Origin of the sequence: Rhizobium sp. 2YAF20, from assembly GCF_052114685.1 — a bacterium.
GTDB lineage: Bacteria > Pseudomonadota > Alphaproteobacteria > Rhizobiales > Rhizobiaceae > Rhizobium.
The window spans coordinates 1-57671 of sequence record NZ_JBFRFF010000018.1 but is presented as its reverse complement, the minus strand read 5'-3'; the positions used below and the strand labels follow the sequence as shown (position 1 = coordinate 57671).

The 57671-nt window shown below is 57.5% G+C and carries 49 protein-coding genes and 8 pseudogenes (1 of these 57 running past the window's edge); 39 read left to right on the top strand and 18 right to left on the bottom strand.

What is annotated here, in order from left to right:
- The 5 genes in view from AB4Z52_RS20005 to AB4Z52_RS19985 are tightly spaced (at most 1 nt apart) and all read left to right on the top strand, a layout consistent with a single transcriptional unit that may run on beyond the window.
- A protein-coding gene (locus AB4Z52_RS20005; RefSeq protein ID WP_442219665.1) for a GHMP family kinase ATP-binding protein crosses the window boundary here: on the top strand, window positions 1-626 show its 3' portion. 358 nt of this gene lie to the left of the window's left edge; only the last 626 of its 984 coding nucleotides appear in the window; its start codon lies beyond the left edge, outside the window; its stop codon occupies window positions 624-626.
- A complete protein-coding gene (locus AB4Z52_RS20000; RefSeq protein ID WP_442219664.1) occupies window positions 623-1330 on the top strand; it encodes a nucleotidyltransferase family protein in 708 nt (235 codons plus the stop codon). Before AB4Z52_RS20005 ends, AB4Z52_RS20000 begins: the two co-directional genes overlap by 4 nt.
- On the top strand, window positions 1327-1926 hold the full coding sequence (locus AB4Z52_RS19995) for an SIS domain-containing protein (RefSeq protein ID WP_442219663.1): 600 nt from the start codon (window positions 1327-1329) through the stop codon (window positions 1924-1926). Before AB4Z52_RS20000 ends, AB4Z52_RS19995 begins: the two co-directional genes overlap by 4 nt.
- Entirely contained in the window at window positions 1927-2451 is a 525-nt protein-coding gene (locus AB4Z52_RS19990; protein ID WP_442219662.1) for an HAD family hydrolase, read from the top strand.
- Between the two features lies 1 nt (window position 2452).
- The gene (locus tag AB4Z52_RS19985; RefSeq protein ID WP_442219661.1) at window positions 2453-3169 is read left to right on the top strand and encodes a transaldolase; all 717 of its coding nucleotides are present in this window, start codon (window positions 2453-2455) and stop codon (window positions 3167-3169) included.
- Between the two features lie 79 nt (window positions 3170-3248).
- Here AB4Z52_RS19985 and AB4Z52_RS19980 read toward each other — a convergent pair whose 3' ends face one another.
- Complete coding sequence (locus AB4Z52_RS19980) at window positions 3249-4796, bottom strand: hypothetical protein (RefSeq protein WP_442219660.1); 1548 nt, start codon at window positions 4794-4796, stop codon at window positions 3249-3251.
- 241 nt (window positions 4797-5037) lie between these two features.
- Here AB4Z52_RS19980 and AB4Z52_RS19975 point away from each other — a divergent pair.
- The 5 genes and pseudogenes from AB4Z52_RS19975 to AB4Z52_RS19955 form a co-directional block, all read left to right on the top strand.
- Window positions 5038-5133: pseudogene (locus tag AB4Z52_RS19975) on the top strand (IS5/IS1182 family transposase); the annotation flags it as partial.
- A pseudogene (locus AB4Z52_RS19970) lies at window positions 5129-5596 on the top strand (bestrophin family protein); the annotation flags it as partial. The pseudogenes AB4Z52_RS19975 and AB4Z52_RS19970, both read left to right, overlap by 5 nt.
- 64 nt (window positions 5597-5660) lie before the next feature.
- Window positions 5661-6200 carry a sigma-70 family RNA polymerase sigma factor gene (locus AB4Z52_RS19965; protein ID WP_442219659.1) on the top strand — a complete coding sequence of 180 codons (540 nt, stop codon included), beginning with the start codon at window positions 5661-5663 and terminating at the stop codon, window positions 6198-6200.
- Complete coding sequence (locus AB4Z52_RS19960) at window positions 6187-6954, top strand: anti-sigma factor family protein (RefSeq protein WP_442219658.1); 768 nt, start codon at window positions 6187-6189, stop codon at window positions 6952-6954. The genes AB4Z52_RS19965 and AB4Z52_RS19960 overlap by 14 nt, the downstream gene beginning before the upstream one ends.
- A gap of 23 nt (window positions 6955-6977) precedes the next feature.
- Entirely contained in the window at window positions 6978-7694 is a 717-nt protein-coding gene (locus AB4Z52_RS19955) for a Bax inhibitor-1/YccA family protein (protein WP_442219657.1), read from the top strand.
- Between the two features lie 101 nt (window positions 7695-7795).
- Here the strand turns inward: AB4Z52_RS19955 and AB4Z52_RS19950 are convergent, their stop codons facing one another.
- Genes AB4Z52_RS19950 through AB4Z52_RS19930 form a run of 5 tightly spaced genes read right to left on the bottom strand, consistent with a single transcriptional unit; the run spans window position 7796 to window position 12528 of the window.
- The gene (locus tag AB4Z52_RS19950; protein ID WP_442219656.1) at window positions 7796-9097 is read right to left on the bottom strand and encodes an NAD(P)/FAD-dependent oxidoreductase; all 1302 of its coding nucleotides are present in this window, start codon (window positions 9095-9097) and stop codon (window positions 7796-7798) included.
- Window positions 9094-10080 (bottom strand): branched-chain amino acid ABC transporter permease, encoded by a 987-nt coding sequence (locus tag AB4Z52_RS19945; protein ID WP_442219655.1) that lies wholly within the window; start codon window positions 10078-10080, stop codon window positions 9094-9096. Before AB4Z52_RS19945 ends, AB4Z52_RS19950 begins: the two co-directional genes overlap by 4 nt.
- Window positions 10077-10985, bottom strand: a complete 909-nt coding sequence (locus tag AB4Z52_RS19940) for a branched-chain amino acid ABC transporter permease (protein WP_442219654.1) — start codon at window positions 10983-10985, stop codon at window positions 10077-10079. Before AB4Z52_RS19940 ends, AB4Z52_RS19945 begins: the two co-directional genes overlap by 4 nt.
- Window positions 10982-11731 (bottom strand): ABC transporter ATP-binding protein, encoded by a 750-nt coding sequence (locus tag AB4Z52_RS19935; RefSeq protein ID WP_442219653.1) that lies wholly within the window; start codon window positions 11729-11731, stop codon window positions 10982-10984. Before AB4Z52_RS19935 ends, AB4Z52_RS19940 begins: the two co-directional genes overlap by 4 nt.
- Entirely contained in the window at window positions 11728-12528 is an 801-nt protein-coding gene (locus AB4Z52_RS19930) for an ABC transporter ATP-binding protein (RefSeq protein WP_442219652.1), read from the bottom strand. Before AB4Z52_RS19930 ends, AB4Z52_RS19935 begins: the two co-directional genes overlap by 4 nt.
- Window positions 12529-12646: 118 nt before the next feature.
- Between AB4Z52_RS19930 and AB4Z52_RS19925 the strand changes: the two genes are divergently transcribed.
- From AB4Z52_RS19925 to AB4Z52_RS19895, 7 genes are all read left to right on the top strand, one after another.
- Window positions 12647-13375, top strand: coding sequence for a GntR family transcriptional regulator (locus AB4Z52_RS19925; RefSeq protein ID WP_442219651.1), 729 nt, complete (start codon window positions 12647-12649; stop codon window positions 13373-13375).
- Between the two features lie 9 nt (window positions 13376-13384).
- Window positions 13385-13873, top strand: coding sequence for a DUF3830 family protein (locus AB4Z52_RS19920; RefSeq protein WP_442219650.1), 489 nt, complete (start codon window positions 13385-13387; stop codon window positions 13871-13873).
- Between the two features lies 1 nt (window position 13874).
- Complete coding sequence (locus AB4Z52_RS19915) at window positions 13875-14234, top strand: TIGR04076 family protein (RefSeq protein ID WP_442219649.1); 360 nt, start codon at window positions 13875-13877, stop codon at window positions 14232-14234.
- Complete coding sequence (locus AB4Z52_RS19910) at window positions 14231-15286, top strand: aldo/keto reductase (RefSeq protein WP_442219648.1); 1056 nt, start codon at window positions 14231-14233, stop codon at window positions 15284-15286. The genes AB4Z52_RS19915 and AB4Z52_RS19910 overlap by 4 nt, the downstream gene beginning before the upstream one ends.
- 5 nt (window positions 15287-15291) lie before the next feature.
- Complete coding sequence (locus tag AB4Z52_RS19905; RefSeq protein ID WP_442219647.1) at window positions 15292-15720, top strand: hypothetical protein; 429 nt, start codon at window positions 15292-15294, stop codon at window positions 15718-15720.
- Window positions 15721-15759: 39 nt separating this feature from the next.
- A complete protein-coding gene (locus tag AB4Z52_RS19900) occupies window positions 15760-17022 on the top strand; it encodes an ABC transporter substrate-binding protein (RefSeq protein WP_442219646.1) in 1263 nt (420 codons plus the stop codon).
- 154 nt (window positions 17023-17176) lie between these two features.
- Entirely contained in the window at window positions 17177-18685 is a 1509-nt protein-coding gene (locus AB4Z52_RS19895) for an FAD-dependent oxidoreductase (protein WP_442219645.1), read from the top strand.
- Window positions 18686-18826: 141 nt separating this feature from the next.
- Here the strand turns inward: AB4Z52_RS19895 and AB4Z52_RS19890 are convergent, their stop codons facing one another.
- The gene (locus AB4Z52_RS19890; RefSeq protein ID WP_442219644.1) at window positions 18827-19129 is read right to left on the bottom strand and encodes a helix-turn-helix domain-containing protein; all 303 of its coding nucleotides are present in this window, start codon (window positions 19127-19129) and stop codon (window positions 18827-18829) included.
- Window positions 19113-19604 carry a type II toxin-antitoxin system RelE/ParE family toxin gene (locus AB4Z52_RS19885; protein ID WP_442219643.1) on the bottom strand — a complete coding sequence of 164 codons (492 nt, stop codon included), beginning with the start codon at window positions 19602-19604 and terminating at the stop codon, window positions 19113-19115. Before AB4Z52_RS19885 ends, AB4Z52_RS19890 begins: the two co-directional genes overlap by 17 nt.
- 136 nt (window positions 19605-19740) lie before the next feature.
- On the opposite strand from AB4Z52_RS19885, the pseudogene AB4Z52_RS19880 reads away from it, so the two are divergent.
- The 3 genes and pseudogenes from AB4Z52_RS19880 to AB4Z52_RS19870 all read left to right on the top strand — a co-directional run.
- Window positions 19741-19842: pseudogene (locus tag AB4Z52_RS19880) on the top strand (hypothetical protein); the annotation flags it as partial.
- Between the two features lie 784 nt (window positions 19843-20626).
- Entirely contained in the window at window positions 20627-21886 is a 1260-nt protein-coding gene (locus AB4Z52_RS19875) for a Fic family protein (RefSeq protein WP_442219642.1), read from the top strand.
- A 312-nt stretch (window positions 21887-22198) separates the two neighbouring features.
- Window positions 22199-22765 carry a UPF0149 family protein gene (locus AB4Z52_RS19870; RefSeq protein WP_442219641.1) on the top strand — a complete coding sequence of 189 codons (567 nt, stop codon included), beginning with the start codon at window positions 22199-22201 and terminating at the stop codon, window positions 22763-22765.
- A 204-nt stretch (window positions 22766-22969) separates the two neighbouring features.
- On the opposite strand, the gene AB4Z52_RS19865 is transcribed toward AB4Z52_RS19870, so the two are convergent.
- The 4 genes from AB4Z52_RS19865 to AB4Z52_RS19850 form a co-directional block, all read right to left on the bottom strand.
- Window positions 22970-23434 (bottom strand): helix-turn-helix domain-containing protein, encoded by a 465-nt coding sequence (locus AB4Z52_RS19865; RefSeq protein ID WP_442219640.1) that lies wholly within the window; start codon window positions 23432-23434, stop codon window positions 22970-22972.
- Between the two features lie 407 nt (window positions 23435-23841).
- The gene (locus AB4Z52_RS19860) at window positions 23842-25689 is read right to left on the bottom strand and encodes a hypothetical protein (RefSeq protein ID WP_442219639.1); all 1848 of its coding nucleotides are present in this window, start codon (window positions 25687-25689) and stop codon (window positions 23842-23844) included.
- Window positions 25690-26403: 714 nt separating this feature from the next.
- Entirely contained in the window at window positions 26404-27552 is a 1149-nt protein-coding gene (gene dgoD / locus AB4Z52_RS19855) for a galactonate dehydratase (RefSeq protein ID WP_442219638.1), read from the bottom strand.
- A 58-nt stretch (window positions 27553-27610) separates the two neighbouring features.
- The gene (locus AB4Z52_RS19850; protein WP_442219637.1) at window positions 27611-28390 is read right to left on the bottom strand and encodes a FadR/GntR family transcriptional regulator; all 780 of its coding nucleotides are present in this window, start codon (window positions 28388-28390) and stop codon (window positions 27611-27613) included.
- 219 nt (window positions 28391-28609) lie between these two features.
- Between AB4Z52_RS19850 and AB4Z52_RS19845 the strand changes: the two genes are divergently transcribed.
- From AB4Z52_RS19845 to AB4Z52_RS19810, 8 genes are all read left to right on the top strand, one after another.
- Window positions 28610-29593 (top strand): arabinose ABC transporter substrate-binding protein, encoded by a 984-nt coding sequence (locus AB4Z52_RS19845; RefSeq protein WP_442219636.1) that lies wholly within the window; start codon window positions 28610-28612, stop codon window positions 29591-29593.
- A 77-nt stretch (window positions 29594-29670) separates the two neighbouring features.
- Entirely contained in the window at window positions 29671-31179 is a 1509-nt protein-coding gene (gene araG, locus AB4Z52_RS19840; RefSeq protein WP_442219635.1) for an L-arabinose ABC transporter ATP-binding protein AraG, read from the top strand.
- A 19-nt stretch (window positions 31180-31198) separates the two neighbouring features.
- Window positions 31199-32149: an L-arabinose ABC transporter permease AraH gene (gene araH / locus AB4Z52_RS19835; protein WP_442219634.1), complete on the top strand. Its 951-nt coding sequence runs from the start codon at window positions 31199-31201 to the stop codon at window positions 32147-32149.
- A 166-nt stretch (window positions 32150-32315) separates the two neighbouring features.
- A complete protein-coding gene (locus AB4Z52_RS19830; protein ID WP_442219633.1) occupies window positions 32316-32747 on the top strand; it encodes an OsmC family protein in 432 nt (143 codons plus the stop codon).
- 153 nt (window positions 32748-32900) lie between these two features.
- Entirely contained in the window at window positions 32901-33380 is a 480-nt protein-coding gene (locus AB4Z52_RS19825; protein WP_442219632.1) for a hypothetical protein, read from the top strand.
- Window positions 33381-33513: 133 nt separating this feature from the next.
- Complete coding sequence (locus AB4Z52_RS19820; RefSeq protein ID WP_442219631.1) at window positions 33514-34122, top strand: TetR family transcriptional regulator; 609 nt, start codon at window positions 33514-33516, stop codon at window positions 34120-34122.
- Window positions 34123-34173: 51 nt separating this feature from the next.
- Window positions 34174-35331 (top strand): efflux RND transporter periplasmic adaptor subunit, encoded by a 1158-nt coding sequence (locus tag AB4Z52_RS19815; RefSeq protein WP_442219630.1) that lies wholly within the window; start codon window positions 34174-34176, stop codon window positions 35329-35331.
- 24 nt (window positions 35332-35355) lie between these two features.
- Window positions 35356-38502 carry an efflux RND transporter permease subunit gene (locus AB4Z52_RS19810; protein ID WP_442219629.1) on the top strand — a complete coding sequence of 1049 codons (3147 nt, stop codon included), beginning with the start codon at window positions 35356-35358 and terminating at the stop codon, window positions 38500-38502.
- Window positions 38503-38777: 275 nt separating this feature from the next.
- On the opposite strand, the gene AB4Z52_RS19805 is transcribed toward AB4Z52_RS19810, so the two are convergent.
- The 3 genes from AB4Z52_RS19805 to cysD form a co-directional block, all read right to left on the bottom strand.
- Window positions 38778-39698 (bottom strand): glycosyltransferase family 2 protein, encoded by a 921-nt coding sequence (locus tag AB4Z52_RS19805; RefSeq protein ID WP_442219628.1) that lies wholly within the window; start codon window positions 39696-39698, stop codon window positions 38778-38780.
- 107 nt (window positions 39699-39805) lie between these two features.
- Window positions 39806-41716, bottom strand: a complete 1911-nt coding sequence (gene cysN / locus AB4Z52_RS19800; RefSeq protein WP_442219627.1) for a sulfate adenylyltransferase subunit CysN — start codon at window positions 41714-41716, stop codon at window positions 39806-39808.
- Window positions 41716-42879 carry a sulfate adenylyltransferase subunit CysD gene (cysD, locus tag AB4Z52_RS19795; RefSeq protein ID WP_442219722.1) on the bottom strand — a complete coding sequence of 388 codons (1164 nt, stop codon included), beginning with the start codon at window positions 42877-42879 and terminating at the stop codon, window positions 41716-41718. Before cysD ends, cysN begins: the two co-directional genes overlap by 1 nt.
- Before the next feature lie 358 nt (window positions 42880-43237).
- On the opposite strand from cysD, the gene cysQ reads away from it, so the two are divergent.
- The 3 genes and pseudogenes from cysQ to istA form a co-directional block, all read left to right on the top strand.
- Window positions 43238-44065, top strand: coding sequence for a 3'(2'),5'-bisphosphate nucleotidase CysQ (gene cysQ / locus AB4Z52_RS19790; protein ID WP_442219626.1), 828 nt, complete (start codon window positions 43238-43240; stop codon window positions 44063-44065).
- Between the two features lie 286 nt (window positions 44066-44351).
- Complete coding sequence (locus AB4Z52_RS19785; RefSeq protein ID WP_442219721.1) at window positions 44352-45089, top strand: class I SAM-dependent methyltransferase; 738 nt, start codon at window positions 44352-44354, stop codon at window positions 45087-45089.
- 147 nt (window positions 45090-45236) lie between these two features.
- Window positions 45237-45827, top strand: a pseudogene (gene istA, locus AB4Z52_RS19780) (IS21 family transposase); the annotation flags it as partial.
- Here istA and AB4Z52_RS19775 read toward each other — a convergent pair.
- Window positions 45822-46499: pseudogene (locus tag AB4Z52_RS19775) on the bottom strand (IS21 family transposase); the annotation flags it as partial. The pseudogenes istA and AB4Z52_RS19775 sit on opposite strands and share 6 nt — an antisense overlap.
- Window positions 46500-46919: 420 nt before the next feature.
- Here AB4Z52_RS19775 and AB4Z52_RS19770 point away from each other — a divergent pair.
- The 6 genes and pseudogenes from AB4Z52_RS19770 to tnpB all read left to right on the top strand — a co-directional run.
- Window positions 46920-47528 (top strand): annotated as a pseudogene (locus AB4Z52_RS19770) (DDE-type integrase/transposase/recombinase); the annotation flags it as partial.
- A 238-nt stretch (window positions 47529-47766) separates the two neighbouring features.
- Complete coding sequence (locus tag AB4Z52_RS19765) at window positions 47767-49527, top strand: hypothetical protein (RefSeq protein ID WP_442219625.1); 1761 nt, start codon at window positions 47767-47769, stop codon at window positions 49525-49527.
- Between the two features lie 451 nt (window positions 49528-49978).
- A complete protein-coding gene (locus AB4Z52_RS19760; protein WP_442219624.1) occupies window positions 49979-52174 on the top strand; it encodes a type I secretion system permease/ATPase in 2196 nt (731 codons plus the stop codon).
- Window positions 52171-53727: an HlyD family type I secretion periplasmic adaptor subunit gene (locus AB4Z52_RS19755; protein WP_442219623.1), complete on the top strand. Its 1557-nt coding sequence runs from the start codon at window positions 52171-52173 to the stop codon at window positions 53725-53727. Before AB4Z52_RS19760 ends, AB4Z52_RS19755 begins: the two co-directional genes overlap by 4 nt.
- Before the next feature lie 167 nt (window positions 53728-53894).
- On the top strand, window positions 53895-54377 hold the full coding sequence (gene tnpA, locus AB4Z52_RS19750) for an IS66-like element accessory protein TnpA (RefSeq protein WP_442219622.1): 483 nt from the start codon (window positions 53895-53897) through the stop codon (window positions 54375-54377).
- Entirely contained in the window at window positions 54358-54549 is a 192-nt protein-coding gene (tnpB, locus tag AB4Z52_RS19745; RefSeq protein ID WP_442219621.1) for an IS66 family insertion sequence element accessory protein TnpB, read from the top strand. Before tnpA ends, tnpB begins: the two co-directional genes overlap by 20 nt.
- A 48-nt stretch (window positions 54550-54597) precedes the next feature.
- Here tnpB and AB4Z52_RS19740 read toward each other — a convergent pair.
- Window positions 54598-54819, bottom strand: a pseudogene (locus AB4Z52_RS19740) (transposase domain-containing protein); the annotation flags it as partial.
- 309 nt (window positions 54820-55128) lie between these two features.
- On the opposite strand from AB4Z52_RS19740, the gene AB4Z52_RS19735 reads away from it, so the two are divergent.
- Entirely contained in the window at window positions 55129-55308 is a 180-nt protein-coding gene (locus AB4Z52_RS19735) for a hypothetical protein (protein WP_442219620.1), read from the top strand.
- Window positions 55295-57364 carry a recombinase family protein gene (locus AB4Z52_RS19730; RefSeq protein WP_442219619.1) on the top strand — a complete coding sequence of 690 codons (2070 nt, stop codon included), beginning with the start codon at window positions 55295-55297 and terminating at the stop codon, window positions 57362-57364. Before AB4Z52_RS19735 ends, AB4Z52_RS19730 begins: the two co-directional genes overlap by 14 nt.
- Window positions 57365-57391: 27 nt before the next feature.
- Here the strand turns inward: AB4Z52_RS19730 and AB4Z52_RS19725 are convergent.
- A pseudogene (locus AB4Z52_RS19725) lies at window positions 57392-57671 on the bottom strand (IS66 family transposase); the annotation flags it as partial.

The following is a 57671-nucleotide window of genomic DNA, read 5'->3' as shown; positions in this document are numbered from 1 at the left end:
GCCATTTGCATCAGGAAGAACTTGCCGAACTTGCCTGCCACGTCGAGATCGATCGCCTCGGCGAACCGATTGGCAAACAGGACCAGTATATAGCAGCTGTCGGCGGCGTGACCTGCTTCACCTTCCACAAAAACGACAGCGTCACTGCCAAGCCGCTGGGTCCATCGATGAGCACCATGTTCGATCTGGAAGACAATCTGCTTCTGTTTTTCACAGGGTTCTCCCGCAATGCAGGCGGCATTCTGAAGGACCAGCAGATCAAGTCCCAGCAGAACGATGTCGATATGCTCAAAAATCTGCACTATGTCAAAGATCTGGGCTACCGGAGCCGGGACGCGCTTGAGAGCGGCAGCACGGTTCTGTTTGGCGAACTGATGCATGAACACTGGGAACACAAGAAGCGTCGCTCAGGCGGCATGAGCAACGCAAAAATCGACGAGTGGTACGACCTTGGCATGAAGAACGGCGCGGTTGGCGGCAAACTGGTCGGCGCCGGCGGCGGAGGTTTCCTGATGTTCATGGCCCACGACCGCAACAAATTGCGGCACGCGATGGCAAATGCCGGGCTGGAGGAAGTGCGTTTTCGCTTTGACTTCGAGGGGACGAAAGTGGTGCTCTCGTCATGATGCTGAGTGTTGCGATTTTGGCCGGAGGCCTTGCAACACGGTTGCGGCCAATCACGGAAACCATTCCAAAGGCGCTGGTCGACGTGGCAGGCGTGCCGTTCATCCACCGGCAGTTGGCCTATCTCCAGAAACAGGGCGTCAAGAGAGCCGTGCTTTGCACCGGCTATCTGGGCGAGATGATCGAAAGCGTCGTCGGCGATGGATCGGCATTTGACATTGAGGTCGTCTATTCGCCCGATGGGCCGACATTGCTTGGAACGGGCGGCGCAATAATGCAGGCACTGCCACTACTCGGCGACAGCTTCTTTTTGCTGTACGGCGATTCCTACCTTCCGATCGACTTTTCAGCCGTCCAAAATGCATTCTTTGAAAGTGGCAAAGTCGGCCTGATGACGGTGCTGGACAACGGCGATCGGTGGGACAAGAGCAATGTTCTCTTCCAGGACGGCCGCTTGATCGAATACAACAAGAAGTCACCGCGACCCGATATGAGATATATCGATTATGGCCTTGCGGTGCTGCGCTACAGCGCATTTGAGCAGCGCAAAACTGGCGAGATTTTCGATCTTGCCGACCTCTACCACAAACTGTCGGTCGAGAATGATCTTGCCGGATACGAAGTTCACGAACGCTTCTACGAAATCGGATCCCATAGTGGTCTGAGTGAAGCAGAAGCCTACTTTCGGGAGAGAAAGCTATCATGACCTACTCGCTGCGGCACCTGAGGGAAGCGTCCGAAATCATCGAGAAGCTGGATGCAGACGCAATCGAAGGCATGGCGGACCTGCTTGCCACCGTGAAGGCAGAAGGAGGACGCATTTTCTTCCTCGGCGTCGGCGGCAGCGCCGGTAACGCTTCGCATGCGGTCAACGATTTTCGAAAGATCGTTGGTATCGAAAGCTATGCCCCGACCGACAATGTCTCGGAACTGACTGCTCGGACCAATGACGAGGGCTGGTCCACCGTCTTTGCCGAATGGCTGAAGATCAGCAAGCTGAACGCCAAGGACGTGCTGTTCATTCTGTCGGTTGGCGGCGGCAACCTTGAAAAGAATATCAGCCCCAACCTGGTGGAAGCGCTGAAGCTTGCAAAAAGCGTTGGCGCCAAGGTCACCGGGATCGTTGGACGCGATGGCGGATATACCGCACAGGTGGCTGATGTCTGCGTCGTCGTGCCGACGGTGAACACCGAGACGATCACACCGCACTCGGAAGCGTTTCAGGCCGTCGTCTGGCATTTGCTCGTCTCCCATCCGAAATTGAAGGCCAACCAGACAAAATGGGAATCGGCAGTTCGATAGATGTCCAAAGCTGTCTTTCTGGATCGGGATGGGGTTATCAATCGCGCCGTCGTGCGCGACGGTAAGCCGTATCCGCCAGCCGATCTGAGCGAGACCGAGATTTTGCCGGGCGTGGAGGATGCCTTGCTGGACTTGAAGGCCGCGAATTATCTGTTGATTGTCATTACCAACCAGCCTGACGTGGCGCGCGGCACAACCGCTCGGGAAACAGTCGACGGGATCAACGCATTCCTGGGTTCCCGTTTGCCGATCGACGAGTTTCGCACTTGTTACCATGACAGCGGCGATAGCTGCGATTGCCGCAAGCCTCTGCCCGGATCGATCTTATCCGCCGCGCAGAAATATGGCATCGACCTGAGTGCAAGCTTCATGGTCGGAGATCGCTGGCGAGATATCGAAGCCGGTCAGAACGCCGGCTGTAGGACCATCTTTATAGATTACGGCTATAACGAAAAGCAGCCTGCAACGGAAGTTCGCCGCGTGTCGTCTCTGAAAGAGGCCGCGAATGTTATCCTGGGAGAATAGCATGAAGAGTGTGGAAGACCTGAAGGTCAAGATCTTCGCTGACGGCGCCGACAAAACCGGCATGCTGGAAATGTACGCCAAGCCTTATATCAAGGGTCTAACGACGAACCCGACGCTGATGAACAAAGCCGGCATCACGGACTACCGCGCCTTCTGCAAGGACATCCTGACGTCGATCAGCGACAAGCCTTTGTCCTTCGAGGTGTTTTCGGACGACTTCGATGAGATGGAAAAACAGGCGCTTGAGATCGCCAGCTGGGGCGACAATGTATACGTCAAGATACCCGTGACGAACACGAAGCTGGAAACCTCCTATTCCCTCATCGAAAAGCTGGCCGCAAAAAAGGTGAAGCTGAATGTCACCGCGATCATGACGCTGGCTCAGATCCGCGACGTCCTGACTGTACTGGATCCGAATGTGCCGAGCTATGTCTCGGTCTTTGCCGGCCGCATCGCAGATACAGGCCGCGACCCTGTTCCGCTGATGATGACTGCCGTTGAAATGCTGAAGGTCGCGCCGGCTGCGGAGTTGATATGGGCGAGCCCACGCGAATTGTTGAACATCTTCCAGGCCGACGACGTCGGATGCCAGGTCATCACCGTGACCAACGACATCCTGAAGAAGCTGTCTCTGGTCGGCTATGATCTCGACACGTATTCTTTGGATACGGTGAAAATGTTCCACAACGATGCGACGGCCGCAGGATTCAAGCTTTGACGCGAAATTTCTGCGGGGCGCCGAGTTAAAGCAATAGCGTCAACGCGCGAAAGGATCGGCTTCGAGAGAAAATACCTGACTAAAGCGTTCGGGAATTGGTCTGAGTGTTCAAACTCCGACCGGCGTCAACGTTCCGGCCGTAAACGATGAACCGCTCATCCCTCGCAACGGGATGATAGCCCGAGAGAACCGCTGCAAAACGCGGCTGGGCGAGCACATGGTCGGTCCAGAGCGGTTCGTCCTGCTGAACGATAATCAGATCGTAATTATATTTGGCGAATTCGGCGTATTTCGAGTCTAGATAGGCGTCAGACTGTTCCTGGAAATGCGCTGCATTCACTGCGTTTCCCTCCGCCGCAGCCTGCTGGGCTCGAACGAATGCAAGAGCGCCCAGCCAGTCGCTGTTATTGGCAGACAGGAAGCGGGCCTCTATCATCCTGGAAAGCGGATGGGCACCGGCAATATCGCTGCCGATGACACCAAGCGTTGGTTGCGCCGTCGACGCCATTTTGATGGCGTTGACGAAAGCCTTGTCTGGCTTCTGAGTATATAGGAATGGTTGCCATGCTACTAGAACCACAACTGCGCAAAGAATGGCGCGCGCCAGCGTTTCGCGGTTGTAACGCCAGCCAGAGGACGCCGCTATCCGGCAAAGTACGGCTGCGATCACGAGCGAAATTGCGGGGAAAGCATGATAGGGCCAGCCCTTGCCCTGATAGACCAATGGTATCGTGGCGGCGAGTGAAGCAAGCAGCGTCACCGCTGCAAGCGGCGTCACGGACTCTCTCGGTGTAACTATCCAGAGTAGCAGCAGAAGCATCAAATAAACCGGCGCATAGCTGAGCGCGACGGCAACTGAATTGCCCGTTCCCATGTAGACATCCACCACCTGCGGGAGGATGTCCCACATGAATTCGGGATGGAGTAAATAGACAAGTGCGACATACAAGATGCCCACAATGGCGATGATACAATTCTCAGGCGCGAAGAGGGAGCGGAGGTCTCGCCGGCACCAGGCAACGTAGAGGGCGGGTAGGATGCAAACCACCACATAATAGGCCTTCACCAGCACCAGGATGCTACCGCACAACCCAGCGGCGACAATCAGCGCGATACCGGGCGCAGTTGAGCGTGTCGTGTCGGCCCGCCAGGCCATGATTGCCAGCAGCGGCAGAAACAGCACCGTGCCCACGTAGTCTCTCTCGGTGAAGGCGTTGCCGGGGAAAATCACAAAGAGCGCGACAAATAGCGGCAGTAGCCGAAGCAGAGCGCGAGTTTCGGCAAAACCTGCCCGCTGGACGATTACGGCTGCCAAACCCAGACCGACGATCACAGCGAGGCACGTGTAGAGATAAATGCCGATCTCGGGAGCGACACCGGCCCATTGCGACAGCATCATGGCGGGCATGAAGAGCCAGAGCGAGAACGGCGGGTTGTTGTCGATCACATCGACGTAGAGCCGCTGTCCCGCCAGCATCCGTTCGGACTCCGTAATGAGCCAACTGGTGTCGACGATGGTTCCCCAACGCTGCTGAAGGAGTGCCGCCAGAGCGAAGAGCATGACACTTTGAATTAACGCTACTCGTAGCGTCAACGAATTTGTCGACTGAAGTTCGGACGTGTGCATCGCGCTCCTCATGTTCGGTTGACCACGTAGGTCACGCAACGAAGCGGCGGCGTTGCCGCGGATGGACCATAACCCATGTGAGATTCCCCAATCACTAAAGCTGTGGCGCCACTTTAGCGTGAAGTATTAAATCCGGCGTTAAGGGAGACATATCCGCCGGGTCGTTGCAAGGTTATGTTGACAAAGTGCCTTTCCCAAATCAGACGGGAAATGATTCAAGACTGCTTTTTAGGAGGCGGTTTTGGCACGAGGCGATTTGAGCGACGCAGAATGGCGGATCGTCGAGCCGCTCTTACCGACAGATCGTGGGCGTAAGCGGGATCATCGATCTCTATCGTGCCGCTCGAAATCCACCGGACCTGCTGTTGCGGCTGCTTTGCGCCGACCTTGCGCGATTGCGTGCCGAAGGCCGGATCACCGACATTCAATACCAGATGCTGGACGCAAGCGTCGGGCAGATGGGGGCGGTGCAGGCGGCCTGCGAGCGCATCCGCAACACGCCGCCGCCATTTAGCTACACCTTGCTGCTTCATCGCACCGCCTATCTGTTCTGCTTCCTCCTGCCATTCGGTTTTGTCGATGCGCTCGGCTGGGGGACGCCGTTCGTTGCAGCGCTCGTCGCCTATACGTTCTTCGGGCTCGATGCGCTTGGCGATGAACTCGAAGATCCGTTCGGCAACCAGCCGAACGCGCTGGCGATCAGCGCACTTGCCGATACGATCGAGATCAATCTGCGCGAGGCGATGGGTGAAACCGACCTGCCACCGCCACCGCTGCCCAAGGATTTCATTCTGATGTGAGGCACTTGCGAAGATTTTCGCGAGGCGATGGAATAAACGCCTGGGTGCTTGCGTATACTAGGGCATGGAACGCAAGGAACGGACATTCGATGTTTTGGGGCAGCTCGGTTCGCTGAGACGCTATGCCCGTTCGCTGGTGTGCAACGCCGGCGAGGCGGAAGATCTAGTGCATGATGCGCTGGTCAGAGCCTATGAGCGCAAGTCGAGCTTCCGGCGCGGCGCAAACCTGCGTACCTGGCTGCTATCGATCCTGCACAACGCCCATATCGACAGGCTGCGGAAGAACCGTTCCATGACCCGGCGCCATGACGAGGCCGCAACGGAGATGGAAACGTCGGTTCCGGCCGGCCAGGAGCATACCGTTCGCCTCAATCAGGTCCGCGATGCATTCTTCAGTCTACCGGAGGAGCAGCGCGAGGCGCTGCATCTGGTCGCCATTGAGGACCTTTCCTATCAGGAAGCCGCCTCGGCGCTCGGGATCCCAACCGGCACGCTGATGTCGCGGATTTCGCGGGCGCGGGCGCATCTGCGGGATTTCGAGAATAAGACGCCGACCGCCTCCCACCTTCGGCTCATTTCAGGAGACGGCCATGACAATAATTGATCCCGTGATCGATGCCGATCTTGACGCCTATGTCGATGGCGAGCTCGACGTCGCCCGACGCATCGTGGTGGAGACCTATCTCTCAAGTCATCCGGTCACCGCTGCCAAGGTCATGGCTGATCTGAGCATTCGCGGCGAACTGCGACTGGCGCTTGCAGCTGCGCCATCCACCGGGCGGGCAGAGACCCGCGAGGCCGCACGTCGGCTCGAGCGTGGGCTCTCCTATGATAGGATATTGAGCTCGCTTCAGCGGATTGCAGCGGTCGCCGTGCTGGTCGGAGCCGGATGGGTGGCCCACACCTCGTTCGGTGCCTTCACGGCAACCGAAGTGTCGGCCTCTGTTCCGCCGCCGCTATTCGTCGAGGATGCGGTGCGCGCCTATCGGGCAACGAAGACGCGCGACCAGATCGCCTCGCAACGCGCGGTGACGGCCTACAATGCCGACGATATTCGCGCAGCAACCGCAATCCTCATGCCGGCGCTGCCGCAGGGCTGGTCGGTTTCCGATGTCGAAGTCTATCCCTCTGATTTCGGACCGAGCGTCGAACTGACCATCAATGCGCAGGGCCAGCGGCTGTCGCTGTTTGCGGCGCGGCCAGGCAGTTTTGCCGTCGAGAAGGTCAACCATATCGCGCTCGACGGGGTACAGGCGGCCTACTGGCAGATCGGCGAGGTCGCCTATTCACTGATCGCCGACGGCAAGGCGGCCAATCTCGATGGGCAAGCCGAACAGCTTTCCCGCACGCTCTATTAACGTCAACCCTTGGAGACATATCCGTGAACGAAACAAATCAACGCTACGGCCTTGGAGCCGCCATCGGCTCGCAGGCGCTCTTTGACGAAGGGCTGCGCAAGCACATGCTGCGCATCTACAACTATATGGGCATCGGCCTTGTCATCACTGGCCTCGTCGCCCTTTTGGTCGGAACGACACCGGCGCTCTATGTGCCGATCTTCTCATCGCCGCTAAAGTGGGTGGTGATGCTGGCGCCGCTTGCCTTCGTGATGTTCTTCTCGTTTCGCATCCAGTCGATCTCGGCCAGTGGCGCGCAGATGATGTTCTGGGCATTCTGCGCGGTCATGGGCCTGTCGCTTGCCTCGGTGTTCCTGGTCTTTACCGGCACCAGCATTGCCCGCACCTTCTTCATCGCCGCGACGATGTTCGGCGCCACCAGCCTCTACGGCTACACCACCAAGCGGGACCTCGCCAATTTCGGCTCGTTCCTGATGATGGGTCTGATCGGCGTCGTCATTGCAAGCGTTGTGAACATATTCCTCGGCTCCACTGCGCTGCAGTTCGCAATCTCGTTGATCGGTATCGTCGTCTTCGTCGGCCTGACTGCCTGGGATACGCAGAACCTCAAGCAGCAATATGCTGAGAACTTCGACCAGGAATCGCAGCAGAAGCTCGCGGTCATGGGCGCGTTGTCGCTCTACCTGAATTTCGTGAATATCTTCCAGCTCCTCCTGAACTTCACAGGCGAGCGGGAATAGGTTGAGGCGTCTCCTTGGTGGGGCCAGGAGACACCCTAGCGCCCGCGGCATCGGTCGGTCGATGCCGCGGGCGTTGTCTGTTTATGGATTGGTCAATGGCCTTAACGTTCGTCGATGCGGTCGCGCAGCATGCTCCAGAAAAGCATGGCGTTCGGCGCGTGCTTGAGGAGCCTATGGAAGGGGATCGGTGCCGGTGGCGCAAAGGGGATGGGCAGATCGGCAGCGTTTGCGCCTGCCGCCCAGTCCGAAAGCACTTTCCCCATTCCGGTCGTCATGGCGATGCCGCGGCCATTGCAGGCAAAGCCCGCGATCATGCCCGGTGCGAGATCAACCAGGTGCGGTAGGAAATCGGGTTCCACGGCCGCCATTCCCGACCAGCTATAGGCAAGCGGCGGCAGGTCCTTCAAGCCGAGATGCCGGGCAAGACGACGATGGATCGTCCGCGGCACTCGCTCGTCGGCGCCGGCACTGACAATATGCATGCCCCCCGAAATTAGCCGGTTGGCAGCGTCAAAGCGGAAGGTGAAGAGGTTCCGGCGCGTATCGGAGACGCATTGATTGCCTGGAAGAAGCCGCGCGCGGATTGAGGGCGGTAGCGGCTCGGTGGCGATCTGGAAGACCTTCAGCGGGAAATAGGTACGGGCGAGTGTCGGGTTGAGGGCTCCGCCATAGGCATTCGTCGCAAGAACAACCTTGCCGGCGCGCACTCGACCTTCAGGCGTCGTCAACGACCAGCCGTCCCCTTGCCGATCGATCGATGTGACGGGAGATCGCTCATGGATATGCGCGCCTGCAGCCTCAGCGGCAGCGGCGAGGCCACGGGCATATGCCACCGGGTTGAGGACGCCGCCCGATTGATCCGTCCAGCCGCCGAGATAACCATCGGCGCCGGTCACTTGGCGAATGGTCTCCCTGTCGAGAACGACCGCCGGCCGGCCGCGTGCTGCCCATTGCGCTGCCCTCGACTTTGTCTTCTCGAAGGCAGCGGGGGAGTGCGCCGGCTGTATCCATCCGCTGCGTTCAGCGTCGCATTCAATGCTGTGCCGCGCGATCAGATCGAAAACGAGATCGCCGCTGGCGGCAGCAAATTCTACCAGCCGCCCGCCGCGTTCCGGGCCGAGTTCGGCGACAATGTCCTCCGGGTCGCGCTTGGCGAAATTCGGCACAATGAAGCCCGCATTGCGGCCTGTGGCGCCCCAGGCGATGATCTCCGCCTCAAGGACTGCAACCGACAGCCCCTGTTTTGCAGCGTGGAGTGCTGCGGAAAGTCCGGAGAAGCCTCCCCCGACAATCGCAAGGTCGACGTCAACGGCTCCTTCAAGCGTGGGCCTTGTCCTGACGTTTCGGCTGACGGCATGCCACAGCGAAAGGGGCGGCGGCGCGCAGATCGCGTTTTCGTTCATGGTGTCGCGCCGTCCTGATCGACGGCGATCTGTCGCGGCTTTTTGCTGAAGCGAGGGCGGCGGGGCAAATTTCCAAGGATGCCGTTCGGGCGGACAAGCAGGATGACGCAGAGCATGACGCCGATCGCGACGATCTGCAGCGATGCGGCGCGCGCCTGCTGTTCCGGGGTGAACAATATGCTGGTCAGCGCACCCGATCCCGCCCAGATTCCCCAGACGAGGATACTGCCGGCAACCGCTCCCTTGTTGCTGCCCGAGCCGCCGACGATCAGCATGACCCAGACCTGAAAGGTCAGGATCGGCACATAATTGTCAGGCGCGATAAAGCCGATGAAATGTGCCTGGACCGCGCCGGCAAGACCCATGATTGCACCCCCAACCGCAAATGCCTGCACGCGATAGAAGCGGGCACTCTTGCCAAGCGAGATCGCGGCGCGCTCGTCTTCACGAAGGCCCTTGAGAACGCGGCCCCACGGGCTGCGCGCAAGATGCTCAAGCGCGAGGTAGGTAACCAGCGTCACCGCAGCGACGACGGAAAGGTTGGAAAAGTTGAAGAGGAGCGGCGTTGCCGCAAGGCCGCCGAAGGGGCGCGGTATGAAGCCGATGCCGAAGGGGCCGCCGGTAAGGCTCTGCGCATTCAGCGCCACCAGCTGGACGACGACGGCCACCCCGAAGGTGGTGATGGCTAGATAGTCAGATTTTAGCCGCAGCGTCGCGACGCCGGTGATCGCAGCGGCAATGGCGGCAACCGCCATCGCACCCAGCCAGCCAACAAGGATCGGCATGTCGAAGCCACCGAACCGGCCGACCGTGTCCGGCGTCGTCAGCAATGCTGAGGTATAGGCGCCAATGGCGACGAAGCCGGCAACCCCGACGTTGAAGAGGCCGGTCAGGCCCCATTGCAGGTTCAGGCCAAGGGTGATCAGCGAGAAGATCAGCGCAGTCGTCAGGAAGAATGCGCCATAGCCGACGATATCCATCATCTTTCCTTCACTCCGAAAATGCCGATCGGCCGCACCAATAGCACCGCCATCAGGATGATGAAGGACACCGCCGCGCGCCATTCGGCGCCGATGAGCTGCACCGCGCCGGATTCGGCAAGGCCGATGATCAGGCCGCCGAGGACAGCGCCGGGCACGCTGCCGATGCCGCCAAGGATTGCTGCGGCAAACATCGGCAGCAGCATGTCGAAGCCCATCAGCGGACGGATTTGCACGAGGATGCCGATCATGACGCCGGCAACGCAGGCAAGCGAGCCGCCGAGCAGCCAGGTGACGCGGACGACCTTGGCAACGTCGATGCCGACGACGCGGGCAAGTGCGGCATTCTGGCTAACCGCCTGCATAGAGCGACCGATCTGCGTCCGGGTGATCAAAAGATGCACGGCAAGCACGAGACCGGCCGTGACAAGCAAAAGGACGATCTGGTCGGGCGTGATGCGGATGCCGAAACCGACCGGCATGGCGATCTGGATGGCACGGCTGAAATAGGCCGGCCGCGAGGTGAAGATGAATTCGAGCAGGCTGCGCAGCGCCATGGAGGCCCCGAAGCTTGCCATGACGACAATGATCGCCTGACCCTTTGCCCGCAATCGCGCAAAGAGAACCATGTCGAGGACCAGGGCCATGAAGCCGGTAAAGGCCATGCCGACGATGACGGCGACGATCAGCGGCCAGCCGAAGGACAGCGCACCGATCGGAGCGACCTTGCCGAACATCGCGCCGATGGCGCTGACAACGGTGAGCGTCGCATAGGTGCCCCAGGCCATGAAATCGCCATGGGCGAAGTTGGAAAACCGCAGGATCGAATAGGTGAGCGTGACGCCGATGGCGCCAAGGCCGACCATGGAGCCCGTCAGCAATCCGTCGACGATGAATTGCAGGTTCATTCGGCACCTCCGGTCTTTTGATTTGAAGGGCGCTGGCCGAGATAGAGCTCGGCGACGACAGGGTCGTTCCAGAGTTCGGAGGCCACCCCTTCGTGCCGATCCTTGCCTTCGACGAGGACATAGGCGCGGTCGCCGATCGAAAGTGCCGCCTTGGCATTTTGTTCGACAAGGAGAATGGTGACGCCGGATTTGCGGATTTCGGTGAGCATCTCGAACACCATCGAGACGAATTTCGGCGACAGCCCCGCCGACGGCTCATCGAGCACCAGCACCTTCGGATGGACGATCAGCGCACGGGCGACGGCCAGCATCTGCCGCTGTCCGCCGGAGAGATTGCCGGCGGAAATGCGGCGGTGGCGGGCAAGATCAGGGAAGGTCTGGTACATCTCGTCGATGCGGCCGTTAATCTCGCGCGGCTTCAAGATACCGCAGGCGACCTTCAGATTGTCGTCGACCGACATCTGCGGAAAGATGTTTTCGGTCTGCGGCACGAAGGCAAGGCCGAGCCTGACCATCAAATGAGCCGGGGCGGCCGTTATGTCGCGCCCGTCGAGCATGACGCTGCCCGAGGTCACCGTGACCAGGCCGGCGATCGCCTTGATGAAGCTGGATTTGCCGGCACCGTTCGGGCCGAGGACGACGACGATCTCGCCTTTTGCGACCGTAATGGAGGCGCCGCGGACGATCGGCACGCCGGGTTCATAACCGGCAACCAGATCGCGGACAATGAGGACGGGATCGCTCATGCCGCACCTCCGAGATAGGCTTCGATGACCCGTGGGTCACGCGCGACCTCTTCGGCAGTGCCCTCGCAGAGCAGCTCGCCGCTTGCCATCACTAAAACGCGATGGCAGAGGCGGGTCACCATGTCGATATTATGCTCGATCAGAAGGAAGGTAACGCCGCGGGCATTGATGTCGCGGATGCGGTCGATGATCACCTCGAGCAGCGTCGCGTTGACGCCGGCGGCCGGTTCGTCGAGCAGGACGATCGCCGGGTCGGCCATCATGACGCGGGCAAGCTCCAGCAGCTTGCGCTGGCCGCCGGACAGAATACGAGCTGGCTGATGGGCAAGCCGCGTCAGCGCTACCAGATCAAGCAGCTCCATGGCCTTTTGCTCTGCGGCCCTCTCTTCGGCAGCGACGCGCCAGGGCGCCAGGAAATTGGTAAACAGCTTTTCGCCTGACTGGCCCTGGGCCGCCAGCATGACGTTTTCGATCAGCGTCAGATTGGGGAAGGGGCGCGGTATCTGGAAGGTGCGGCCAAGACCGCGGCCTATGCGATGATGGGCGGGCTCGCCTGAAACCACCGATCCCTCCAACCGGATTTCGCCTGACGTCGGGGCGACGCTGCCGGCCAAAAGATCGAACATCGTCGTCTTGCCGGCGCCATTGGGGCCGATCAAGCCGAGGATCTCGCCGCGACGCACCTCAAAGGAGACATCGTTGACGGCGGTCACGCCACCGAAGCGACGGACAACGTTTTTCGCAGTCAGAACAGGCGCATGGGTTTCCTCTCCCTGCCGTTCGGAATGTAGTGCCATGGATCCCTCTGGCCGAAGACGATCGTAGCCCGTCTTCCGATTTTTGATTTGTGATCACACTTGCATTGATCACGCTAATCGGCTTTAATCGACTTCGCAAGTCAAAAGCGGGATCGAAATGCAAAAGACCGCCACCGAGAAAAGCAACGACGTCATCGCCGCTCAGCTTGCGCCGGTAGGGCGCGAGACTGTTCAAGACCGCGTCTACTCCGAGCTTCGCAGAGCCTTGATCGGCGGCCTTTTCGAACCGAACCAGACCCTGACCATTCGCGGACTTGCCGATGCGCTGGTCACCAGCACCATGCCTGTTCGCGAGGCGCTTGGCCGGTTGATTACCGAAAAGGCGCTTGAGGCATTGCCGAACCGCTCTGTGCGCGTTCCGCCGATCACGCTCGAAAGGCTCGACGATCTATTGCGGGCCCGCATCCTGATCGAAGGCGAGGCAATCGCGCTTGCCGCAACCCGGATGGGTCCCCGGCAGATCTCAGTCATCGAGGGGCTGCTCGGCCAGTGGGACGACATGCGGGCGTTGAAACACAAAAAAGATGTCGATCACGAGGTGACGCTCAACCAGAGCTTCCACTTCGAGATCTATCGCTCCTGCGGGTCGGCGGTTCTGATCCCGATGATCGAGAGCCTGTGGCTGCAATCGGGTCCCTGCATCCGGGTTGCGATCTACGCCTTTTCCGAGGCCGGCGAAGTCGACACTGCGCAATACCATCGACGCATCGTCGCAGCCCTTGCGGTGCAGGATGTAGAGGCGGCGCGCGAGGCACTGGTCGCCGACATCAGCCGGCCCTTCACGTTCCTGCGCAACAAGCTGCAAGCCGATGCGGCAAAAATTTGAGAGCCGATCATGAGCCAGCGTGCAATCCATATCTTAGAGCCGCGTTCAGGGCTTTCCGTCGTTGCCACCTTTCTTGACGCCAAGGCGCCCGACAACGCCGCTTTCTTCTGGGACTATCTTGGAGAAAAGCGAGTTGTTGCCGGCATCCACGCCATGTGGACGGGTCCGGAAATTTCCTGCCCCATCCCGGCAGCCCATCTTGAGGGCGCTGACTGGGCAAAGCCGCTGCCTGCCGAGAACGCGACGCTGACGCCGCAGCCGGGCGACATTGTGCTCAGCTACGTGCCGGCGCGCATGTGGGGCGGCGGCCCGAAGCCGATCTTCGATATCGGCCTGTTCTACGGCCCAGGTGCGCGGCTGCTGTTTCCGATCGGCTGGCTTGCCGGCAGCGTCGTTGCACAGGTCCGCCCCGAGGGGCGCGAGCATTTCGCTGCTGCCTGCGGCATTATCCGCCGCAACGGCGCCTGCGACGTGACGTTCACGCGCCAGGAGGTCTGAGATGAGTGCAACCGATGACAGCTTCGAGCTTTTCGACCTTCGCGTCGAGGCGGTCGTTCCAAAGGGCAAGCCGATCTATTGCGGTGCCAAGGAGGGCGACTATTTCGAGCTCAAGGGTGAGATGCTGTCGATGCCTGATGGCCAGGGCTTCTCGATCTACTCGATCTCGGCCGTGCTGCCTCTGCTTGCTGCCAAGCAACGGCCGACCGACAAGAACGACTGGATGACCTCGGACGCGGAAATCGCCTGTCCCGATCCGAATTGCGCCAGCCGGCTCAAAATCGTCCGGCTCGGAAAACGCCGGTTCAGCCATGGCGAAACAACGGCGGTGCCGTTGCCGAACAGGAACGAAGATCAATGAGTGCCAGGACTATCGAACTTAGCGCCGGCTATACGATCTCCCGCGTCATTCGAGGCGGGTGGCAGCTGGCCGGCGGCCATGGCGATATCGACCGCGGCCAGGCCATCACCGACCTGATCGCCGCCTTCGATGCCGGCATCAAGACCTATGATTGTGCCGACATCTATACCGGCGTCGAGGAATTGATCGGTGCTGCACGGGGCCGGCTTGCAGACGAGCGCGGTGGCGAAGTTGCAGCGACGATGAAGGTCCACACCAAGCTCGTGCCCGACCTCGAAAAGCTCGGCAATATTAGCCGCGATTACATCAGAGGCATCGTCGAACAGTCGCTGCGCCGCCTGCGGACCGACCGGGTCGACCTCGTTCAGTTCCACTGGTGGGATTATTCACATGGTGGCTATCTCGACGTCATGGGCTGGCTCAACGAGATGCGGCAGGAGGGGTTGGTGCGCAATGTCGGCACCACCAATTTCGACACGCCGCACGTTGCAGAGATCCTCAGAGCCGGCATTCCGCTCGTCAGCCAACAGCTGCAATATTCCGTGCTCGACCAGCGGCCGGCCAATCATCTAAGCGCGCTGGCCGGCGAAAACGGCGTCTCATTTCTCTGCTACGGCTCGGTTGCTGGCGGTTTTCTCAGCAACAAATGGCTTGGCGTCGCAGAGCCGGAAATGCCGCTCGAGAACCGCTCGCTGGTGAAATACAAGCTGATCATCGACGATTTCGGTGGCTGGGATCTGTTCCAGGCCCTGCTTGGCACTCTATCGGTCATCGGCGACAGATACGGCGTCGATATCGCCACGATCGCCAGCGCCTGGGTGTTGCAGCAGCCGCAAGTGGCCGCCGTCATCGTCGGCGCGCGAAACCAGGCGCATGCGCTCGCCAACGCCAAGATCATGGATATTACCCTTAGCGACGACGACAACCGCCAGATCGCAAGCATCATCTCTGAAAGCCGCGGGCCGCTCGGCGATGTCTACACGCTGGAGCGCGATCGGACCGGCCGCCACGGCTCGATCATGCACTACAACCTCAATGCGGGAAAGGTCTGAGCGACATGCCTTGCCTGTTTGACAGAGCCAGCGCCGAGATCATCGACTTCCACCGTTTTTTCGTCGCGTGGTATGATGCGTCGACAGCTGACACGACGGATTTCGGCCGCTGCGAGCAGGTTTTCGGTCAAGGCTTCCACATGATCCCGCCGACCGGCCGCGTCTTTGAGCGGGACGCGATCATCGATTTGATCCGCTCAAACAGGGCCAGTTTCAACGGCGACTTTTCGATTAAGATCGAGGACATCCGCTCCGGCTGGGAGGCCGCGGATATGATCGTCGTCACTTACATAGAGGCGCAGGTCAAGGGTGGAAAATCCAGCCGCCGGCAGGCAAGCGCCCTTTTTACATCGAGTTCATCGGCGCCGAACGGCGTCGAATGGCGTCATCTGCATGAAACCTGGCTGCAGATGCCGGAGACTTCACAGGCCTGAAAACGGAAATAGAAGTCGTACCTAACAAGGGGAACAAGGATGAAAAAGACGATATTTCAACTGACCACTGCGCTCGCGCTTCTTGCCGCTGCAGGCGTTGCAAACGCCGCGGACTGCAAGATCACCGTCGGACTGGTGATGGAATTGACGGGGCCGGCCGGTGAGTACGGCCAGGCCGGCGCAAAGTCGGTCGAGATGGCCTTCCGCGACATCAATGCGGCGGGCGGCGTTCGCGGCTGTGATCTTGCGACCGATACGCGCGACAGCCAGAGCCAGGGCAACGTCGCCGTGGATGCGGCAACGCAGCTGGTGCAGGTGAAGAAGGTGCCTGTCATCATCGGCGGCATCATCTCCTCGGTGTCGATCCCGATCCTGACTTCGGTCACGGCTCCGGCCAAGATCGTGCAGGTCTCACCGGCCTCCTCCTCGCCAACGCTGACGGCGCTTGGCCGTGACGGCAAGACCAACGGCATCTTCTTCCGCACCATCACCTCCGACGCGCTTCAGGGCGTGGCGGCTGCGAAATACGCCATGGACAAGGGTTTTAAGAAGCTCTCGATCATCCATGTCAACAACGACTTCGGCGTCAACATGGTCGCCGAGTTCTCCCGTGCCTACAAGGCGCTCGGTGGCGTCATCGTCTCCGACACGCCCTACAATGAAAAGCAGTCGAGCTATGCCTCGGAAGTCACCGCCGCTATGGGCGGAAGCCCCGATGGGCTCTATCTGGTCAGCACGCCGGTCGACGGCGCAACGATCGCCCGCACCTGGATCTCTCAAGGCGGCGTGCAGAAGTTCTTGCTCAACGACGGCATGAACAGCCCTGATTTCATCGAATCGGTCGGGGCCGACTATCTGAAGGACGCCTACGGCACGTCCTCGGGCACCAGCCCGACCGCGTCGACGGAATATTTCATGAAGAACTACAAGGCGTTCTCCGGCATCGAGCCGTCCAACCCGGCCGCAGACCGCGCCTATGACGCAGGCGCCATCGTTGGTCTTGCCATCGCGATTGCCGGGTCCAACGAACCGGCCAAGATCCGCGACGCGATGTTCAAGGCGGTCGATCCTGCCGGCACGCCGATCTATGCCGGCAAGGAAGAGTTCGCCAAGGCGCTCGGCCTGATCAAGGATGGCAAGGCGATCCGTTACGAGGGCGTCATCGGCCCGGTTTCCTTCGACAAGTATGGCGACATCACCGGCCCGTTCCGTCTCTGGAAGATTACAGACGGCAAGGTGGCAACCGACGGCGAGATGACGACGGAAGACGTCAACAAGTTGCAGGCGCAGCTCAATAAGTAGCGCCTTACAGACATGACGGGCCGGTTAACGGCCCGTCATCGCGTCCGCGTGCCGAGCCGGAACGGTCTGGCAACCGTGCGCGGCGCCCTTTCGCTCTGGACAGCCTGCTGTCTTTCAAGCCACAAAGCCAATCGGGAATCGCTTTGGGGGATCTATGACCGCGGAACCGGATATCGTCATCATCGGCTCAGGCATCGGCGGCTCGACGCTTGCCTGTGGCCTTGCCGCAACCGGTGCCAATATCCTTATTCTCGAGGCCGGAGAGCGGTTGGAGGACAGGCCGGAAAACCGCGATCAACGGGCGATCTTTCAGCGTGGCCATTTTCGTCCGAAGGAGACCTGGTACGAAAAGGGCGGCGCCGGCTTCAATCCCGGCAATTATTACAATGTCGGCGGCAATTCGAAGTTCTACGGCGCGGTGCTGGTGCGCTACCGGCGCGAGGATTTCGAGGAGATGCAGCATCGCGAGGGCGTCTCGCCAGCGTGGCCCTTTCCCTACGAAGAACTTGAGCCATGGTACAGCAGGGCCGAGCAGCTCTATCAGGTCCGTGGTGTGCTCGGCGAGGACCCGACCGAGCCCGTCCATTCGCTACCTTACGCCTTTCCGCCCGTTCCGGATGAGCCGGCGATATCAGACGTTCGCAAGCGGTTGAAGCAGAACGGGGTCCATCCCTATTCACTGCCCCTCGGCATCGACATCGACAAATGGATTGCCAAGGGGAAGACGCCCTGGGATGCCCATCCGAACAGTTTTGACGGCAAGATGGATGCCGAGACCGCAGCGCTTGCCAATGCGCTCCAGCATCCGAATGTGAAGATCAAGACCGGCGCGCGCGTGACGCGGCTGGAAACGGCGGCTGACGGGCGGACCATCGAGGCTGTGCATTATGACTCCTTCGGCGAGACCAAGGTTGTAAGGCCGAAGCTGGTCGCGCTGTCGGCAGGCGCGGTTCAATCGGCGGTGCTGTTGCTGCGTTCGGCCAACGATGCCAATCCGCGCGGCCTTGCCAACCGCTCGGATCAGGTCGGCCGCAATTTCATGAACCACAATTCCTCCGCGGTCCTTGCCGTCTCGCCCTGGTACCGGAACGATAGCGTCTATCAGAAGACCTTCGGCTTCAATGATTTCTATCTGTCGGATGGAGAGGGCGGGCCGCCGCTCGGCAACGTCCAGCTACTCGGCCGCATTTCCGGTACGATCCTCAAGGCGAATATGCCGGCCTATCCGGAATGGCTGCTCAATAGGATCTCCGCTCACGCGATCGATTTTTACGCGATGAGCGAGGATCTGCCATCGCCGGAAAGCCGCATCACTGTTGATGGCGAGCGTATCGTCATGCAATGGGTCCGCACCAACTGGCAGGCGCATCTCGACCTGGTGTCGAAGCTGAAGGGCGTCTTGAGAAAGGCCGGCTTCCCGATCGTCCTGTCCCGTCCGTTCGACAAGCGCACGCCGTCGCATCAATGCGGCACGGTCAAGATCGGACATGATGGCGCCAGCGCACCGCTCGATGTCTATTGCCGCGCCTTCGATCACCCGAACCTCTTCGTGGTCGACGCCAGCTATCTGCCGACGTCGGCGGCGGTCAATCCGGCTTTGAGCGTGGCGGCGCAGGCGCTGCGCGTTGCAGAGCATATCTCGCAAACGGATTTGCGGCCGTAACCGAGCGATAGATGTGCAACGCAGAAACGCGGGTTATGTAGGAACCGCCGCCAAGCTCCAATACGGGATCGAGATATCGGCTCTTTTGAAATGAAAATGCCCGCACTAGGCGGGCAAATCCTCCCTGTCGTCCACAGGCTGCTATCGCAGCACTTCCAGTCCTTTGCGTTCGACAATATCCAGAATCTTGATGGCCGTGCTGCTGGGTTTTTTCGTTCCCTGCTCCCATGCGGCAACCGTGATCTTCTTGACGTTGATGTACTGAGCAAACACGGCCTGGCTGACCTTGTTTGAGTTCCGGATTTTCTTGATCTCCTCGGGCGTATAGTCACGAAGAGGAGGAAGGCAGAGAGCGTCGAACTCCCGCATCGTCACATCGTCCACAAAGCCGGCTTCGTGCAGCCGCGCAGCAGACTTATGGACATTCTTAAGAATTCTGCTCATGGCACTGAATCTCCAGCATCTGTTTCATTTCAATCACCTCAGCGAGCTTTTTGTCGTCGGCGCGCATGTAGACATCACATAGCTTTCGAAGGGCTTCCTTTTCCTTCTTCGTGATATTGTCAGCCTCGTTCTTTGCGAAGCCGTGTACGAAGATGAGCCTGTCTCCCTGACGATGGCCAACGATAGTCCGATAGCCTCCACGCTTGCCGCGCCCTGGTCCTGCCACTCGCTTCTTAAGAAGAAGGCCGCCCAATCTGGCGTCGACCAATCCAGCTTCGATCTCTTTCGCGGCATCACACAACATGGCATCCGTCACGTTGTACTCTCCGGCCCAGTCCTCGAACTCCAAATCTTTCAAAACTCTCACTGGCAATTTATATATTACTCCGTGATACAGATAGTAAGCGAATTTTGGAAAATCTCGAACCCGGAACGTTATCCTCAACCGCAGCCACTGGTTGATATTCGTCGTCAAACATAAATGCTCCTTGAACATTTTCAATCCATGCCGACGGTTGAATCATCATGGCAATACAGCCAGGGCCTTTGTCGCGACCCCTCTCCGAAGGCGCACTGAGGACAGCAACGAGGCTTGAAAGTTCGCCAGGAAGCACGTCCGTAAGGGCTCGACGATTTATGCCGACGAGCACTTCAGCTACGACGATCTGCAGGGCTTGCAGGAACTCAAGCGTGTCGACCACAGCAGGGAGTAGGAGACCAAGGACGGCGTGAACACCAATCACGTCGAGAGCTTCTTCTCCGGCGTCCAGCGGGTCTATGTCGGTATCCACCCCTCGCTTCTCGGTGAAGTATTTCGACTGGTACGGGGCGGAAATCACATAGCGCGAGGACACCGCCGGGTCGACAACGGTACGCAGATGAGGGGTATGGTGCACTTCGCCCCGTCACGAACGACGTCCCGCAATCTGTGCGGCTACTGGGAGGGCAATAAGCCGCCGATGAGACTAGGGGACCGCCCCCCGTTGGACCAAGATGCGTAGATAATCATTGATACGCAGGAGGAGAAAATCAAAGAGATGGCGGGTGGGCTCGACACGAAAGTCAAATAACTGGACATGTAGGTAATCCTTCCCATGATCGGATGATCAAGAGACCTATAAGCCGTTGGCTCCGGCTCATAATGCAGCGAACCGCTTTTGGATGGGGAATACGCCGCTGTTCAACTTATCTTTCATGCATTATTTATGCAAAATGCGAAATCGCCAGCTATAATCCTGCGATTTCAATTTGATAGGTACGTCTATTTATGCATCTACCATTACTGCACGAATAATGATTGCTAACGTTCGTGTGCAGCGTTCTTTATTTATGCGCATATTATGCATATATTGCATATATCTAGTATGAAACAAAATCACTCCTGCGAGGCAGCCAATGCATCCCGTCTTACTCGTCCCCGAGCTTCATGGGTTAGACAAGCTGATCTACGAGACACTCGCGAAGCGAGGCTCCAGCCGTCTCTCCCAGACGAAAATTATGTCGTTGCTGAACCTGTCGCCATCTAAGCAGTCGACGGTCTCGCGTGCGCTGGGGAAGTTGATTTCCGATGGTCTTGTTTCGAAAGCGGGTTCGACACGGGACGCAACCTTTGGCCTGACTGTCGAGGCTCGATGGTTTTCAGTGCCTGGCCACCTGCGCCCCAAAGTAATCTACGACCCGACGAGGTTTCAGAATTATAACCCGGAGGCTGCGCCATGGCTTAGCAACGATGCGCGATCCATAATGGCACATGCGGCTGGAGTGGGAGCAGCTACTCTGGACCCTTCCACCTACACGCGAGAAATCGCAGAAAGGTTTTTGATCGAGATGTCCTGGGCGTCGTCTGCTCTGGAGGGGAACACGTATTCCCTTCCTGAAACAGAGGCCCTTGTCAAATACGCCGAAATTGCGGGAGGAAAATCCGAGCTTGAGGTGCAGATGATCCTGAACCACAAACAGGCTATCGGATGGGTTATCGACAACATCGACAGCATTGATGTTACAGGAGAAACCGCAATGCGGCTGCATGCCATGCTGATGCGAAATCTTGTCCGACAGAACAATCTCGGCGCCGTTCGTCGAGAACCTGTTTCAATCACAACAAGCTCTTATGTGCCGTCTGCCGACACGACAGAACTCATGGCTGGACTCGGCGAACTTTGTTGGAAGGCGAGCAAGGTCGATGATCCCTTCGAAGCGTCATTCGCTTTGCTAATCGGTGTTGCCTATTTGCAGCCTTTCATCGACGGCAACAAACGCACGGGACGCCTTCTTTGCAACATTCCATTGTTGAAGGCGGGCCTGCCTCCGATCTCGTTCGTCGGTGTCGGGAGGGCCGAGTACGGTATCGGAATGACCACTTGGTACGAGGTGGGAGATACCAGCTATCTCAACAAAACCATTTCCAATGGCTATGCGATCTCCGCTCCATCTTACATCGTTGCAACCGCGACCAAGCGGGTCCCGCGCTCGATTGAAATACGCATGCGGAACAGGCTTGATGCAGGCGTGGCGGAATATCTGAGGCTAGCCATCGGCGGCGAGGCGCCATCGGCTGTAGAGTTTGCTTCAAGTGCTTTTCGCGATCTTGGGCCCGATGACCTTGAGGTTGTCGTCGAATCGTTCGGGGAGGTAGTCACCGCGATTGACGAGGTAAACTGCGCGGCTTATGGCATCGATCCTGCAGTGATCACGGAATATAAGGCAAGCCTCACCTCAGCACCTGCACCCGGGCAGAGATTTGGGCATCGCAAATAAAATCGGCGGACCGCAAAAGGGAGCCAGCGAGAGATCTGCATAAATGCCGAACTTAGCTCTCTGAATCAACATAGGAAATCAGCCCAAGAAGTTTTCTGCATAAAATGTGCATGAAATGAGGCTGCCGCTAAGGCGGCCTGAGCCGGCAGCGAACACCAGCTGCCTGTGACGGTCGAGATTCTGATGCGCACATATGGAAGCAAGCGATCCGATCAAAAATATCTGCAAAAAACACTTGCAAGTGGGAGCCGTCCACATATGGAACTGGAAGGCTGAGCGCGAGGCGATGACAGAGCAGGAGCGACGGGCGGCATGACGCACAACAGCCAGGGCATGACGACCGCACGACCGAAACTTGATGATGAGGCGTTCGAGGCGTTTATCAGGGGACGTCGTCCAGCATCGCCAATCTGGTCGATGAGCGGTCTCGATGGCTATCTCACTGCTCTCATCATCGGACCGAGGTTTATCGACCCACGCCAATGGATCCCCGAACTGACCAGCCCGGATGCCCTGAACCTGCCGATGGAAACAACCGAACATCGGGCCGTGCAGACGATCGTTGCGGAATATAACCGCATCTCGGCGAGCCTTTCCGAAACACCGAAAGACCACCGGCCCAGGTTCACCAGGATCGATGATCAGACATTTGATGCCATGGACTGGGACGTCTGCTTTCTGATGGGAACCGGGTTCGCGCCGAAGCTGTGGCGGCCCGTCATTCGCGGTCATGCCGTCACTGGCGATATCATTGCGCCAATCCGCAAACTCAGCGAGACAAAAGGACCAGCTACCCACAAGGATGCTGCTGCCGTCGCCGAAGCGCTCGTCAATATCCGAACCTACTTCATGCCAAAACGGGCGAAGCAAAAGTTCTGACTGAAGTGCTGTTGCGATTCCGACAACGCCGAAAGCCGTGGGCTGTTCGTCGCGCTCACATTCGGTCGCCTGGAGCGGCCAGTTCGAATATCTTGAACGGGCTATAGAATCCGACCTCCGCAAGACTTAAAAGCATATTCCTGTGTAGTGTGCACGCTAAACAGCAAGCATCAACGAGTACCGCAAACCTGGCTGCGAAGTGGTTCATATAAAACCATTCTCCGCATCTAGAACAGCCAAGTCGCCCAACGCCGACGAACGGGTATCGTCGCGCTTTTGCTTGTATGCGAACAGCTCTGACGCTCTAACTTTGCGATGCCGTCCTGTCTTAATATGAGGAATTTCGCCGCCTTCCAAAAGCTTGATAAGGTATGGGCGAGATACATTCAAACAATCAGCAGCTTCCTGTGTGGTAAGCTCGGCATCAACAGGGATAATACGGAAACCACGTCCGGTTGAAACAAGTCGCAGAACTTCCATAAAGGAAGCTGCGAGAGCTGGTGAAAGCGTGATTGTTTTAACCTCGCCAGTCGGTTGCGCCAACGATATCTGCGCCCCTTCTTCAGACTTCAACTGCGAGGCGATAATCGTACGCAATTGCTCAGCATTCTTAATTTCAACTTCATCAGGGAGCCGCTCGGCAAAGGCGTCTTTTCTAAGCGCACTCATGTTGATCGTCTCCTTCATTCGATGAAACAAACATAGTCATGTTCACTGAACGAAACGAATGAATTATTCGAATTATTCGAAAAATTTGAAACCACAGGTGCCTGGCGTTTCCTTCAAAGACTCAAGCGGTACGACGTTAAAATAAAGAGCCAGCGCCTTACTGTCCTGTCGTGTGAAGCTTTGTGGCACTAGCTCTATAATGCCGAAAAAACGCGCTCTTCCTAAGAAACACCGTTTCTATCCCCGCAGGCGGGACAGCGCCCCACGACTGGTTATGTGGGAGCCACCACCGAGAACCAAAGGCTGGCAGTCGGTTTCTATCCGCGGTGTGCCTGGCGATCGTCAATGTACGCCGCAAGCGACGCGCCGGTGCTCGAGCCGACGAACCGGATCTGACCTCGGATTCGTCATGGGTAGCTGACCACCTGGCTCGGCGCGCTCTGCTGCGGCTTGGCAACAGCCGCTCCGGTCCCGTTGATCACCGAGTCGACGGAGCCTGATCCGTCCAGGAAGACGGTGAGTAGATCGTGCATCCGCACACCGGGCGTCCGCGGTACCTGGAAGGCGGTAGCCGCCTCGATGGGCAGGCCCCGGTTGAAGAAGCTGTAGCTACCCATCCCGTAGCCCTGGAAGGTCCTCACGTTTGGCGCGACCACGAACGCTGGATAGCCCTTGAACGTCGCGCTGAGCGACCAGGCCCCCTGGCTCGGCGGATCGTAAGGCATCTCGTTCTGAAAGCATACCGTCATGCCGCCCTGACCGTTCCAGAGCAACTCGGTCTTCTGGTAGTGCTCGACGAACAGCCCGTAGGCCGAGACGTCGTCACCGTTGACGATCACGCCGTGGTCGGCGGTGTTGGCGGTCCAGCCCACGCCGGTGCCGTGATCGGCACGCCAGGCCCAGATGTCGTCCAGGAGGACATGGGAACTATTGACGATCAGGCTGGTGGTGGTCCTGCCCGCGCCGGCTCCGCCGATACGGAAGAACACGTCCTGGATCTGCGTCGGGTCCGAAGCCATCCCGCCGCGCAGGAATCCGGTGCGGGTACCGATCTGGAGCAGCACTGGTGAATTCTTCGGCCCCGCATCGAAGATGACCCCCGACAGCTTGGTTCCGGGGACGTCGGACACTACCATGGCCGCATTGCCCAGCTTGGGGCTTATCGTCGCGAACCCCATCCCCAAGATGATCGTGTCCGGACGGCTGACGACGATCGGGGCGGCGAGCGGGTAGACGCCCGGCGTCAGGATCAGATCCTTGTCCTGTGCCAGCGCGAGGTTGATCGCCGCCACAGGGGTCTTCGGGTTTGAGACGAAGAAGTCCGTGATGGGCTTGGAGGTGCCGGCGGTTAACCCACCTGCCCAGGAGGTCCCGTGCGAACCAAGCTTCACCGCAGGCACCATGACCCGATAGACGCCAGCGGCATCGGTATAGAGGTAGGGCGCGTCTGCACTGACCGCCGTGGTGTCCAGGGTGGTGTACGGATTTGCCCCGGCGACACCGAAGCTCTGGGCCGGCGCTCCGACGGTGCCGGAGAACACCTGGTTCCAGACGCCGTTGCTCCATCCGTCGAGTTCACTGTTGCGCACGAGGAACTGCTGCTGTGAGCCGCTCACCACGGAGCCGCCGGTGAATTTGCTGTCGGCGATGAATCCGCCACTGGCGAAAGCGGGCTTGCTGCAGTAGTCCATCAACGAGAACGCCCCGTCGATCGCGACCCTTCGCATCGGTGCTGCCTGCGACACCGCCCAGAACTCGGTGTTGGCGTGACAATTCGCTCCACCGGCGACCTTGATGGTCAGATTCGACAATGATCGCCAGAAGTTGTTGAGGGCCAGGCAGTTCTGCGCGGCATCGCACTGGTTGTAGACATCGATCGAGCCGTTGATGACGACATCTCCCGGCTCTTTACCGAGGCCTGCGACCTGCGTGTAGTAGCCGACCTGGAGCACCAGCGGCGATGCGGCCCTGCCGTAGGTGCCCGGCTGGAAAAGCAGTGAATAGCGCTCGGGACCGAACTGGTTGGCGAGCTGACGGGCGGCGACCACGTCGATAGTGGACTGGATCTGGCTCAGCGGCATCTTGGGAGAGAGAACGATGACGTTGCCTCCAAACCCCTGTGTCGCCGAAATCGCGGAGAGATCCGCCGGCGGGCCTGCCACGGCGCTCGACGCGCCCGCGGCAACCACGAAGACGAGCGGGCCCGAGAGGCGAAGGGCGACCACGATGAAAACCTTGCTGCTTTGGGCGCGCATAGAGTTCCTCTCCGTCCGGCTTGCGCCCGGCTGGCTGGCTGCACCAGACCTGTACTCTTGGTCACCGGCAACAGAACACATCTGGCCGCCTCTCAGCAAGCCTTCAGAACCTCCGAGTGAACGGCATGCGTTTGCGCGTCACCCATCGCGCCTCATTCGGGGAGATAAGCGGCCAAACTCCAGGAAAATTGCCGAACCATACCCTCGCCAGATTGCCGACAACGTTGCGATAAAAGCCCAGATCGGTGCTTCTCAAAATCGCAGACGACGGTGACAACGCATCCCTCGAGCTTAATGGCTGGAAATCTCTCGATGAAGGAGAACTTTGTCGACGGGGCCCAAGCCGATGTCTCTTAATGCCTAGGTTTCCGACCGCCTGCATTGAGCTCGACCCATCAGGCCTTGGTGGCGGGGTTCCTACATAGTAATGGAAATGTACCGTCTTCAACGAATTTTCGGGATACCTGATTGATCGTGCAGAGGGTCGATAAGTGCGTAAAACATCGCCAACGGCTTTAGTCGCTTTATTTCATGGAGTTAGTGAGGCTGGAGACCGCCCGACACGGTGAGGAGCCTTTCCGGCACGGGGTCCGCATCGTCGCGTAGGCGGCCTTGGTTGCATTTCCTGCCGAATAGCGCAAAAACGCCCTGCCTTCCCAAGGGAATGCAGGGCGTCAATGTTGCAAGTTTTAGCCTCGCTCCGTAAGTCTCAGACTACCATTCGGCGACGCTGCCGTCTTCGTGGCGCCAGACCGGATTGCGCCAGCGGTGGCCTTCCTTGGCGCGTTCAATGACGTAGGCTTCATCGACTTCGATGCCGAGGCCGGGGCCTTGGGGAATGCTGACGAAACCGTCGGCATACTGGAAGACTTCCTTGTTGGAGATGTAGTCGAGGATGTCGTTACCCTTGTTGTAGTGAATGCCGAGGCTCTGTTCCTGGATGAAGGCATTATAGCTGACGGCGTCGACTTGAAGGCAGGCGGCCAGCGCGATCGGGCCGAGCGGGCAATGCGGCGCCAGCGCCACGTCATAAGCCTCTGCCATCGCCGCGATCTTGCGGCATTCGGTGATGCCTCCGGCGTGGGAAAGATCGGGCTGCAGGATGTCGACATAGCCGTCCGTCAGCACCGACTTGAAATCCCAGCGCGAATAGAGCCGTTCGCCGAGCGCAATTGGAACCGAGCAATGGTTGGCGATTTCCTTCAGCGCCTCGCGATTTTCTGAAAGCACCGGTTCCTCGATGAACATCAGCTTGTAGGGTTCGAGTTCCTTGGCCAGAACCTTCGCCATCGGTCTATGGACACGGCCATGGAAGTCGACGCCGATGCCGATATAGGGGCCGATTGCCTCACGGATGGTGGCAATGGTTTCGACGGCCTTTTCCACCTTGTCGTAGGTGTCGACGATCTGCATCTCTTCGCAGCCGTTGAGCTTGATGGCCTTGAAGCCGCGGGCAACGACTTCACGGGCATTGTTGGCAACGTCAGAAGGCCGGTCGCCGCCGATCCACGAATAGACCTTAATCTTGTCGCGCACCTGGCCGCCGAGCAGCGAATGGATCGGCTGGCCGAGCGACTTGCCCTTGATATCCCAGAGCGCCTGGTCGATGCCGGCGATGGCGCTCATGTGGATGGCGCCGCCGCGATAGAAGCCGGCGCGGTACATGACGTTCCAGTGGTCCTCGATCAGGAACGGGTCCTTGCCGATCAGGTAGTCCTCAAGCTCGTGCACCGCCGCCTGGACGGTCAGTGCCCGACCCTCGACGACGGGTTCTCCCCAGCCGACGATGCCTTCGTCGGTCTCGATCTTCAGGAACATCCAGCGCGGCGGAACGATGTAGGTCGTCAGTTTGGTGATTTTCATGGGTAAGGTTTCCGTTTCGTCTTAGATGGTCATATCAGCAGCATGCCCGCCGCCGATTTCAGGAAATTCTGTTAGGTTTGGCGGGCGTTTTCCGCCCGATTACTCTTTCTGCGGCAGCAAGGTCGCGCACGGCGAGATCCAGCATCCGGTGAGCACAGTCGCGCGCCGCCGACCGGTCCCGCATCCGCAAGGCTTCTACCAGTTCGCCATGCAGGACAATCGCCTCGTCACGGCTGTCGACTGCGACGTTCGAGGCGTGCAGCGCGTATTTCAGCGCAGCATGAATAGCGCTCGACAAGCGGCGGAATACCTGGTTGTGGCTGGCGTTGAGGAGCACCGTGTGGAACTCCACGTCGGCCTCGGTGAAGCGCTCCGGATCTCCGCCAAAGTCACGCATCCGGCGCCAGGCACTATCGAGATCGGCGATCTCCTGGGCGGTCGCCCGCTCGGCGGCGAATTCGGCCGCAGCCGGCTCGATGGAGCGGCGCGCTTCGATGATGCAGCCGAGAATGTCGAAATCCTTGATATTCGGTCCTATCCATTCGAGCACGTCCTGATCGAGAATGTTCCATTCGTCCCTGTCGCAGACCGTGGTGCCGATCCGTGGCTTGCCGCGCACCAGCCCCTTCGATTCAAGGATTTTCAAGGATTCGCGGATGACGGTGCGGCTGACGCCGTACATGTCGCAAAGGTCGTTTTCCCGCGGCAAAGCCGAGCCCGAGGCATAACGTTCGGCGCAGATATCCTTAGCGATCGCCGCCGTCACGTGTCCGCGAACCCGCGGCCGCCGCTCAGGCTGAATGCCTACCAAATCCTGTTGCCGCCCAATCAATTCCAAATGACCTCTCCGCCAGCTCCCCACATGGCCGACACCTGCTTAGCGGAATTTTTTCCGCTTTGCGACAAGCGCAGCCGTCAATCATGATTCACTTTAGCCAATTATCACATTATTTGAATCATCATACATTGGCAATTGACTGGTATGATGATTTATCTTACTCAAAAGCGACTGCCTGGGAGGGTGGTGATCAATTCAGGATTTCTAAGGGAGAGAGACATGCGCTTTTTCAAAGCAGCCATTCTGGCCGGCACGGTTGCAATCGTTGCCGCCACATCCGGCTTTGCCGCCGACGTCAAGATCGGTTTCGTAGTCAAGCAGCCGGAGGAGCCGTGGTTCCAGGATGAATGGAAGTTCGCAGACATTGCCGCCAAGGAGAAGGGCTTCACGCTTGTCAAGATCGGCGCTGCGGACGGCGAAAAGGTCCAGTCGGCGATCGACAATCTCGGTGCCCAGGGTGCGCAGGGCTTCATCATCTGCACGCCGGACGTCAAGCTCGGGCCTGGCATCGTCGCCAAGGCAGCAGCCAACCAGCTGAAGCTCATGACCGTTGACGACCGCCTGGTCGGTGCCGACGGCAAGCCGCTGGAAGACGTTCCGCATATGGGCATTTCGGCCACCAAGATCGGCGAAGGCGTTGGCCAGGCGATTGCCGACGAAATCAAGAAGCGCGGCTGGGACATGAAGAATGTCGGCGCGATCCGCGTCTCCTACGACCAGCTGCCGACCGCTGTCGACCGCGTCGAAGGTGCGATCTCTGTCCTGAAGACCGCCGGTTTCCCGGCAGCCAATATCTACGACGCCCCGCAGGCAAAGACCGACACGGAAGCAGCGCTCAACGCAGCGACGACCGTGCTCAATAAGCATGCAGACGTGAAGTACTGGGTCGCTTTCGGCCTCAACGACGAGGCAGTGCTCGGTGCTGTCCGTGCCACGGAGTCGGTCGGCATCCCTGCCGGCAATGTCATCGGCGTCGGCATCGGCGGCGCGGATTCGGCGATCAACGAGTTCAAGAAGCCGTCCGCAACGGGCTTTTTCGGAACTGTCATCATCTCGCCGAAGCGCCACGGATACGAGACCGCGCTCAACATGTACGACTGGGTTGCCAATAGCAAAGAGCCGCCGAAGCTGACGTTGACTTCGGGCCAGCTCGCGCTTCGCGATACCTACCAGGCCGTTCGCAAGGACCTCGGCATCGAGTAAATATCGTTTCCGGATGAAGGGGAATTGAACCCCGGTCCGGCGGCTCACGCCGCCGGACTTTTCGCAGCGGATCATAGATGACAGGCTTTCTCGAATTCAGCGGCATCTCCAAGAGCTATCCCGGCGTTCAGGCGCTCTCAGATATTTCGTTCCCAGTCGCCAAGGGGGCCGTGCACGGCCTGATGGGCGAGAATGGCGCGGGCAAATCGACACTCATCCGGGTGCTCTCCGGGGACCAGTCGGCCGATAGCGGCAAGATCATCCTTGACGGCGTCGAACAGAATTACAGCTCTGTGCGCGACGCGTTTCATGCCGGCGTCATCGTCATTCACCAGGAGCTGCAGCTGGTTCCCGAGCTGACAGTTGCCGAGAATCTCTGGCTCGGCCGCTTTCCCGGCAAGGCGGGCGTCATCGATGGGAGGCGCCTCGTCGAGACGGTGCGGGCCAAGCTCGTCGAGATCGGTGTCGACATCGACCCGGCGCAAAAGGTCGCCTCGCTTTCAATCGGTGCCCGCCAGATGGTGGAGATCGCCAAGGCGGTCATGCTGGATGCCCGCGTCATTGCGCTGGATGAGCCGACCTCGTCGCTGTCCTCGCGCGAAAGCGAAATCCTGTTTTCGCTGATCGCCAGGCTCAAGGCACGCGGCACGGTGATCCTCTACGTATCGCACCGGCTGGACGAAATCTTCCGGCTCTGCGACAGCCTGACGGTGCTTCGCGACGGCAGGCTTGCCGCACATCATCTCGATGTTTCGAAAGTCACCCGCGAACAGGTGATTTCGGAAATGGTCGGCCGCGAGATCAACAACATCTGGGGTTGGCGCGGGCGCGAGCTGGGGCCGATCCGGCTGGAGGTGAAGAACCTGTCCGGCCCAAAACTTAGAAACCCGATAAGTTTCTCCGTTCGCCAGGGCGAAATTCTCGGCTTCTTCGGCCTGATCGGTGCAGGGCGCAGCGAGATGACGCGGCTTCTTTACGGCGCTGATTACCGCAGCCAGGGCAACGTTGCCATCGATGGCATTGCGGTTCCGGCCAACAATCCAAGGGCGTCGATCAATGCGGGGATGGTGCTATGCCCGGAAGACCGCAAATTTGACGGCATCATCCAGGGCCGGTCCATCGAGGAGAATATCGCGATCTCGTCGCGACGGCATTTCTCGCCGTTTGGTATCCTCAGACCGGCCAAGGAGGGTGTGCTTGCCGAGCGTTTTATTGCGAAACTTCGCATCCGTACCCCGTCGCGCAGACAGGACATCATCAATCTGTCCGGCGGCAACCAGCAAAAGGTCATTCTCGGACGATGGCTCTCAGAGCAAGGCGTGAAGGTTCTAGTCGTCGACGAGCCGACGCGCGGTATCGACGTCGGTGCGAAATCGGAAATCTATGACTTGCTCTACGAGCTGGCGGCTGGCGGTATGGCGATCGTCGTCATCTCCAGCGAACTGCCGGAGGTGATGGGCGTCTCCGACCGGATCATGGTGATGTGCGGCGGCAGGGTCGCTGCCAACGTCGCCCGCGCCGATTTCAACGAGCACCAGATATTGACCGCTGCCCTACCCGACAAAAACGCCGCAGCCTCCTTTTGATCTTGAGGACAATTCGACAATGCCTTCCTTGAAAAAAATCTTCCTTGGCGAGCAAGGTCTTGTCGTCATTTTCGCGGTTGCCTTCGTGGTCGTTTCGCTGACGGTGCCGAATTTCCTGACCGAGCGCAATATGCTCGGGCTGCTGCAATCGGTCGTCACCATCGGTATCGTCGCCTGCACGATGATGTTCTGTCTGGCATCCCGCGACTTCGATCTGTCGGTCGGCTCGACGGTCGCATTCTGCGGCATGGTCTCCGTCATGGCGTCAAATGCTACAGGGTCGATCACGCTCGGGCTGCTGGCAGCGCTTGTCTGCGGCGCCTTTGTCGGTCTCGTCAATGGCGTGGTCATTGCAAAATTCAGGATCAACGCGCTGATCACGACGCTTGCGACCATGCAGATCGTGCGCGGACTGGCGCTGATCTCTTCCGACGGTCGCGCCATCGGCATCAACGATCCGAGCTTCTACCAGCTGGCATTGTCGAAGATATTCTCTATCCCGACGCCGATCTGGATCATGGTGCTATTGTTCATTGTCTTCGGCTTCGTGCTCAACCGCACGGTCTTCGGCAAGAACACGCTGGCGATCGGCGGCAATCCGGAGGCGTCGCGGCTTGCCGGCGTCAACGTCGCCAATATGCGGATCTGGATCTTTGCGCTGCAGGGATTGGTCTGCGCCATTGCCGGTATCCTGCTTGCGTCGCGCATCACATCGGGCCAGCCGAATGCAGCCACCGGGCTCGAGCTTTCGGTGATCTCGGCGTGCGTGCTTGGCGGGGTATCGCTTTCCGGCGGCCGTGCTGCGATGACCGGCGTCATTGTCGGCGTGCTGATCATGGGCATCGCCGAAAACGTGATGAACCTTCTAAACATCCAGGCCTTCTACCAATATGTCGTGCGCGGCCTCATTCTTCTCGTCGCGGTTCTGCTCGACAACCTGCGCTCCACCGCAATGGGCCGCCGGGGCTGATTTATCCCATGTGACGGAAATATCATAAACTGAGCTCCGTTCTGCCCGTCGTCTTCTGGCACTTGCGCCTTATATGGATTGGCGGAGGCGGGGCTTACCGCTTCTTCCAATCGGGCGAACGCAAGGGCGCGCCCTTGCCGATGCAAATCAAAAACAGGAGGACGGCATGCAGATAAATCGTACAGGTGCGGCCCATTGGGCCGGCGGCTTCAAGGATGGCAAAGGCCAGATTTCCACGCAAAGCGGCGCGCTGAAGGACTATCCCTATGGCTATGCCAGCCGGTTTGAAGGTATCCCGGGTACCAATCCCGAGGAGCTCATAGGCGCTGCCCATGCCGGCTGCTTCACAATGGCGCTGTCTGCGGTCCTCGGCGAAGCGGGCCTTAAGGCCGACAGCATGCAGACCACCGCCAAGGTGACGCTTGAAAGCGTCGAAGGCGGCTTTGCCATTACTGCGATCAATCTTTCGCTGGTCGCTTCCGTGCCGGGGACCGATGAGGCAACGTTCAAGGGTCTCGCTGCCAAGGCCAAGGCTGGGTGCCCTGTTTCCAAGGCGCTCTCGGCTGTTCCGATCACGCTCGACGTCAGCTTCGGCTGAGTGGGCAAGACAAGGTGTCGCGTCGCTCAGGCGGCGCGGCGTTTTGAAGCGTCAGTTTTACAATTCGCGCTTATTCTACAATCCTGCATCCCCTGGAAACGCTATCTTTTTTCTCATGCATATTCTAGCGTGTGAAAAAAGGGGTGCTTGGGGATGTCTGGACTTACGTCGTTTCATGTCATTATCTCGCTGATCGGGATCGTCAGCGGTCTTGTCGTTGCCTATGGCTTCGTCACCGCCAGGCGTTTCGAACAAACCACGTGGGTCTTCCTGATCACGACCTTGGCAACAAGCGTTACGGGGTTCTTCTTTCCCTATCATGGCTTTACGCCCGGCATCGGCGTCGGCATCATTTCGGTGCTGATCTTCATCCCGACGATCGCCGCTCGCTATAAGTACAATTTGGCCGGTATCTGGCGCCAGGTCTTCGTCATCGGCAGCATTGTCCTTCTTTATTTCAACTGTCTCGTGCTGATCGTCCAGTCGTTCCAGAAGGTGCCGGCGCTCAACGCCTTGGCACCAACCGGTGGCGAGCCGGCCGTTACAATCTCGCAGGTGGTCTTGTTGATTGCGGCCGTCATCGTTGGTTTTCTCAGCGTTCGCCGGTTCCGGCCTGCGCTGATAGGCTTCTGAAAGGCGCCTCCACACATCCTCCCAGATAGCGTGCCGGTCGACTTTTGCGGGCGGTCCGGTTGACACATTAGCAGTGATGTATTACGACTGACGAAAATTGAAAATCGTCAGTCGTAAATGTGGAAATGCTCTGATGGATGAACTTGTCGATTTCGCTATCGATTCCTCCCGCCAGGAAAACGTCACCCGCATCCTCGATTCGGCCGAGCGTCTGTTCCGTCACTATGGATATGGCAAGACGACCGTGGCCGACATTGCGCGCGATCTTGGAATGTCGACGGCCAACATCTACAGGTTCTTCGGCTCGAAGACGGAGATCCATCAGGCGGTCTGCGGGCGCATGCTGGAGATGAGCTACAACATGGCGCTGTCGATTTCGCGCCTGCCGATCAGCGCCTCTGACCGCTTGCGGCAGTACGTCAATGCACAATTCAAGATGACCGTCGAAGTGATGCTTGATGAAGAGAAGGTCCACGAGATGGTCATCGTTGCCATCGAGCGGGACTGGCATGTCATCGAAAAGCATGTCGACCGGATCCACGACATCATTGCCGACGTCATCAGGGAAGGGATTGCCGCTGGCGAGTTCGCCGAGCAGGACGCTTCGGCTGCGTCGAAGTGCTTCGGCGCGGCGACGGTGACGCTTTGCCATCCGCAGATGGTTGCACAGTGCCTTTCAAAGGAAAACCGGGCGATGCCCGACGATCTCATCGAGTATGCGATCAGAGCGTTGAAGAAATAGTCGCTCGGCTCAAAGGCCGCGCTTTGTCATTTGTCGATCGAGGAGTGCGAAATGTTTTCGCCAAGAACTACTTTTATGCCGTCGGCTGCAGCGCTCGTTCTTCTCGCCGCCGTGGGGATGCTGGCCTCTGGATGCCAGCAAAAGCAGGCTGAGAACAAGGAAGTCATCCGGCCCGTCAAGGTGGTGGAGATCGCCAAGGCCGACACGACCCGCGCGCTCGACTATTCGGGTTCCGTCAGGGCACGGACCGACATGAACCTCGGCTTTCGCATCAACGGCAAGATTGTCGATCGCCGCGTCGACATTGGACAGCGCGTAAAGCCGGGCGATGTGCTGGCGCGGATCGATTCCACCGATTACGAATTGGCGGTCAAGCGCGCCGAGGCGACGCTAGAATCGGCGCAGAAGCAAGTGCAGACAGCGGATCTCACCCGCAATCGTGCCCAGCAGCTGTTCGACAAGAACGTCGCTCCTAAATCGCAGCTGGAACAGGCGCAGCTCGGCTACGACCAGGCAGTTACGACCCGGGATTCGGCAAAGTCGGCGCTCGATGAGGCGAAGAACCAGGTCGCCTATAGCGACCTGAAATCCGACTTGAGCGGCATTGTCACGGCTGTTAACGCCGATGTCGGGCAGGTCGTTGGCTCCGGCACGCCGGTTCTGACCGTCGCCGTCGATGGCGAGAAGGAAGTGCAGATCGCGGTGCCGGAGATGGACATCGCGCATTTTTCGACCGGCAAGGCCGTCAAGGCCCGCTTCTGGTCGGACGACGCGCTTGTGCTTGACGGCACGGTGCGCGAGGTTTCGGGCAGTGCCGACACGCAGTCACGGACATTCAGTGTGCGCGTCAGCCTGCCGAATGACCCTCGGGTTCTGCTCGGCATGACCGCCAATGTCGCGGCCAGCGCCGAAAATACCCAGCCGTTCGTCTCGATCCCGCTCAGCGCCCTGGCAGAGAAGGATGGGCAGAAGATCGTCTGGCTGGTGGACCGTCAGGCCGGCACCGTTCATTCGCAGCCCGTCAAGATCGCCGATTTTTCCGATGACGGTGTTCGCGTCGCCGACGGGCTGAAGGCGGGGGAGACGGTGGTTGCGGCCGGAACCCAGTTCATGACCGAGAACCTCAAGGTCAAGCTGCCGGATGCCGCAGGCCAGCAGGCCGCAGCAGTGCCCAACGGCAATGCTGCCGCAGCTGATGTCGTACGCTGATCAATCAGAGCAGGACTAACCACCATGGATAGACTTCCAGTAGAGAAGAAGCCTTTCAACTTGTCGCGTTGGGCGATCGCCCATCCAAGCATCGCACGGTTCCTGTTCGGGCTGATCATTGTCGCCGGTGCCCTCGGGCTGACGCATATGGGCCAGAAGGAAGACCCCGATTTCACCTTCCGCGTCATGGTCGTGCAGGTTAACTGGCCGGGCTCCTCCATGACCGATATGGAAGATCAGGTCGTCAACAAGATCGAGCGCAAGCTCCAGGAGACGCCGCATCTCGATTTCGTCCGCTCCTACACCCGTCCAGGCAGCGCCATCATCACCGTGCAGGTCAAAGGCGACACCAATACCGCCGAAGTCAACGACGCCTTTTACCAGGTGCGCAAGAAGGTCGGCGACATTTCCAACGAGCTGCCTGCCGGTTTGCTTGGCCCCTATTTCAACGATGAGTTCGGCGATACCTTCATCACGCTGCATTCGATCAGCGGGGCAGGCTTCAGCTATCCGGAACTGAAAAAATTCGCGATCCAGGCCCGCGACATGCTGCTGGCGACGCCGGGTGTCGAGAAGGCGGTCATCATCGGCGATCAGGCCGAGAGGATCTACATCGATGTTTCGTCGAAGGTGCTTGCCGAACGCGGCTTGACGCTGAACGATCTGCGCAGCGCCGTGGTCGGCCAGAACAATGTTGATCCTGCCGGCTCCGTCGAAACTGCCACTCGTTCCGTCCGCATCTCGGTCGAGGGCGATGTGCACCGGGTCGAGGATATCAGGGAGCTCAGGCTCCGGGCGGGCAACCAGGTGACGCGTCTTGGCGATATCGCCACAGTGACCGCCGGCCTCGAAGATCCCTATAGGGCAAAATTCCAGTATAACGGCCACGACAGTGTCCAGCTCGGTGTCGTCATGGCCAAGGGCTTCAAGGTCACCGATGTCGGCAAATCGGTCGATGCCACCTATGAGCGCTTCGTATCGTCTCTGCCGCTCGGCGTCTCGGTCGATCAGATTTCCAACCAGCCAGATGTCGTCACCGAAGCGGTCAGCGAATTCATGCATGCGCTTATGGAAGCATTGGCGATCGTGCTCATCGTCTCCTTCGTATCGATTGGTTGGCGCTCGGGTCTTGTCATCGCCATTGCCATACCGCTGGTACTGGCGGCGACCTTCGCCCTTATGTACGAGCTCGGTATCGACCTCCAGCGCATCTCGCTCGGCGCGCTGATCATTGCGCTCGGGCTTCTCGTCGATGACGCGATGATTGTCGTCGAACTGATGGAACGAAAGCTGGAGGAGGGGCTGGTCAAGCTCGATGCCGCGAGCTTTGCCTATTCCTCCACCGCCTTTCCGATGCTGACCGGAACGCTGATCACCACGGCGGGCTTCATTCCCGTTGGTTTTGCGGCCTCGACCGCCGGCGAATATGTGCGCACGCTGTTTTACGTCGTCGGCATCGCGCTGGTCACGTCCTGGTTTGTCGCCGTCTATTTCACACCGTGGCTCGGCTATATGATCCTCAAGCAGCGCAAGCATGCCGGCAGCCATCACGACGTGTTCGACACGCGTTTCTATCGGCGTCTGCACAAGACCGTCGGCTGGGCCGTGCGCCACCGGGTCATCGTGCTGCTTTTGACGCTTTTAACCTTTGCCGGCAGCCTCTTCGCGTTCCAGTTCATTCCGCAGAACTTCTTCCCGCAGTCGTCGCGGCCGGAAATCCTCGTCGATCTGTGGCTGCCGGAAGGCACCAGTATCAAGGAAGTCGAAAAACAGGCCAGTGCGCTGCAGGCCCGCGTTGCCGATGATCCAGACAAGCGTTTCGTTGCCACCTATATCGGCGAGGGTGCGCCGCGCTTCTTCCTGCCCCTCGACCAGCAGCTGGCCAACCCGAACTATGCCCAGCTTCTGGTGATGGCCAAGGACGAGCCCGCCCGTGAGCGGCTAATTCTCAAGCTGCGGACCATTCTTGCCGAAGACTTCCCGACGATCCGCGGCAAGGTGGACCGCCTGTTCCTCGGGCCACCGACCGGCTGGCCGGTACAACTGCGCGTCATGGGCCCCGACCGGACGCAGGTTCGCCGCATCGCCGATCAGGTCAAGCAGCGGTTCCAGGCCGACCCGCGGCTCGGTGCGATCCATGACGATTGGCTGGAGCCGGTGCCGGCGATGAAACTGGTCATCGACCAGGACCGCGCCCGTGCGCTCGGCGTAACCTCGCAGCGCGTGCGGCAGATGATGCAGACGGCGATGTCCGGTGCCCCGCTCGACGATTTCCGCGAAGGCGAGGAGACTGTCTCCATCGTCGCCCGGGAACCGGATGCCACGCGCCATCTGCTGTCAGCGGTCAACTCAGTCTATATACCGACCGACTCGGGCGGCTTTGTTCCGCTCTCGCAGGTCGCCAAGGTGGTGCCCGTCATCGAGCAGGACCTGGAGTGGCGCCGCAATCGTCTGCCGACGATCACGGTCCGGGCGACTCTGCCCGACAACGTCCAGTCGAATGATGTCACCGCCAAGATCTATTCCGACATGAAGGATCTGCGGGACAGTCTTCCTGCAGGCTATAAGATCGAGATCCAGGGCGGGGCGGAGGATGCGGCCGAAAGCCAGGCTTCGATCGCCGCCAAGGCGCCGATCATGTTGCTTGTCATCGTCGTATTGCTGATGGCGCAGCTGCAGCACTTCGGCAAGGCGATGCTGGTGCTGGCGACCGGCCCGCTCGGTATCATCGGTGCTGCTGCGGCCTTGCTTATCAGCGGCGCACCCTTCGGCTTCGTGGCGATCCTCGGCGTCATCGCGCTGCTCGGCATCATCATCCGCAACTCGATCATTCTCGTCGACCAGATCGACCAGGATATAAGGGCAGGGATGGACCGGCAGGAGGCAATCATCGGATCGGCGGTCCGGCGCTTCCGGCCGATCATGTTGACGGCACTGACCGCGGTGCTGGCTCTTATCCCGATCTCGCGCGGCGTGTTCTGGGGGCCGCTCGCCTACGCGATGATGGGCGGCATCCTGGTTGCGACAGTGCTTACGATCTTCGTCCTGCCGGCAGGCTACGCCCTGTTCTTCGGCCGCGAGCCAAAGAAACACGTAGATACGTCATCGACCCGCAAAGACGGTGATAGTGACGACGGAGATCGCCAGATTCCGGCGATCGCTGCCGAATAACCCAATAAGAAGCGTGGGCAAGATGAAGGGTTCCGGCATCGCCGGAACCCTTTCTCAAATCTAACGCTCAGCCGTTCCGCACCCAGCGCAGATTTTCACATCTTCGTGGTAGAGGTCTCCATCAGATGGGCCGGATGCGACGAAACGGGCGGAGTTTCGGGTGACGGTCATGCCGAAATACTCGATTATGGCGCGATCGAGACCACTTTCGCATACGAAACGGAAGCGAGGCGTGCTGAAGGCCAAACCAGAGACTTCTTCAACAGCCTGCTAGTCTAGATTTGTTTCAACGCAACAGCAATGAATAAGCCAATGTTGCCCAACAATGTTTGTCGACGGAGGTTTGATCTGTAAAGCAGCCAAAGACGTTCAAAAAAATCGCCGTTTCTAACGCGATGGAACTGATCAATAATCGCATGACTCTCAATACTGAGGCTCGGTCCGACGGATTGTAGTGCATTCAAATGCATCTCGTTCCATGTACGAAACCTACTTCTTGTCATCATGCGGAGACGCCTGAACGACGCCTTTAGTCCAGTGTTTGATCCAACCAAGTTACTATCGTGCTGCCGGTAATCGACTGGTGGAACAGGATCGTAGTGAACGATACCTCCCGCGGCTGTCAAAAGGAGGTAGGCCCACCAATCATGGCTTGCGATCTCAACATTAGCTCCCGCAGCACGTAACACGTTACGCGCCGCACGGTTCATAACCATCGTATTTCCGCCTGCTATACTCTGAACCAGTGCGTTAGATAGAGTAGGCGGGCGTTTGAAAAGCGGCGAGAATCCAGCCGAGCTTCCGTCTTCGTCAACAGTGCGGGTCCGCGCGCAATAGAGCGAAGGAGTTCGGGAATCCTGTCGCTGATGCCAGTCTAACGCCCGTTCAAGCTTATCCGGGTGCCAAATATCATCTTGGTCAGCAAAGCAGTAGAATTCTGCTTCTATACTCGGGTGGCAGATCAATGTTAGAAAGTTTCGTATAAACCCCTGACGCGGCCCGCTTAGGAGATGAGTCGATCGTGGGCAATCCTTTTTGAACTGCTCGATCAAACGCTCGGTGCCATCTGAAGAACCATCGTCTGATACCCACAACGACCAGTCGGTGTGCGTCTGGGCATTGATGGATTTCAGCTGCTCGGATAGGAAGCGATCCCCATTGAACGTGCCCATCAAAATGGCGACGTGGTTACTCATCATGCGTGCTCCGCAAATATGCTTTTCTTAACAGTCGTGTGTCCGGATGAAGTTAGTAGTCGAAGGTCACCATCCGTCGAGTGATCTGCACAGCAACGCATTGATTTTCAGAATTGTTCGATCAACGCAATAGCCTGCTTTACGACGTCTGAAACCGATTGTCCCGTGCCACTGAGCACCAAATCGGGATTCGTTGGCTCTTCATAAGGGCTGTTTATGCCGGTCATATTCGGCAGCAAACCACTCCGAGCCTTCTTGTACAGACCTTTTGGGTCGCGCGCTTCGCAAATAACGAGAGAGGTGTTCACATGGATTTCGAGGAAGTTGTCAGATCCGATCAGCTCACGTGCCATCTCCCTTTCACGCCGGAACGGTGAAATGAATGCCGTTAACACGATGAGGCCCGCATCCATCATTAATTTGGAAACTTCCGCGATTCGCCTAATGTTTTCTACGCGATCGGCATCAGTAAAGCCCAGATCCTTGTTGAGTCCTTGTCGGATGTTGTCGCCGTCGAGAATATAGGTGCGCCTCCCCTGAGCATGCAACTCAATCTCTAGGGCATTTGCAATTGTCGACTTTCCAGAACCCGACAAGCCTGTGAACCAGACAACCTTCCCCCTATGGTTATTGAGGCGCTCGCGCGCAATGCGAGTAATCGACAGCGCCTGGTGGTGAACATTTTGCGCGCGCCGGAGGTTATGCCGGATCATTCCGGCCGCCACGGTCGCGTTACTCAGGCGGTCTACAAGGATGAAACCTCCAAGGACCTTCGAGTTCTCGTAGGTGTCAAATGCCAGGGGCCGACTCAGTGAAATGTTGCAGACAGCGATGTCATTCAAACGGAGTGTTCGCCCCGCCTCATGGGCCAACGTATTGACATCGATGTGGTATTTCATCGTTGTAATAGACGCCGACGCCCACTGTGTAGCCAGCTTGATGTCATAATTTCTTCCAACCAGCCCCGGATCGTCGTGCATCCAAACGATTGTTGCTTCGAAATGCTCGGTCAATTCTATCGGATCGCGGGCGAGTGAGAGCACATCACCTCGAGACGCATCAATTTCGCGATCCAGTCTGACGGTGATTGCAGAGCCTTCTTCCGCCATCGACAATGAGCCGTCCATGGTTACAATTTCAGTGACCTTGGCCGTTTGCCCCGACGCCGTCACACGAATCTCATCGTCGACAGCCAGAGCGCCGTCCGACACCGTACCCGAAATGCCCCGGAAGCTGGGGTTGGGCCTGTTGATCCACTGGACCGGCATCACCAGACGCTTTGTCGATCGTTGTGACAGCTTCAACGTTTCAAGGTAGCCAAGCAGTGTTGCCCCGCTGTACCAAGACATATGAGGCGACCTCGCCGTCACATTGTCGCCCTTCAGCGCGCTGAGCGGGATGGAAGAAACTGTTTCAAAACCGAGCTTCATGGCGAAACTGTCCATCTGCTCGCTGATGCTCGCATAGATCCCTTCGTTGAAGTCAACTGCGTCCATCTTATTGATCGCAAGTACAACGTGACGTACTCCAAGCAGAGCCGCGAGGTAGGCGTGGCGACGCGTCTGGGTCAGCAGACCCTTTCGTGCATCAACGAGCAAAATCGCGGCGTCAGCGGACGACGCGGCAGTGACCATGTTGCGTGTGTACTGCTCGTGCCCGGGCGTGTCGGCGACGATGAACTTCCGCTTTGGTGTCGCGAAGTAGCGGTAGGCGACATCGATTGTGATGGACTGCTCACGCTCCGCAGACAGGCCATCGACAAGGAGGGCAAAATCCAAGTCGTCGCCTTGACTGCCGTGACGCTTGGAATCGAGCTTGAGCGCCTCGATCTGATCGTCGAGAACCTGCTGCGTCTCCCAAAGCAGGCGGCCGATCAGAGTGCTTTTGCCGTCATCCACGCTGCCGCAGGTGATGAACCGCAAGAGGCCCTTGTTTTGCTGCTGGAGTTGGAATTGCGCAAATAAGCCCTCCGCGGATTTAGCTTTCTGAACGGCTTTTTTTGGCAAGTTGCGCTGCATCAAAAGTAGCCTTCTATCTTCTTCTTCTCCATGCTTGAAGATGAGCCTGCATCGATCAGGCGACCTTGTCTTTCAGAATGGCGGGTCTGCAATAACTCAACAATTATGTCCTCCAAGCTAGTGGCATCCGACTCGATGGCCCCCGTCAATGGATAACAGCCCAGAGTTCTAAACCGGATCTTGCGTATGACGATATTTTCATCCGGTGCCAGCCGCATTCTATCATCATCGATAGCCAGGATCATCCCGCCGCGGAACACGACAGGACGCTCCTTTGCGAAATAAAGGGGCACCAGCGGAATGTTCTCCTGATGAATGTACTGCCAGACATCGAGTTCAGTCCAGTTTGAAAGCGGAAAGACCCGCATGCCTTCGCCATTTGCCTTCCGAGTATTGTAGAGATTCCACAGTTCTGGTCGCTGGTTCTTTGGGTCCCAGACGTGATTGCGTGTTCGGAATGAAAAGACGCGCTCTTTTGCGCGGGATTTTTCTTCGTCCCTTCGCGCCCCACCGAGCACCACATCGAACTTGAACTTATCCAATGCCTGCTTCAGACCATCGGTCTTTGCAATCTTCGTGTGAAGTGCGGCTCCGTGATCGAACGGGTTGATGCCCTGCTCTATTGCTTCCGGATTAACGTGAACAAGCATCTCCATGCCGCTTGTTTGCTGCGTCAGGTCGCGAAACCGATACATCTCCTGGAACTTCCAGCGCGTGTCCACGTGCAGCAGGGGAAGCGGCGGCTCGGCAGGAAAGAACGCCTTGCGAGCCAAATGTAGAAGAACGGAGCTGTCTTTTCCAATAGAATAAAGTATCGCCGGATTTTCGGCCTCTGCCACAGCTTCGCGAATAATGAAGATGCTTTCAGCCTCAAGGCGGCCTAGATAGGTGCTCTTCGGCTTTCTTGCCGGGGTTCCGTTTGCGATTTCGATTTTAGAGGGGTAGCTGAGCAGGCTTACTGTTACGTCATCAGTTGATTGGAATTTGCGCAGAAAGCCAACAAGTTCGCCATGCGGAAAAAACGCGACATGCTTTCCGATATGCTGTTGTAACTGCACCAAGGACCGCCATATATCGCCAGAAGAAGGTATGCCTCCCAACGGAAACCAGTAGCGAGCACCGCGCGCATCATTCGCGTGCAGCACAGTGCGTCCGTCCGGCATTGTTTTCAATTGGGTAAACAATATTAGCTTTCGTTTGCCGCGCTGGCGCTCTATGTCGAAGCCTAATACGATTTGCGTCGGGGCTCGGCCTGTCTCGTCCAGAAGAAGGTGGGGGGCAAGAAGCTGTGGCAAAATTCCAAGTTCGTGCAACCGGCGTTCCGCGGTACGCTTGGTATCCGCTTGACCCGCTCGGTGAAGTTGCGCGAAGGCGGAGTCGGTATCCCAAGAGCGGGGCGCGTCCAGTCCATGCAACTCAGAATCAGCCATTTTTGTCGCAATCTGTCCATCGAAAAGAAATAGCAGCTTTGGTGTCGTTTGTGTTGCCGAGCATTGAGGCTGAATTGAGGAGATTCGCAAATTGCGACAGGCAATAACGAGTGAGGCGTGGATAGGTGCCGTTCTGGCAGTAGTCCAGGATGCGGGAAAAGCTATATTGCATCTTGCTAGCTTCGACCCCTATCGCACAGGTGCGATAGGGTTTAAGTCGGACGACAGTCCCGTTACGCAAGCCGACCTCGCTGCCCATCAGGAATTGTTTCGCGGGTTGAAATCAATAGACGCATCTCTCCATATTCTTTCGGAAGAAGGCGAAGAATCCAGTGCTAAGTGTGTGGACGAACCGGAATTTTGGTTGGTTGATCCACTCGACGGAACGAGAGAATTCTTATCCGGCAGCGGAGAGTTCACGGTCAACGTCGCGCTGGTGCGCAATCGTCGGCCGGTTTGGGGCGCGGTGTTTGCCCCGGCTATAGATCATCTATATTGGGGCGGCGAAACCTTCGGCGCCTTTCGATGCGCGCGAGGCAATGTCGAGCGAATTTCGGTCCAGCACCATGTGGATCGCTCAAGCTTGCGCGTGACAGCAACGAAGAGCCATATGAACGAGCAAACGCGAAATTTCATTGGCCAATTCGATAATTGCGAGCTGATTCAGGCGGGCAGTTCGCTGAAATTCTGTCGTGTCGCCGAAGGCACGGCACACTTATACCCACGCCTCGGCCCAACATATGAATGGGACACCGCTGCGGCGCAGGCAGTACTGGAAGGAGCCGGCGGCGTTGTAACAGACATGGAAGGTCGCCGCCTCTCCTACGGAAAGCCAGGGTTGATTAACCCACATTTCGTGGCCGCGTCTAGTGGCCAATGGTCAAAATGGAAATCGAGCAAAGATATCCTGCATAACTGACTGTGAACCGTTGCTAAAGACAAGCAGAGCGCCCAAAAGCTCTCCGGACGGCACATCATATGCGTCATTTGGCACGCTACCGATAGAATCAAGAGGACGAAGAACTCATCGCTCGCGTCAAGGCGAAATCTCCGCGGTAACAATCGGCCGGTTACCATCGACGTTGGCTCAAATCGGTTGGCATAAACGATTCGGATACAGGCTTGAATTGAGCAAGTCGCTCGTTATACTCTCCGTCGTTGTCTTCGTGACATCGCTAGGACTTCTGTGGGGGAGGCAATTTGTGATGGATAGTGCTCGTTTGACGTGGAATAGTAATTCCGATTTCGAAATCGGCGGATATACGTTGACCATGGACTACGCCCATGGCGGTAGCAAAATAAAATCCGAAAATCGTCGCTTTCTGCTCATGAAGGCTAAAAACTTCATAGGTCACTACACATCTCTAGTGCCCGACGAATGCCGGAAGATTCTTGAACTCGGTGTGTATCAGGGTGGCTCTTTCGTATTCCTCGACCAGCTTTTGAGACCTGATAGAATATCTGCGATTGAACTATCAGGTGCCGCGATCCCCGCCTTAGACCAATACGTCTCAGACAATAAGGAGCGTGCTCGCCTTTATTATGAGACATCACAAGATGATGTCTCCAAACTGCAAGAGATCGTAAGTAAAGATTTCGACGGTGAACTGGATCTTGTGGTCGATGATGCTTCACATTTCTACGAACAGACAAAGACGTCATTCATGACGCTGTTCCCTCTGGTTCGTCCGGGAGGCATGTACATCATCGAGGATTGGTCTTGGTCCTTTCAGGACGACTTCCAGGACCCCAACCATGATTGGTACCCGATTCCATCGCCGGCCAATCTGATTATCGACCTCATGGAAGATATGACGCGGAGTGGCCTTATTCTGGACATTCAGGTCACGCGAGAGTTGCTGAAGATACGCCGAAGTAATGCGGTCGCTAGCCGCGTTATGGCGTCGCAGGCACGCAGGGGCAGAGCCTACAATCTTCTGTGACGGCAACGGCGTACCCCTGCGAAGAGGACCGCAGTTGTTGATTTCCACCCGGAACTGAGCCGGGTAGGCGCATAATTTCCATTGAGATTTGAGCCATGTGACCCTTTCCCCAACGCGGTTTGCGACGGGGGCAATGGAGTGATCCACATGGGACTTTTAAACATCATCCGGCGGATGGCGCTGCGTGAGAAGCAGTCGATCCGCGAGATCAGTAGGCGAACTGGACTGTCGCGCAATACCATCACGAAGTATTTGAATGCTGGCACGATCGAGCCGACGTTCACGATACCGGAACGACCGAGCAAGCTTGACCCTTTTGCGGACAAGCTGGCAGGCTGGCTGAAGACCGAAGCTGGGAAGTCGCGCAAGCAGCGCAGGACGTTGAAGCAGCTTCATGCCGATCTGGTGGCTCTCGGCTTCACCGGCTCCTACGGTCGGGTAGCTTCTTTCGCGCGTGATTGGCGGGCGGATCGGCAACGTGAACAACAGACCACGGGGCGCGGCATATTCGTTCCGCTGTTTTTCCGTCCGGGAGAGGCATTCCAGTTCGACTGGAGCGAGGATTATGCAGTGCTGGGCGGCGAGCGCACAAAGCTGCAGGTCGCACATATCAAGCTATCGCACAGTCGGGTTTTTCTGATCAGGGCCTACCTGCTGCAAACTCACGAGATGCTCTTCGATGCCCATTGGCATGGATTCCGTGTGTTCGGCGGCGTACCTGGCCGCGGCATCCCTGATTACGTGCCCGGGCACGTAATCGGGAATCGTCGTCTTCGTCACCCCGCCGAAGTAACTGAAGGCACGCTGGTTCGCCTCGATCCAATCCGGCAGCTTCTGACTGAAGCTGGCATAGGAGAACGTCAATTGCGATGCGCTCAGCACCGCAACGTAAATCTGCGCCGCGCGGATCTCGCCCGACAGCGGATCGATGATCGGGATCGTATGGCCAGCATAGTCGCATTCCATCGCCACACCACCAACGTGACGGCTGCGATAGGTGGGTTTGACGCGGCTCTCATAATCGGCAAAACGGCAACAGAACCACGTATAGCCGTATCCGTCCGGATGGGCTTCCCGGTATTCCTGCCATAGTAGGTTGAGCGTCACGCCCTTGCGCTTCAGCTCGCTGGCCACCTTCGGCCAATTAGGCTCATCGCCGTCACGCGAAGGTCGCCCCATCCGGCGGAATAGTCGTTGCTCCAGAACTTCGTCATCATCCAGACCGGATGGAAGGGGCCAGACCGCAAGCCCGGCTTCCCGCGCCCGCAGCAAATACGTCGAGACCGACGTCTTGCTCATCTTCAGCCGCTCAGAAATGGCACGTATCGACAATTCCTGCTCAAACGTCAGCCGCAGTATTGATCGGATGTCTTTCACGCCAGTATGTCTCGCTTGCTTCCGTCTGGGCATGATGTCCTCGCTTAAAACACGAGGACAAATTGCCAGATCGGCGCTCACGAAAATCGATCTAAATCCGCCGCTATTTCTGTCCGCGACTTACTGAAATCGCTGTCCCGGACTTTCTGAAATGGGTGTCCGCGACTTACTGAAATCCTTGTCCCGTACTTTGTGAAACCCGCAAGCTTCCGCCGCCGGTGGAAAGATGTCCTTCGCAGGACGATGGATGGGGTGAGTTCGCGTGGTTGTCTGTTGCGGTCGCATATTGCGATCAGGTCGCCGATTAGATTGTTCCGCCCCATTCTTCTGGTCCCATAATGGGAGGGCCATAAAGGCCGAGCCCGGAGAGAAGCGCGATACTGCGAAGCCATCAATCACCATAGGTGCAGATAGTCAGAAGGGGCTTGACCTCACCACGCCGAATAGAGAAGACAACGCGTCTATCGGGTGATGAAGGTGCATCGCCTGCTGCTTCAACGCCATACGGGTGCAATCGACACGCGCCGCCACGACGGCCGCGTTGCTGTAGAGCAGTCGAACCTATGCTGGTGTTCGGATGGCTTCGAAATCGGCTGCGATAACCAAGAGAAAGTCCGGGTTGCCTTTGCTCTCGACTGCTGTGACCGAGAGGCCATTGCTCATGTTGCCACCACCGAAGGCATCAAAAGTGAGGACGTCCAGGACCTGGTCATCACCGCCGTCGAGAACCGCTTCGGGCGGATCAACACCCTTCCAAAGCCTATCGAGTGGCTAACCGATAACGGCTCGTGCTTCATTGCGAAGGACACGAAATCGCTGCTGATTGACATCGGGATGGAGCCTTGCACGACGCCTGTTCGCAGCCCGCAGTCCAACGGAATGGCCGAAGCCTTTGTCAAAACCTTCAAGCGCGATTACGTCTCGGTTAATCCAATCCCGGACGCCGAAACGGTCATCGCCCAACTGCCATTGTGGTTCGAGCACTACAACACGCTTCACCCGCATAAAGCTTTGGGATATCGATCCCCGCGTGAGTTCTTATACCGTCAAACAGAAGTCTGATCCTGTCCGGTTTTTATGGGGCAACTACATGAACACAGTTGGGAGATATTGACTTTAACCTACGCTTAGACAACACTGAGCGTATTGGTGAAGTTCTTATGTCAAGTTTTTCGTTTCGAATCAAATTGGAACTACTCGGATGTGCAGACCGGTTAATGAAAATCTCGGCCGATGATGCGTAAGTGCTTGAACGTGGCTTCGATAATGTTGACCAGCTTCAGAAATCAGGGGGTTAACTATGAGCGTTTACAACTTCACTTCTGTCAATATAGCTGGATACGAGTTCGTTAACGTAGTTGGAGTCAGCGCATCAGGCTTGGAAGCGATAGAAGCTGAGCACGACGGCACCGATAAAGCGTACCTTGGGCAACACGGAAATTATAGTGCAATAAGCACAGCTGGGATTTCCGTAGGCGTATCAGGCATTGACGAGCACGGTGATGCCTTCGGATGGTATTCCGCTGGTCTGCAAGGGCAAGGAACCCTCTCAGGTTTCATTGATAATTATCACGGGACTGTAGGTACTATCTCGTACCCCGGATCAGGATTTACCCAGGTTACCGGATATGACTCTTATGGACATGTTGTTGGCAACTATACAGCCTCCGATAGCACTCAGCACGGTTTTTCATACTATAATGGCTCCTATACTTCCTTAAGTTTCGGATCTACATCGACGACAGTGGGCGGAACGAATACGTATGGGGAAGTTTTCGGACAATACCATTCTGGAAGTTCAATCGGGCACGGTTTTGTTTACTCTACACTTGGCGGCTTTTATCAAGTCGACTTTCCGGGAGCGGTTAGTACAACTGTGACAGGCGACGAGTCGCTTGGCGGCGTGGTGACCGGCGGTCCAGATTTTGGTAAAGCGGTTGGACGGTATATTGATAGCGCCGGCAGGACGCACGGTTTTATCGATCAAAATGGCTCGATTTCCACGTTAGACGTGCCTGGGGCTACTGATACTTTCGTCTCGGGGACCAATGATTCTGGCGACATTGCCGGCGACTATACCACCGCTTCTGGCCTGCACGGATTTGTCTACGAAAACGGCGTTTTTTACAAGTTCGACGTTCCTGGCTCCAGCGGTACGATGGTCAACGGCATAAATGACGAGGGGCAGTTCTACGGGAACTACAACGCCAACGGGGCGAATGTTGGTTTTGTTGGCTCTCTATCACTGGGTGAACAGCATACCAGCAGCCATAGCAATGACATCGCCCGAAGTGGCGATGTTACGGGACCCTATAACGTTATCGACCTCCTGAATTTGGAGGCAAGCTGGAGCGATCTGATTAAGGGCTTTGGCAATAACTCGCAGGCAATGCAGAATTGGTATAACAATTCCGAGCCGACCGAGCACCGAACCGATACATTTGACGGCTTGGACTATATAGCAAGTTATGCAGACCTAACTGTTGGCTATAGATCAGCCGGTTCACAGCAGGCTCTTCTCGATGTCGGCGCCTCTCACTTTATCAATCATGGGACTACTGAAGGCCGTGTAACGTCTTTTAATGGCTTGGACTATATTGCCAGTTACAGCGATCTAAGTCGGGGGTATGGCGCCAATGGTGATGCAGGCGCTTTCCATTATATCGAACATGGGTCTCTAGAGGGTCGTAAGTCAACTTTCGATGGACTGGATTATATTGCGAGCTATAAAGACCTGGCCATCGGCCTTGGGACAAACGAGCAAGATGGTGCCGCACATTTCATACAACATGGACTGAATGAAGGCCGCACCACCACCTTTGACGGTCTTGATTATATAGCCGGATATGCTGACTTAATGGCAGGATACGGTGCTGATAATGACGCAGGTGCGACCCATTACATCGCGCACGGATTAAATGAAGGCCGAAGTGCCAAGCCATTCGATGTGGTCGCATATTTCTCTGCTCACCCCGATTTGAATGGCAAATTTTCGTCTACCGATGCGTTCCTAACGGCCTACATAAATACCTATAATGCAACTGGGTCATTGATAACTTAAATTTTTGTGTAGTTTAGGGAAGGGCTTTGGCAGAGGTGCTGCCGCTTAGCTAAGCCGCAAGGTTATACGTCTTGAAGACCACCTTCTCCATCTGGTTAGGGCGATGGGGTGAGGGAACGATTCCGGCATCCAGAGTTTCTTGGAAAAGGAGTCTCGCCATGGGCCTGAGCATAAATTTCGGGATTGCGTTACTCGTAGGGTTTGTCAGTTGTGATCACAACAGTACAAGTTTGGTCGAGGCGTTTGCCATCGCTCCAGCAATGTAACACAATTGAAAAGTCTACGGAGCGGCAAGCGGCCAGATCAAAACCGCTTGCGAGCGTTACTAAAAAACATGAGGTCGGCGAGAGGCGCTGGATATACTTTTCAGAAAACCGTGTTCCAATACAGGCCGCTGATGCTCCGACCCGAAGTCAACAGAACAGAACTGGGGCCTGATTCAGATATCAAGATGAGCAATACTGCCTCTTCCAAACTTGCGGCCATAGAGCCAGGCATTGGGCAAAGCGCAGATCAGCTAGACTCAGGGCTTATATCCCTTTCGATTATTGCTGGACATTACAGAATTCCCGCAGACCCGGCGCAGCTTCGCTACAAGTTGTCGTTGACCGGGCGCTTAGCCGAAACTGAGGATGTGCAGCGTGCCGCCAATGTCCTGAAACTGAAGTCGCGGGTGATCCGCGGGGTGACTGCGGATAGGCTGGGTAAAATCCCATTGCCGGCGATTTTGGTGTTCAAGGACGGTGGGTTTGCCGTTTTGGCAGACTCAGGCGAGAAGGACAGGATTCGCCTAGTCAATCCCATCGCGCGCTCGGTGACCGTGGTACTACTGGATGAAGCCGATGCTCTTTCCTCCGGCAGCGTCATTCTAGTTACGCGACGGCTCGGGGGGGTGGGGTCGGACCCCGATAGTCGCGGCTTTCTGTGGTTCTGGCCCTCGATTGTACGTTATCGGCGGCCATTGGCACACGTTATGGTAGCTTCTCTTTTCGTGCAGCTTTTTGCGTTAGCAAGTCCGATCTTTTTTCAACTCGTCGTCGACAAAGTGCTTCTTCACAAAAGCATGTCCACTCTAATTGTACTGACCGTCGGGATGGTGACGCTTGGCCTCTTCGAGACGGTGCTGCAGTTTTTGCGCTCTTATACGCTGAGCCACACGACCAATCGAATTGACGTCGAACTTGGGCGAAGGCTCTTCCATCACCTCTTCCGCTTGCCGCTGGCCTATTTTGAAACGCGAGCCGCTGGCCAAACCGTCGCCCGCGTGCGCGAGCTGGAGACCATCAGAAATTTTCTGACGGGACAGTGTCTTACCTCCGTCCTTGACCTGGTCTTTGCGATCGTTTTCATCGCAGTTATGCTAATTTATTCTGTTAAGCTTACTGTCATTCTGCTTCTCTCAATACCAGTTTATGTACTCATCGCTGCGGTATTGCGCCCCGTCCTGCGTGGGCAGATCAACGAGAAGTTTAGCAGAGGCGCGCGCTCACATCAGTTCTTGGTTGAATCGGTGGTTGGTGCGCCGACCCTTAAGGCAGCTGCTGTAGAACCATTAATTCAAGCGCAATGGGAAGAGAGACTCGCCGCCTACGTTCGCACTTCGTTCGATGCCGGCGTCACCGGTGCGCTCGGCCAGAACCTGATTCAGTACGTGAGCAAGGTGACGACAGCCTTGATACTTTTTTTCGGCGCGCAATCTGTTGTCGCTGGCTCCATGTCAGTCGGCGAATTGGTGGCATTCACTATGATCGCAAATCAAATTGTCCAGCCGATTTTGCGGCTTTCGCAGTTGTGGCAAGACTTTCAGCAGGTGCAGGTGTCAGTTGCTCGGCTTGGCGATATCCTCAACTCTCCGCCTGAGGTTGCGCCGCAGCATCTGCTGGCACTTCCACCACTACGCGGGGAGATCGAGTTTCGCAACGTTACAATGCGTTATAGACCGGACGCAGCTAATGCGTTGCGTAACGTATCGCTGTCGATCGCCGCAGGAGAGGTAATTGGTGTAGTCGGACGCTCTGGCTCTGGGAAGTCGACGCTCACAAAACTAATGCAGCGCCTTTATAATCCAACTGATGGTCAAGTGCTGGTTGATGGGGTGGATCTGACCCAACTTGATCCCGGCTGGCTTAGGCGGCAAATTGGAGTGGTGTTGCAGGAAAACATCCTCTTCAACAGGACAATCCACGAAAACATCGCACTGGGCGACCCAGCGATGCCTCGCGCGATGGTGATGTACGCGGCGAAACTCGCCGGTGCAGACGAGTTCATTGTGCAACTTCCGCACGGGTACGACACGGTAGTCGAAGAGCGCGGGGCAAACTTTTCTGGCGGCCAGCGCCAGCGCATTGCCATCGCTCGAGCCCTTGCGACAAATCCACGGATCCTCATCCTGGATGAGGCTACGTCGGCTCTTGATTACGACAGCGAACGGATCATTCAGGAGAATATGCGCGCGATTGTACACGGCCGCACGGTCATTATCATTGCTCATCGTTTAGCGTCAGTGCGCCCCTGCGGACGGATAGTTGGAATGCAACAAGGAGAGATTGTTGAGATTGGTTCGCGGGAGGAGCTGCTCAAACGCGATGGTGGGCTTTACGCTCACCTTTGGGCGATGCAGACGGAACAAGCAACGGAATCGGTATGAAGCCGAGCGCTCCGGATCAGGTGGCGATAGCGCGGTCCGCATTTCCCGCTGTCGTATCGGGCCGTGACCGCGAGTTCCTGCCGGCCGCTCTCGAAATCCTCGAAACCCCACCTCCGCCTTTGCCGACTGCCTTGATATGGACAATCTGCCTCTTCGCGCTTGCGTCGCTTGTTTGGTCGGTTGTCGGACGCCTCGACGTGCTGGCTGTCGCTCCAGGCAAAATCGAGACCACGGAGTATTCGAAGGTTATCGAGCCGCTGGAACCAGGTAAAATTGCTGCTATCCATGTCCGGGCGGGCGAGTGGGTAACTGAAGGCGAGCTTCTGTTCGAGCTGGATCCGGCCGAAGCCACCGCCGACGCCCAAGCCGCAGAAGACGATCTAAACGCCAGTCTCGCTGAGATTGATCGCAGGCGCTATGCTATCAACATAGTGAGAACCGCAGAAAGCGAGGAAAGCCAAGGGAGTAGAGTAATTCACGCTAACGAGCCCAACAGTGCTGACGCATCGCAAACCCTCGACAGTCCGGTCGAAAAACTCTCCCAGCGGCGCGACCTGAAAATTGATTGGGATGTCTCGTTGCCTGAGTCATTTCGGCTACGAGAAAACGCTGTACTGGCGACCGATCTGGCTCAGTTATCGGACTCTCTTAAAGCCTTCGATGAGCAAATGGCGCAGCAATCGGCGACACGAAAGCGCCTCAATGCGAGCATCGCCATGCAATATACTTTAGTGAGCACACTGGATCAGCGAGTTGCTAGTCGACAGCACGCAATCGATCTTAGCGTGGGTACCAAAAACAATCTATATGACGCCCAGGAGGAACTTGAGAAAACGCAAGTACAGCTTGCGTTTGACCAAGGCCAGTTAACCGAGACAGATGCCGCTCTGATGGGAGTCCAGAGTGAGAAAGTGAAAACCATTTCTCAGTTCATCGCTGACAACCAGAACCGAATTACAGAAGCGTCGCGCAGGTTTGATCAAGCCCGACACGCGTTCCAAAAGGTGACGGCGCGGCTTGCGCGCACGAAACTCCATTCGCCGATCGACGGCGTCGTTCAGCAGACAGCTGTCACCACAGTTGGGCAGGTGGTGACGACAGCACAGGAGCTGGCCATCATCACGCCGAGCGGAAGCAAGCTGCAAATGGAGGCCTTGGTCGCTAACGTTGACATTGGGTTTGTCAAAATCGGTCAAGATGCAGTCGTTAAGGTTGACGCGTTTCCATTCACCCGGTTCGGCATATTGCATGGAAAGATCGTCAAGATTGCGTCAAACGCGATAGCGGAACAGGATGCGAAGCGTGCGCTTGCTGACGTCACAGTCGCAGCTAGTAATACATCGCCAGCAAGCATGCCTGGCGAGCCGGCGAGCTTCGTATTCCCTATTACGATCGCGCTCGATGAGGGAGCGATAAGGACCAACGGCGCGGTTTTTCCGCTCACGTCTGGTATGACGGGAACTGTTGAAATCAAGACCGATACTCGCCGCGTTATCGATTACATTTTTTCCCCACTAGCCAAGATTGTCTCGGAGGCTGGCGGTGAACGTTAACAGGCCCGAAAGCAACGATCTATTGAGGCTCGCCCCTCCGTGTCGCGCTTCTTTCATAAAGCACCCAAATGAGCGGGCATTCATTCGTAAGCGCGCATTTCCCCGCACCTTCTTCTGTTGAGTGAGCTGAGGCATTTGGTGTCCACCTAAAAGGAGGTGGACACCAAATGGACGATGATCAGAGACTGCGTGTGAGGCTTGTGGGTCGGAACGGGCGACGCCGATATGATCCGGTATCAAAGGACCGCCTTGTTGCAGCCTGCCTTGAGCCAGGGGCCTCGGTGGCGAGACTTGCGATCGAACATGGGGTTAATGCGAACCTCCTATGGAAATGGATAGGCAAGCGTCGGCTGAGTAAGAGGGAGACCGTGCCGAACGGATCACCTTCGACATCGGCGTTTGTTGCGGTGCAGATCGACAGCGCCGCGGATCGGGCCGTGGCGCGACAAAGCAGTGCGTTTGCGCAGGATTTGCCAGTCACTTGTCATGAGGTGCCGCGATCAAAACCTGAGAAGATCGGCCGTCTTTCCTCTCCAGCCACGGTGAGCGCGTCACTTCCGAACGGGGTGAAATTGACGCTGGAATGCGGTGACGTTGAAGCAATAGCAGCAATAATCGGAGCGCTGGGTCATGTTCAGACTGGGCGCTGATATCAAGGTCTACCTGCATCGCGAGCCGATCGACTTCAGGGCTGGCATCAACAGCCTTGCGGTGCTGGTTCAGGAAACTATGGCTCTCGATCCGTTTGCTCCGGCCGTATTTGCCTTTTGCAATCGCCGTCGCGACCGAATGAAGGTAAGCGCGATTTTCCATGCGCATTGACGCTGCGGCACCGCCGAACGTCCCTCGCATCGGTAGCAATATCCGGCTCTATTGGGCCGCAGAGGTTTTGGAGAAGTTGAACGGTAGCAAGTCGCCGATCTCGGCCGCTTCGGCGCGCTGCGGCAACTCGGTGAGCACGTGGCGCAGCCAGGTGAGTGGGTCGACGCCACAGGCGCGGCAGGTGAGCATCAGACTGTAGATAACAGCACTGGCCTTGGCTCCGTCGACGGTATCGCTGAACAGCCACGATTTTCTTCCGGTCGCCATCACTGGTTCATTCTGCCCATGTCGGTCAGGAGCTGGAAGTTTATTATCGCTGGCACCCCTGCTATGGCCGCAAGGTCAGCGTTCGGCAGGTAATGCACCGCGCGACAGGTCAGTTTCTGAAGGTGCGGACTCCATCGGATGCGGTGATCGTGATGGCCGCTTGGATGTTTGACCCAATGGTCTGCGCTGGAATGACCCTGGGACGGCCGCAGGTCGATCTTCTTGCGTTGTCTGAGTTGGCCGGGCTGGTCACGGTGAGTGCCATTCCGGCAAACTTCCCAAGCGATAATGGAGTCGCATGGGAGAAAGTCGATGAAGCAGCAAAACGCGCCCAGACAGACCCTGGGCAGGCAGATGAGTCTGGCATTCGAACCCGGCAAGCTGGAAGGAATGAGCGAGACAGAGCGGGCGAAGTCCGCATTGATGCTTGCGCGAATCCTGATGGAGGCCGTCGGCATTCACAACGAGGAAAACGCCGATGATAAGCGCTGATCTCCTCCCGTCGGACGTCCTCCAACGCAAGGCTGTCGTGTATGTGCGACAGTCATCGCAGTCCCAGGTCATGACCAATCTGGAGAGCCAGCGGCGCCAGTATGATCTGGTCAACATCGCACGCAGCTATGGTTTCGCCGATATCGAAGTTATCGATGACGATCTCGGGCGATCTGCAAGCGGAACGGTGGAGCGACCTGGTTTCGAGCGCCTGGTTGGCTGGCTCTGCGAAGGTAAAGTCGGCGCCGTCCTGTGTTTCGACGCATCAAGACTCGCACGCAACGGACGCGACTGGCATCATCTTCTCGAACTGTGCGGCCTCGTCGAAGCAAGGGTCATCGATCAGGATGGCGTGTACAACGCCAACCAACCGAATGATCGCCTGCTTCTCGGCATGAAGGGTAGTATCAGCGAGTTCGAGCTGAGTGTGTTGCGTGCAAGAATGTATGACGCTGCAAGATCGAAAGCGCGTCGGGGCGAACTGCGCCTCTCGGTTCCGTTTGGCTATATCTGGCATCGCGCGGCGGGCTTGGGGCTCGATCCCGACCTGCGCCTTCAAGAAGTAGTTCGGCTTATTTTTAGCCGCTTTCGCGAACTTGGTAGTGCTCGCCAGGTACTGTTATCGATGATGGCGGAACAGATCCATTTTCCTCGACCGTCAAATGAAGGTCGCATGACGAGCTGGGTCTGGCAGCCGATCCGTTACCGCAATGTGATCAGCGTCCTAAAAAACCCTTTCTACGCTGGCGTTTATGCATACGGCAAAAGAGAGAAGCGAACCTCAATCGTAGCTGGCCGGGCGCGGCGCACCTACGGACACGACAAACCAGCCCATACTTGGGAGGTGGTGATCAAGGATCATCATGAAGGCTACATCGGTTGGGAAGAATATGACCGCAATCAGAAGCAGTTGGCGCTCAATGCTTTCGGCTGCAAAGATGGCGCAAAATCAGGCCGCGGCGGCAAGGCGCTTCTGACAAGCCTTCTGACATGTGCCCGTTGCGGTCACCGCCTCAGCGTATACTACAGGGGACGCCAACCCAGCCAGCCAGTTTACCGCTGCTCCAAGGGCGATTTGACAGGACACTCCTGCTGTATGAACTTCGGGGCCGCGAAGGTTGATACGGCAGTTGCGCAAGAGTTGTTACGAGCGGTAGAACCATTAGCGATCGAAGCCGCAATCGAGGCCGAGCGTATGCATCAGAAACGACAGGAAGATCGGCGCCAGATCCTCGGCCTGGAACTTCAGCAAGCCCGTTACGAGGCTGGCCTGGCTGAACGCCGCTATGCTGCATGTGATCCCGACAACCGCCTGATTGCAGCTCAGCTGGAGAAGAACTGGGAGGCGGCATTGCGCCGTGTACGCGGCCTGGAGATGCGCAAACCTGCCGAAGATCCGACGACGATCGTCGTTGATCCCAATACCTTTCCCGACTTGGCGGAGAACCTGTCGGCAGCCTGGAATACCCCTGATGTAACAATGCGCGCACGCCAGCAGCTTCTCCGAACGTTGATCACTGACATTATCGTCGATGTTGACGATGCTGTCCGTGATGTTGTCCTCACCATTCATTGGAAAGGTGGTCAGCATTCAGAGTTGCGTGTCCGTAAGCCACAGTCTGGCGAACATGGCTGCGCAACCAGTGAAAATGCGCTGGAAGTCATGCGTAGCATGGCTGGTCGCTGGTCCGACGAGCATATTGCTGCGACATTAAATCGAATGGGTTTGCCCACCGGACAAGGCAAGACCTGGAACGGACGGCGCGTCGAGGCGGTTCGGTTTAAGCGCGACATTCGCGCCTATCGATCGGCTTGCAAAGGTGGGGAATGGCTCACCATGTCGGAGGCCGCAAAAGTTCTTGGCGTTTCAAACCACGTGATACGCCACTTTATCAAGACTGGCGTCCTTGCGGCTGAGCAGGTTGTCGCGCGAGTTCCTTACCAAATACGGGCCGCCGATCTGACGTCTGAGGCGGTAAAGGCGTCGATCGCCCGAACAGGCCGCCCGTGTCGCGATGTTGACGGCGGTACCCTTCCAATATTTACAATCACTTAAAGAGGGAGTGCATAATGACACACGTCTTGCAAAAACTCTGATATCGCGTTCCAGAATGTTGTTATCGATCGGCATCCTGCCGTCGCTGGTGTAGCGTGTCAGGTAATCCCACTGGTTCAGGGTGTAGGACACGGCATCGCCGAGCTTGGTGTCCGGCACGACCTTCGGCGCGATATCGTCGAGCCACGTCTTTAAAGCGTTCAGGACAGGCAAGCTGTGCTGTTGGCGGAAACGGTGGATGCAGTCGGCCTTCGTTTGTCCGTCGTAGGGGTTTTCGTCTCGCGCAGTCGTTTCGATCCGGTAGATG

Coding starts and splice junctions, on each gene's coding strand:
- AB4Z52_RS19960 (WP_442219658.1), top strand. CDS start 6,187: ATGACAATAATTGATCCCGTGATCGATGCCGATCTTGACGCCTATGTC.
- AB4Z52_RS19730 (WP_442219619.1), top strand. CDS start 55,295: ATGATAAGCGCTGATCTCCTCCCGTCGGACGTCCTCCAACGCAAGGCT.
- AB4Z52_RS19895 (WP_442219645.1), top strand. CDS start 17,177: ATGACCGCGGAACCGGATATCGTCATCATCGGCTCAGGCATCGGCGGC.
- AB4Z52_RS19865 (WP_442219640.1), bottom strand. CDS start 23,434: ATGAGTGCGCTTAGAAAAGACGCCTTTGCCGAGCGGCTCCCTGATGAA.
- AB4Z52_RS19965 (WP_442219659.1), top strand. CDS start 5,661: ATGGAACGCAAGGAACGGACATTCGATGTTTTGGGGCAGCTCGGTTCG.
- dgoD (WP_442219638.1), bottom strand. CDS start 27,552: ATGAAAATCACCAAACTGACGACCTACATCGTTCCGCCGCGCTGGATG.
- AB4Z52_RS19930 (WP_442219652.1), bottom strand. CDS start 12,528: ATGGCACTACATTCCGAACGGCAGGGAGAGGAAACCCATGCGCCTGTT.
- AB4Z52_RS19870 (WP_442219641.1), top strand. CDS start 22,199: ATGACGCACAACAGCCAGGGCATGACGACCGCACGACCGAAACTTGAT.
- cysN (WP_442219627.1), bottom strand. CDS start 41,716: ATGCAGCGCAACTTGCCAAAAAAAGCCGTTCAGAAAGCTAAATCCGCG.
- AB4Z52_RS19915 (WP_442219649.1), top strand. CDS start 13,875: ATGAGTGCAACCGATGACAGCTTCGAGCTTTTCGACCTTCGCGTCGAG.
- AB4Z52_RS19910 (WP_442219648.1), top strand. CDS start 14,231: ATGAGTGCCAGGACTATCGAACTTAGCGCCGGCTATACGATCTCCCGC.
- AB4Z52_RS19760 (WP_442219624.1), top strand. CDS start 49,979: ATGAGCAATACTGCCTCTTCCAAACTTGCGGCCATAGAGCCAGGCATT.
- AB4Z52_RS19995 (WP_442219663.1), top strand. CDS start 1,327: ATGACCTACTCGCTGCGGCACCTGAGGGAAGCGTCCGAAATCATCGAG.
- AB4Z52_RS19755 (WP_442219623.1), top strand. CDS start 52,171: ATGAAGCCGAGCGCTCCGGATCAGGTGGCGATAGCGCGGTCCGCATTT.
- AB4Z52_RS19945 (WP_442219655.1), bottom strand. CDS start 10,080: ATGATGGATATCGTCGGCTATGGCGCATTCTTCCTGACGACTGCGCTG.
- cysD (WP_442219722.1), bottom strand. CDS start 42,879: ATGCCGGACGGACGCACTGTGCTGCACGCGAATGATGCGCGCGGTGCT.
- araG (WP_442219635.1), top strand. CDS start 29,671: ATGACAGGCTTTCTCGAATTCAGCGGCATCTCCAAGAGCTATCCCGGC.
- AB4Z52_RS19875 (WP_442219642.1), top strand. CDS start 20,627: ATGTCGTTGCTGAACCTGTCGCCATCTAAGCAGTCGACGGTCTCGCGT.
- AB4Z52_RS19905 (WP_442219647.1), top strand. CDS start 15,292: ATGCCTTGCCTGTTTGACAGAGCCAGCGCCGAGATCATCGACTTCCAC.
- AB4Z52_RS19735 (WP_442219620.1), top strand. CDS start 55,129: ATGAAGCAGCAAAACGCGCCCAGACAGACCCTGGGCAGGCAGATGAGT.
- AB4Z52_RS19765 (WP_442219625.1), top strand. CDS start 47,767: ATGAGCGTTTACAACTTCACTTCTGTCAATATAGCTGGATACGAGTTC.
- AB4Z52_RS19805 (WP_442219628.1), bottom strand. CDS start 39,698: ATGAGTAACCACGTCGCCATTTTGATGGGCACGTTCAATGGGGATCGC.
- AB4Z52_RS19860 (WP_442219639.1), bottom strand. CDS start 25,689: ATGCGCGCCCAAAGCAGCAAGGTTTTCATCGTGGTCGCCCTTCGCCTC.
- AB4Z52_RS19890 (WP_442219644.1), bottom strand. CDS start 19,129: ATGAGCAGAATTCTTAAGAATGTCCATAAGTCTGCTGCGCGGCTGCAC.
- AB4Z52_RS19825 (WP_442219632.1), top strand. CDS start 32,901: ATGTCTGGACTTACGTCGTTTCATGTCATTATCTCGCTGATCGGGATC.
- AB4Z52_RS19920 (WP_442219650.1), top strand. CDS start 13,385: ATGAGCCAGCGTGCAATCCATATCTTAGAGCCGCGTTCAGGGCTTTCC.
- AB4Z52_RS19820 (WP_442219631.1), top strand. CDS start 33,514: ATGGATGAACTTGTCGATTTCGCTATCGATTCCTCCCGCCAGGAAAAC.
- AB4Z52_RS19950 (WP_442219656.1), bottom strand. CDS start 9,097: ATGAACGAAAACGCGATCTGCGCGCCGCCGCCCCTTTCGCTGTGGCAT.
- AB4Z52_RS19990 (WP_442219662.1), top strand. CDS start 1,927: ATGTCCAAAGCTGTCTTTCTGGATCGGGATGGGGTTATCAATCGCGCC.
- AB4Z52_RS19925 (WP_442219651.1), top strand. CDS start 12,647: ATGCAAAAGACCGCCACCGAGAAAAGCAACGACGTCATCGCCGCTCAG.
- AB4Z52_RS19785 (WP_442219721.1), top strand. CDS start 44,352: ATGGATAGTGCTCGTTTGACGTGGAATAGTAATTCCGATTTCGAAATC.
- AB4Z52_RS19810 (WP_442219629.1), top strand. CDS start 35,356: ATGGATAGACTTCCAGTAGAGAAGAAGCCTTTCAACTTGTCGCGTTGG.
- tnpB (WP_442219621.1), top strand. CDS start 54,358: ATGTTCAGACTGGGCGCTGATATCAAGGTCTACCTGCATCGCGAGCCG.
- AB4Z52_RS19815 (WP_442219630.1), top strand. CDS start 34,174: ATGTTTTCGCCAAGAACTACTTTTATGCCGTCGGCTGCAGCGCTCGTT.
- AB4Z52_RS19940 (WP_442219654.1), bottom strand. CDS start 10,985: ATGAACCTGCAATTCATCGTCGACGGATTGCTGACGGGCTCCATGGTC.
- AB4Z52_RS19980 (WP_442219660.1), bottom strand. CDS start 4,796: ATGCACACGTCCGAACTTCAGTCGACAAATTCGTTGACGCTACGAGTA.
- AB4Z52_RS19900 (WP_442219646.1), top strand. CDS start 15,760: ATGAAAAAGACGATATTTCAACTGACCACTGCGCTCGCGCTTCTTGCC.
- AB4Z52_RS19830 (WP_442219633.1), top strand. CDS start 32,316: ATGCAGATAAATCGTACAGGTGCGGCCCATTGGGCCGGCGGCTTCAAG.
- araH (WP_442219634.1), top strand. CDS start 31,199: ATGCCTTCCTTGAAAAAAATCTTCCTTGGCGAGCAAGGTCTTGTCGTC.
- AB4Z52_RS19985 (WP_442219661.1), top strand. CDS start 2,453: ATGAAGAGTGTGGAAGACCTGAAGGTCAAGATCTTCGCTGACGGCGCC.
- AB4Z52_RS20000 (WP_442219664.1), top strand. CDS start 623: ATGATGCTGAGTGTTGCGATTTTGGCCGGAGGCCTTGCAACACGGTTG.
- AB4Z52_RS19845 (WP_442219636.1), top strand. CDS start 28,610: ATGCGCTTTTTCAAAGCAGCCATTCTGGCCGGCACGGTTGCAATCGTT.
- tnpA (WP_442219622.1), top strand. CDS start 53,895: ATGGACGATGATCAGAGACTGCGTGTGAGGCTTGTGGGTCGGAACGGG.
- AB4Z52_RS19935 (WP_442219653.1), bottom strand. CDS start 11,731: ATGAGCGATCCCGTCCTCATTGTCCGCGATCTGGTTGCCGGTTATGAA.